At 70.3% G+C, this 57,671-nt stretch carries 50 protein-coding genes (1 of these 50 running past the window's edge); 17 read left to right on the forward strand and 33 right to left on the reverse strand.

The genetic code is table 11. From position 1 onward, the window contains the following. The 8 genes from C3481_RS13370 to C3481_RS13405 all read right to left on the reverse strand — a co-directional run. A partial coding sequence (locus C3481_RS13370) for a glycoside hydrolase domain-containing protein (RefSeq protein ID WP_146053657.1) occupies window positions 1-1,894 on the reverse strand: 1,894 nt, incomplete at its 3' end. Next, window positions 1,894-2,799 (reverse strand): endo-beta-N-acetylglucosaminidase H, encoded by a 906-nt coding sequence (locus C3481_RS13375; RefSeq protein WP_103842802.1) that lies wholly within the window; start codon window positions 2,797-2,799, stop codon window positions 1,894-1,896. The genes C3481_RS13370 and C3481_RS13375, both read right to left, overlap by 1 nt. Before the next feature lie 96 nt (window positions 2,800-2,895). Next, a complete protein-coding gene (locus C3481_RS13380) occupies window positions 2,896-3,915 on the reverse strand; it encodes an SDR family oxidoreductase (protein ID WP_023954272.1) in 1,020 nt (339 codons plus the stop codon). 143 nt (window positions 3,916-4,058) lie between these two features. Beyond that, window positions 4,059-4,427, reverse strand: coding sequence for a hypothetical protein (locus C3481_RS13385; RefSeq protein WP_036304791.1), 369 nt, complete (start codon window positions 4,425-4,427; stop codon window positions 4,059-4,061). Window positions 4,428-4,497: 70 nt separating this feature from the next. Next, complete coding sequence (locus C3481_RS13390; RefSeq protein WP_181021936.1) at window positions 4,498-5,985, reverse strand: UDP-N-acetylmuramoyl-L-alanyl-D-glutamate--2,6-diaminopimelate ligase; 1,488 nt, start codon at window positions 5,983-5,985, stop codon at window positions 4,498-4,500. 118 nt (window positions 5,986-6,103) lie between these two features. Next, window positions 6,104-6,400, reverse strand: a complete 297-nt coding sequence (locus C3481_RS13395; protein ID WP_023954266.1) for a hypothetical protein — start codon at window positions 6,398-6,400, stop codon at window positions 6,104-6,106. Window positions 6,401-6,499: 99 nt separating this feature from the next. Beyond that, the gene (locus C3481_RS13400; protein WP_167366994.1) at window positions 6,500-8,029 is read right to left on the reverse strand and encodes a helix-turn-helix transcriptional regulator; all 1,530 of its coding nucleotides are present in this window, start codon (window positions 8,027-8,029) and stop codon (window positions 6,500-6,502) included. 78 nt (window positions 8,030-8,107) lie between these two features. After that, window positions 8,108-9,550, reverse strand: coding sequence for an HNH endonuclease signature motif containing protein (locus C3481_RS13405; RefSeq protein WP_103842806.1), 1,443 nt, complete (start codon window positions 9,548-9,550; stop codon window positions 8,108-8,110). Window positions 9,551-9,776: 226 nt separating this feature from the next. Between C3481_RS13405 and C3481_RS13410 the strand changes: the two genes are divergently transcribed. Together C3481_RS13410 and C3481_RS13415 are read left to right on the forward strand one after the other, a co-directional pair. Beyond that, on the forward strand, window positions 9,777-10,319 hold the full coding sequence (locus C3481_RS13410; RefSeq protein ID WP_071919108.1) for a hypothetical protein: 543 nt from the start codon (window positions 9,777-9,779) through the stop codon (window positions 10,317-10,319). Window positions 10,320-10,375: 56 nt separating this feature from the next. Next, on the forward strand, window positions 10,376-12,367 hold the full coding sequence (locus C3481_RS13415) for a sigma-70 family RNA polymerase sigma factor (protein ID WP_181021937.1): 1,992 nt from the start codon (window positions 10,376-10,378) through the stop codon (window positions 12,365-12,367). 27 nt (window positions 12,368-12,394) lie between these two features. Here C3481_RS13415 and C3481_RS13420 read toward each other — a convergent pair whose 3' ends face one another. Beyond that, window positions 12,395-13,921, reverse strand: a complete 1,527-nt coding sequence (locus C3481_RS13420; protein WP_103842810.1) for a SulP family inorganic anion transporter — start codon at window positions 13,919-13,921, stop codon at window positions 12,395-12,397. A 140-nt stretch (window positions 13,922-14,061) separates the two neighbouring features. On the opposite strand from C3481_RS13420, the gene C3481_RS13425 reads away from it, so the two are divergent. After that, window positions 14,062-14,439, forward strand: coding sequence for a MerR family transcriptional regulator (locus tag C3481_RS13425; protein ID WP_036304788.1), 378 nt, complete (start codon window positions 14,062-14,064; stop codon window positions 14,437-14,439). Between the two features lie 39 nt (window positions 14,440-14,478). Here C3481_RS13425 and C3481_RS13430 read toward each other — a convergent pair whose 3' ends face one another. Next, entirely contained in the window at window positions 14,479-14,745 is a 267-nt protein-coding gene (locus C3481_RS13430) for a hypothetical protein (RefSeq protein ID WP_023954252.1), read from the reverse strand. Window positions 14,746-14,821: 76 nt separating this feature from the next. After that, entirely contained in the window at window positions 14,822-15,769 is a 948-nt protein-coding gene (locus C3481_RS13435; RefSeq protein WP_103842812.1) for a saccharopine dehydrogenase, read from the reverse strand. A gap of 87 nt (window positions 15,770-15,856) precedes the next feature. Here C3481_RS13435 and C3481_RS13440 point away from each other — a divergent pair, with 87 nt between their 5' ends. From C3481_RS13440 to C3481_RS13455, 4 genes are all read left to right on the forward strand, one after another. Then, window positions 15,857-16,414, forward strand: coding sequence for a TetR/AcrR family transcriptional regulator (locus C3481_RS13440; protein WP_023954248.1), 558 nt, complete (start codon window positions 15,857-15,859; stop codon window positions 16,412-16,414). Between the two features lie 31 nt (window positions 16,415-16,445). Beyond that, window positions 16,446-17,201, forward strand: coding sequence for an SDR family NAD(P)-dependent oxidoreductase (locus C3481_RS13445; RefSeq protein WP_088380902.1), 756 nt, complete (start codon window positions 16,446-16,448; stop codon window positions 17,199-17,201). A 111-nt stretch (window positions 17,202-17,312) separates the two neighbouring features. Continuing rightward, the gene (locus C3481_RS13450; protein ID WP_023954245.1) at window positions 17,313-17,768 is read left to right on the forward strand and encodes a MarR family winged helix-turn-helix transcriptional regulator; all 456 of its coding nucleotides are present in this window, start codon (window positions 17,313-17,315) and stop codon (window positions 17,766-17,768) included. A 1-nt stretch (window position 17,769) separates the two neighbouring features. After that, entirely contained in the window at window positions 17,770-19,041 is a 1,272-nt protein-coding gene (locus C3481_RS13455) for a DUF2254 domain-containing protein (protein ID WP_181021938.1), read from the forward strand. Between the two features lie 146 nt (window positions 19,042-19,187). Here the strand turns inward: C3481_RS13455 and C3481_RS13460 are convergent, their stop codons facing one another. The 3 genes from C3481_RS13460 to C3481_RS13470 all read right to left on the reverse strand — a co-directional run bounded on the left by C3481_RS13460 (window position 19,188) and on the right by C3481_RS13470 (window position 22,577). Next, window positions 19,188-20,312, reverse strand: a complete 1,125-nt coding sequence (locus C3481_RS13460; RefSeq protein WP_103842816.1) for a hypothetical protein — start codon at window positions 20,310-20,312, stop codon at window positions 19,188-19,190. Then, window positions 20,309-20,662, reverse strand: a complete 354-nt coding sequence (locus C3481_RS13465; protein WP_064955403.1) for a PadR family transcriptional regulator — start codon at window positions 20,660-20,662, stop codon at window positions 20,309-20,311. The genes C3481_RS13460 and C3481_RS13465 overlap by 4 nt, the downstream gene beginning before the upstream one ends. 208 nt (window positions 20,663-20,870) lie before the next feature. Then, entirely contained in the window at window positions 20,871-22,577 is a 1,707-nt protein-coding gene (locus C3481_RS13470; protein WP_103842818.1) for a LuxR family transcriptional regulator, read from the reverse strand. Window positions 22,578-22,784: 207 nt separating this feature from the next. On the opposite strand from C3481_RS13470, the gene C3481_RS13475 reads away from it, so the two are divergent. Continuing rightward, window positions 22,785-23,381, forward strand: coding sequence for a low molecular weight phosphatase family protein (locus tag C3481_RS13475; RefSeq protein ID WP_071919100.1), 597 nt, complete (start codon window positions 22,785-22,787; stop codon window positions 23,379-23,381). 109 nt (window positions 23,382-23,490) lie between these two features. On the opposite strand, the gene C3481_RS13480 is transcribed toward C3481_RS13475, so the two are convergent. Beyond that, window positions 23,491-24,732, reverse strand: a complete 1,242-nt coding sequence (locus tag C3481_RS13480; RefSeq protein ID WP_103842820.1) for a hypothetical protein — start codon at window positions 24,730-24,732, stop codon at window positions 23,491-23,493. A gap of 107 nt (window positions 24,733-24,839) precedes the next feature. Here C3481_RS13480 and C3481_RS13485 point away from each other — a divergent pair, with 107 nt between their 5' ends. After that, a complete protein-coding gene (locus tag C3481_RS13485; protein ID WP_023954223.1) occupies window positions 24,840-26,210 on the forward strand; it encodes a polysaccharide biosynthesis tyrosine autokinase in 1,371 nt (456 codons plus the stop codon). A gap of 92 nt (window positions 26,211-26,302) precedes the next feature. Next, window positions 26,303-27,763 (forward strand): polysaccharide biosynthesis tyrosine autokinase, encoded by a 1,461-nt coding sequence (locus C3481_RS13490; protein ID WP_071919098.1) that lies wholly within the window; start codon window positions 26,303-26,305, stop codon window positions 27,761-27,763. 77 nt (window positions 27,764-27,840) lie between these two features. Here C3481_RS13490 and C3481_RS13495 read toward each other — a convergent pair whose 3' ends face one another. Both C3481_RS13495 and C3481_RS13500 read right to left on the reverse strand, forming a co-directional pair. Next, a complete protein-coding gene (locus tag C3481_RS13495; RefSeq protein WP_103842822.1) occupies window positions 27,841-29,310 on the reverse strand; it encodes a DUF2029 domain-containing protein in 1,470 nt (489 codons plus the stop codon). Window position 29,311: 1 nt separating this feature from the next. Then, on the reverse strand, window positions 29,312-30,103 hold the full coding sequence (locus C3481_RS13500; RefSeq protein WP_181021939.1) for a glycosyltransferase family 2 protein: 792 nt from the start codon (window positions 30,101-30,103) through the stop codon (window positions 29,312-29,314). 64 nt (window positions 30,104-30,167) lie between these two features. On the opposite strand from C3481_RS13500, the gene C3481_RS13505 reads away from it, so the two are divergent. Beyond that, complete coding sequence (locus C3481_RS13505) at window positions 30,168-30,623, forward strand: GtrA family protein (protein WP_103842826.1); 456 nt, start codon at window positions 30,168-30,170, stop codon at window positions 30,621-30,623. Between the two features lie 90 nt (window positions 30,624-30,713). Here C3481_RS13505 and C3481_RS13510 read toward each other — a convergent pair whose 3' ends face one another. Genes C3481_RS13510 through C3481_RS13540 form a run of 7 tightly spaced genes read right to left on the reverse strand, consistent with a single transcriptional unit; the run spans window position 30,714 to window position 38,612 of the window. Further along, on the reverse strand, window positions 30,714-31,112 hold the full coding sequence (locus C3481_RS13510) for a RidA family protein (RefSeq protein WP_103842828.1): 399 nt from the start codon (window positions 31,110-31,112) through the stop codon (window positions 30,714-30,716). Further along, entirely contained in the window at window positions 31,109-32,422 is a 1,314-nt protein-coding gene (locus C3481_RS13515; protein ID WP_103842830.1) for an aminotransferase class III-fold pyridoxal phosphate-dependent enzyme, read from the reverse strand. Before C3481_RS13515 ends, C3481_RS13510 begins: the two co-directional genes overlap by 4 nt. A 14-nt stretch (window positions 32,423-32,436) precedes the next feature. Then, on the reverse strand, window positions 32,437-33,609 hold the full coding sequence (locus C3481_RS13520; protein WP_103842832.1) for an acyl-CoA dehydrogenase family protein: 1,173 nt from the start codon (window positions 33,607-33,609) through the stop codon (window positions 32,437-32,439). 8 nt (window positions 33,610-33,617) lie between these two features. Further along, window positions 33,618-34,067 carry a MaoC/PaaZ C-terminal domain-containing protein gene (locus C3481_RS13525; RefSeq protein WP_103842834.1) on the reverse strand — a complete coding sequence of 150 codons (450 nt, stop codon included), beginning with the start codon at window positions 34,065-34,067 and terminating at the stop codon, window positions 33,618-33,620. After that, window positions 34,064-34,816: a 3-oxoacyl-ACP reductase FabG gene (fabG, locus tag C3481_RS13530; protein WP_103842984.1), complete on the reverse strand. Its 753-nt coding sequence runs from the start codon at window positions 34,814-34,816 to the stop codon at window positions 34,064-34,066. The genes C3481_RS13525 and fabG overlap by 4 nt, the downstream gene beginning before the upstream one ends. Further along, the gene (locus C3481_RS13535) at window positions 34,813-36,558 is read right to left on the reverse strand and encodes a hydantoinase B/oxoprolinase family protein (protein WP_103842836.1); all 1,746 of its coding nucleotides are present in this window, start codon (window positions 36,556-36,558) and stop codon (window positions 34,813-34,815) included. The genes fabG and C3481_RS13535 overlap by 4 nt, the downstream gene beginning before the upstream one ends. Further along, window positions 36,555-38,612 (reverse strand): hydantoinase/oxoprolinase family protein, encoded by a 2,058-nt coding sequence (locus C3481_RS13540; protein WP_103842838.1) that lies wholly within the window; start codon window positions 38,610-38,612, stop codon window positions 36,555-36,557. Before C3481_RS13540 ends, C3481_RS13535 begins: the two co-directional genes overlap by 4 nt. Window positions 38,613-38,723: 111 nt before the next feature. Here C3481_RS13540 and C3481_RS13545 point away from each other — a divergent pair, with 111 nt between their 5' ends. Then, the gene (locus C3481_RS13545; protein WP_103842840.1) at window positions 38,724-39,563 is read left to right on the forward strand and encodes an enoyl-CoA hydratase-related protein; all 840 of its coding nucleotides are present in this window, start codon (window positions 38,724-38,726) and stop codon (window positions 39,561-39,563) included. Window positions 39,564-39,590: 27 nt separating this feature from the next. Further along, a complete protein-coding gene (locus tag C3481_RS13550) occupies window positions 39,591-40,385 on the forward strand; it encodes an IclR family transcriptional regulator (RefSeq protein WP_103842842.1) in 795 nt (264 codons plus the stop codon). Window positions 40,386-40,407: 22 nt separating this feature from the next. On the opposite strand, the gene C3481_RS13555 is transcribed toward C3481_RS13550, so the two are convergent. From C3481_RS13555 to C3481_RS13575, 5 genes are all read right to left on the reverse strand, one after another. Then, window positions 40,408-41,271 (reverse strand): ABC transporter permease, encoded by an 864-nt coding sequence (locus C3481_RS13555; protein WP_103842844.1) that lies wholly within the window; start codon window positions 41,269-41,271, stop codon window positions 40,408-40,410. Beyond that, the gene (locus tag C3481_RS13560) at window positions 41,268-42,059 is read right to left on the reverse strand and encodes an ABC transporter ATP-binding protein (protein ID WP_103842846.1); all 792 of its coding nucleotides are present in this window, start codon (window positions 42,057-42,059) and stop codon (window positions 41,268-41,270) included. Before C3481_RS13560 ends, C3481_RS13555 begins: the two co-directional genes overlap by 4 nt. Window positions 42,060-42,082: 23 nt before the next feature. Beyond that, window positions 42,083-42,922 (reverse strand): ABC transporter permease, encoded by an 840-nt coding sequence (locus tag C3481_RS13565; RefSeq protein WP_103842848.1) that lies wholly within the window; start codon window positions 42,920-42,922, stop codon window positions 42,083-42,085. Window positions 42,923-42,926: 4 nt separating this feature from the next. After that, a complete protein-coding gene (locus C3481_RS13570) occupies window positions 42,927-44,234 on the reverse strand; it encodes a hypothetical protein (RefSeq protein ID WP_103842850.1) in 1,308 nt (435 codons plus the stop codon). Between the two features lie 84 nt (window positions 44,235-44,318). Further along, window positions 44,319-45,914 carry a long-chain fatty acid--CoA ligase gene (locus C3481_RS13575; RefSeq protein ID WP_103842853.1) on the reverse strand — a complete coding sequence of 532 codons (1,596 nt, stop codon included), beginning with the start codon at window positions 45,912-45,914 and terminating at the stop codon, window positions 44,319-44,321. 273 nt (window positions 45,915-46,187) lie between these two features. On the opposite strand from C3481_RS13575, the gene C3481_RS16560 reads away from it, so the two are divergent. After that, on the forward strand, window positions 46,188-46,352 hold the full coding sequence (locus tag C3481_RS16560) for a hypothetical protein (RefSeq protein ID WP_181021940.1): 165 nt from the start codon (window positions 46,188-46,190) through the stop codon (window positions 46,350-46,352). A 55-nt stretch (window positions 46,353-46,407) separates the two neighbouring features. Here C3481_RS16560 and C3481_RS13580 read toward each other — a convergent pair whose 3' ends face one another. Continuing rightward, window positions 46,408-48,237 carry a DUF4012 domain-containing protein gene (locus C3481_RS13580; protein WP_146053659.1) on the reverse strand — a complete coding sequence of 610 codons (1,830 nt, stop codon included), beginning with the start codon at window positions 48,235-48,237 and terminating at the stop codon, window positions 46,408-46,410. Between the two features lie 258 nt (window positions 48,238-48,495). Here C3481_RS13580 and C3481_RS13585 point away from each other — a divergent pair, with 258 nt between their 5' ends. The 3 genes from C3481_RS13585 to C3481_RS13595 all read left to right on the forward strand — a co-directional run bounded on the left by C3481_RS13585 (window position 48,496) and on the right by C3481_RS13595 (window position 54,883). Next, entirely contained in the window at window positions 48,496-49,944 is a 1,449-nt protein-coding gene (locus C3481_RS13585; protein WP_103842986.1) for a sugar transferase, read from the forward strand. A gap of 115 nt (window positions 49,945-50,059) precedes the next feature. Continuing rightward, on the forward strand, window positions 50,060-51,376 hold the full coding sequence (locus C3481_RS13590; protein ID WP_103842857.1) for a hypothetical protein: 1,317 nt from the start codon (window positions 50,060-50,062) through the stop codon (window positions 51,374-51,376). Window positions 51,377-51,526: 150 nt separating this feature from the next. Beyond that, entirely contained in the window at window positions 51,527-54,883 is a 3,357-nt protein-coding gene (locus tag C3481_RS13595) for a DNRLRE domain-containing protein (protein ID WP_103842859.1), read from the forward strand. Here the strand turns inward: C3481_RS13595 and C3481_RS13600 are convergent. The 3 genes in view from C3481_RS13600 to C3481_RS13610 are tightly spaced (each overlapping or abutting the next) and all read right to left on the reverse strand, a layout consistent with a single transcriptional unit that may run on beyond the window. Then, window positions 54,874-56,100 (reverse strand): lipopolysaccharide biosynthesis protein, encoded by a 1,227-nt coding sequence (locus C3481_RS13600; RefSeq protein ID WP_103842861.1) that lies wholly within the window; start codon window positions 56,098-56,100, stop codon window positions 54,874-54,876. The two genes, C3481_RS13595 and C3481_RS13600, sit on opposite strands and share 10 nt — an antisense overlap. Continuing rightward, window positions 56,097-57,422: a hypothetical protein gene (locus C3481_RS13605; RefSeq protein WP_103842863.1), complete on the reverse strand. Its 1,326-nt coding sequence runs from the start codon at window positions 57,420-57,422 to the stop codon at window positions 56,097-56,099. The genes C3481_RS13600 and C3481_RS13605 overlap by 4 nt, the downstream gene beginning before the upstream one ends. Then, on the reverse strand, window positions 57,406-57,671 hold the 3' portion of the coding sequence (locus C3481_RS13610; RefSeq protein WP_103842865.1) for a glycosyltransferase. 862 nt of this gene lie beyond the right edge of the window; the window shows 266 of its 1,128 coding nt (coding positions 863-1,128); its start codon lies beyond the right edge, outside the window — the gene reads right to left on this strand; it ends in the stop codon at window positions 57,406-57,408. The genes C3481_RS13605 and C3481_RS13610 overlap by 17 nt, the downstream gene beginning before the upstream one ends.

The raw sequence follows: 57,671 nt of genomic DNA on the forward strand, positions 1-57,671 counted from the left end.
CTGCGAGGCGATCGCGCTCGGCGGCATCCCTCGACTGACGCAGGAGCGCGTGGGCGAGCCGCGCGGCGGCGGCGTCGTTGATCGCGTTGTCGAGCGTCCACGACATGCCCTCATGGGTGGCGGTGTCGGTGAAGCCGCGGAAGATCGCGGGACGCAGCCCCTTGCGTCCGACACGCGGGTCGGTCGAGGGCACCGTGGCGTGGTGCAGCGCCGAGCGATAGGCCTCCCGCGTGTCGATCGCGACGTCGAGGGCATCGAGGCCCGCGAAGACCGTGTCGCTGGTCGCGCCCGTCATCGAGTCGACCGGGCCCGGCGCGCTCCACCGGGCGACCCACCCGGCATCTCGGAAATGCTGCACGAAACCGTCGGCGAGGGCCGCGGCGGTGCGCGGGGCGAGCAGACCGATCAGCGGCCAGGCGGTGCGATAGGTGTCCCAGAATCCGTTGTTCGACGAATACACGCCCGGCCGCACGACGCCGTCGATCGGGCTGCGGTAGCGGGGGCCCTCGGGCGACGGCTCGTCGTGAGCGTTCGGGTAGCTGAAGACGCGGGCGAGCGACCCGGCGATCGAGCGCAGGGTGTCGCCCGGGATGCCGTCGAGCCCGTCGATCTCGACCCGATCGAGCGCCCCGCGCCAGGCGGCCTCGGCCGCCGCCCGCATGTCGTCGATGCCGCCGGCGGCTCGGGCGTTCTCGGCCGCCTGCGCGGCGTCGATCGTCGACATCCCGATGACGATGTCGGCATCGGCTCGCTCGAAGACGATGGCACCGCGGAGCGTGCCGCGCGCGAGCGCGAGGTCGTGGCGACGAACGCCCGGCAGCACGGCGTGCACGTGATGGTCGGGGCGGTCGCCGCCGTCGCGGAGGTGGACGTCGAGGTGCAGCGCCCCGTCGCGCTCCGCCCACGCGGCCGAGACGGCCTCGCCGAGGTGGTCGACGACCACTGAGAGCTCGTCCGTGTGCGAGCGGAACCGCATCCCCACCGCGTGGCGGGCCGCCGTCAGCAGCGCCGACACGCCGTCGAGCTCGACCCGGTACTCATGCGGCGCGGCGAGCTCGTCGGCACGGTCGAATCGGCGCGCCCGCCTCCGGCGGTCGCGGTGGGGTCGCGCGCTCGGGCTCGGCATGATCTCGAACACCCCGCGGTCGCCGATCCAGGGGCTCGGGATGTGGCTCGTCGCGAAGGCCTCGATCGCCGGCCGGTCGACCTGGTACCGGTAGGGCCAGTTCCCCGCCGCGGCGTCGGTCATCGGCAGGGCGAACACCCCGCCGTGGGGCAGGGTCACGATGGGGGCGGTGTTCCCCCGCGAGAAGCGATCCGACCCCCGGGTGCCGCGGCGGGTGTCGGCCCATCCCAGCAGATGGTCCGGACGGGGCGGCGCGGGCTCGACGGTGGGCGGCGCGACGAAGACCGTGCGCCGGTGCGCGCTCGGGCCGAACACGACGCGGACGGCCGCGATCCGGCGCCCGGCGACCGCTCCGAGGTCGATCGTCCGACGGTTCCACTGATCGACCCACATGCGTTTCGCGCGCGCCTGGGCCCCGGGGGCGAGCGCATCGCCGTACTGGTCCCGCACGCCGGCGCCCGAGAGCGTGCCCCCGTCGTCGAACACGAGGTCCACGGTCACGGCGGTCGCCGCATAGCGGTCGTCCGCTGCGCCGCCGCGGGCGTCCACTGCGACCGGGAGCATCTCGACGACGAGCTGCTCCCCCGCCGCGACGCGGCGCCCGCGGAGCTCGGGGAGCTCGCTCACGTCCGGCAGGTCGGTCTGAGCCGCCCCGACCCCGACGTCGATGCGGAAGCAGCGACGCGGGTCGGTCTCGGCGGTGTCGGCGGGCGTGAAAGCGGGGACGGCGCGGCGGACCCGGGGGCTCTTCGGAGAGACGGGAAGCATCAGCCGACGTAGACCGCTTCCTGTCCCGAGAGCTCGCGAGTGAACGACGACACGTAGGCGCTGCGGTCGCCCGCGGTCAGGTTGTACGTCACATAGACGCCGTAGCCCTCTTGCACGGTGCGACGGGCGAGGTTCGCCGCTGTGGCGGCCGATGTCTGCGTCAGATCGATCGCGGCGGGACCGAGCCGGTCCTTGCCGACGCCGGGGTACGCGGGAACGTTGTACTGGCCGTAGTAGGGGTTCCAGATGTAGTCGAGCTTGTCGAGCACGGATGCCGGAGCCGACTTCAGGCTCGCGGCCGCCTCCCCGATGTCGTAGAGCGAGATGATGCTGCCCGCGGGGAGCTTCGCATCGAGCGCGTCGACGAGCCAGCGCGCGGAATCGGCGTTCGGCGCCGGCACGCCGTTCGAGCCGTACGACACCCACTCGTCGTCGATGTCGACGCCGTCGAGACCGTACTGCTCGACCACCGCGGCGACCTGGTCGGCGAAGGCGGCGGCCGCGGGCTGCGACGGGAAGTTGGCGAAGCCGGCGGCCTGGTGATTGCCGAGCAGCGACAGGGTGACCTTGATGCCCTTGTCCTGCAGCGGCCGGATCTGCGTGTCGGCGTTCTCGAGGGTCGCGGTCACCTGATCGTTCAGGTGCAGTGTGGCCGCGTTGCCGTCGGAGTTGATGTTGGCCGCGAAGATGATCGCGACATCGAAGGCGTTCGACCCGTCGGCGAGCTCGTAGTCGCCGACCGTGCGCAGCTCGTTGCTGTTGACCTCGACGTACGCCACGGTCAGCGGGTCGGTCGATGCCGCCGTGGCCGCGGTCGCGGGCGCGAGCCCGGCTGCGGCCAGAGCGGCCGCCGCCAGGGCGGCGAGCGCGGCGGAACGGCGGGCGGGACGGGGGATCCTCGACATGATGCTCCTCATTGAGTTCGCTGTCGCCGGCGAGGTGCCGACGCGTGCCAGCGAACCGGACTTAACCGGATTAGTCAACGATGGAGCCGGCGCTCGTCACCGCCGCAGCACGGCCTTCGCGCCGGCGATGGCTCCCACGACCGCCGCGGATGCGGCGGCGGATGCCGCTGCGTACAGCGGGCCGCGGTGGCGGATGGCCCAGGTCTGCACGCTCCCGCCGCGCGCGCGATCGTCGAACGCACCGTGGGCGCCGTGGTCGCCCGGCACCGGCTCGTACAGGTTCGGGGCCGTCCCGGATGCCGCCGAGCCCGGCGCGAACTGGCCTTCCCACGCGTTCTTCGCCAGGTACCAGTCGAGGAAGCGGCCCGCGACGCGGGTGCCGAGGATGAGCCCGACGGTCGACTCCCCCACCCACGTGCGCCGGCGGGGCCGGTCGGCGACGTCGGCGACGGCTCGCGCTCCGACCTCGGGCTGGAAGATGGGCGGGACGGGCTGCGGATGCTGTGAGAAGTTCGACTTCACCCACCCGAACTGGGTCGTGTTGAGGGCGGGCATGTCGACGATCGAGACGGCGACGCGGCTCTTCTCGTGGGTGAGCTCGGAGACGACGGAATCCGTGAACCCGTGGATCGCGTGCTTCGCCCCGCAGTAGGCGGCCTGCAGCGGGATGCCGCGGTGGGCGAGCGCCGATCCGATCTGGATGATGTGGCCGCGGTCGCGGTCGCGCATCCGCCGGAGCGCCGCGCGCGTGCCGTTGACGGTGCCCAGGTAGGTCACGGCCGTCGCGCGGTCGAAGTCGTCGGCCGACGTGTCGAGGAACGTGGCGATCGCGCCCGACATGACGTTGTTGACCCACAGGTCGATCGGACCGAGGGCGCTCTCGACGTCGGCGGCGGCGCGGTCGACGGCATCCGCGTCGGCCACGTCGACCGGCACCGCGTGCGCCCGCCGCCCGGCCGCTTCGATGTCGGCGACGGCGCCGTCCAGCCCGTCACGCCCGCGCGCCAGGACGGCGACGTCCCAGCCGCGGCGTGCGAGCTCGCGGACGATGGCTCGCCCGAGGCCCGCGCTTCCTCCGGTGACGACGGCGACTCCGCGCCCGCTCGTTGCGGCCATGACGATCTCCTTCCACCGAGGCATCCACGGTGGAAGCTCGCGATCGCGACCATTGTCGGCACGCGAGCACGGGGGAACGCAGCCGTTGCCAGGCAGGGCGCGATGGTCTAGGGGAAGCGTCTCGAGGAACCGTCGTGGCGCGCTCAGCGCATGCCCGTCATGCGGTCCCACTCGATCGACTTGAACTGCAGGAAGGTGCAGAGGTTGCCCGCGAAGGCGACCTCGGCGGCGAGCCCCGCCATCTGGTACGGCGTGAGGGTGAGGTCGTCGGAGCGCGCCGTGAGCGTCGCTTCCCACTCGGGATCGTCGATGGCTCGCGGCTGCATGTAGATGTCGGCGGGCGCGTTCGTGAGATGGACGATGACGAGTCCGGTGTCGAGACCGTCCGAGCCGTCCTGGATGGCGACCTTGACCGTGACGCCGGGCGTCTTCCCCTGTTCGAGGAACTCGGCGACCCACTCTTCCAGGAGGGTCTTGGTCCGCACGGGGACCCGAGGGATGTCGTCGCTCATCACGTGGAATTTTGTCATATCCCGAATGAAAAAACCCGCCGTTTCCGGCTGGATACGGTGATGAATCGAACTACCGTCCGTCGGGGAGCAGCGCGTGCGTCTCGCGCCATGCGCGAAGCGCGCCCGCGGCGATCGAGACGTCGTCGGAGGCGACGGCGTCGTCCCCGACGATCTGCACCGACTCATGGCCTTTGCCGGCGATGAGGACCGTGTCGCGGGGTCCCGCATCGGCGACGGCCGCGGCGATGGCCGAGGCACGGTCGCGGACGACGCGGACGTTCTCGACCGAGCGGAACCCGGCGAGGATGTCGGCGACGATGGCGTCGCCGTCCTCGTGATGGACATCGTCGTCGGTCACGACGATGGCATGCGCCAGTTCCTCGGCGATGACGGCCATCTCGGGCCGCTTGCCGCGGTCGCGGTCGCCGGTGCAGCCGAACACCGCGGTGAGCCGGCCCGGGCCGCCCGAGAGGGCGATGAGCGCCTGCCGCAGAGCGTCGGGGGTGTGGGCGTAGTCGACGATGACCTGCGGCCCGGCGCCGGGCGATACGACCTGCATGCGTCCGGGAACCCGGCCGATCGCGCCCACCGCTCCCGCGATCGCGTCGGGCGCCACGCCCTGCGCGCGGAGGATGCCCGCGACCATCGTGAGGTTGTCGACGTTGAAGCGGCCGATGAGCGGCGAGGCGATGTCGAAGCGCGCGCCGTCGATCGTGAGGGCGAAGTCGGCGCCGTCGGGGCGCACGCGGATGTCGTCGGCTCGGACTGCCGCCGTGGGCACGCCGCCCGTCGATACGCCGACGTCCTCGATCCCGATCGGCAGCGCGACTGCCGCGACGTAGGGATCGTCGAGGTTCCGCACCGCCGCGCGGACCCCGGGCAGCCGGAAGACGCCCTGTTTGGCCTGACCGTACGCCTCCATCGACTCGTGGTAGTCGAGGTGGTCGCGGGTGAGGTTCGTGAACGCGGCGATGTCGAAGTGGCAGCCGTCGACGCGCCCCTGGGTGAGGGCGTGCGAGCTGAGCTCGATCGCGACCGCGTCGGCGCCGGCGTGACGGATGTCGGCGAGGAGCTCGTGCATGTCGACCACCGAGGGCGTCGTGAGCGAGGTCTTGGCGAGGGCGCCGAACAGGCCGGCGCCGAGCGTGCCGATGGTCGCGGCGCGCTGTCCGAGGAGCTCCCAGCTCTGGGCGAGGAGTTGCACCGTCGAGGTCTTGCCGTTCGTGCCGGTGACGCCGACGAGGGTCATGCTCGCCGACGGGTGCCCGGTGTACCTGTCGGCCAGCCGCCCGATGACCGTCGCCAGATGCGGGATGCCGCGCACGCGCGCATCCACGTGCGTGACGCTCGCGTCGGTCAGGACTAGAGCCGCGCCGCGCTCGAGCGCCTGCGTGATGTGGCCGCGGACCCGTTCGTCGCGGCCGAGCGCGACGAAGACGTCGCCCGCTCGGACGGTGCGACTGTCGCCGCGCAGCCGCCCGCCGGCGATGTTCCCCCCGGCGACCCCCGTCGCCCACCAATCGGGGTCGAGGCTCCGACCCTCCCCAGCGTCTTGCATGTACCGCCCCACTGCTCTCTGACCCGACGCTCCCATGAGCGGGCGATCACCCGCGGGAAGGACACGTCGGAGCCTGAGATTGGCACTGTAACGTAAGTGCCGCGTAAGCCTGCGGTCATCAAGCCTGGGGCTCGGGCACCATCCGCAGGCCGTCGGCGCTGTTGGCCGATTCCATCAGTGCGTCGATCCACTTCGGGTTGATCTGCGGCTGGCGGCTGCCGGCGAACTGGAACTGGACCGAGATCGTGGGGTGCAGCCAGAAGTCGCGACGGCTCGTGCCGTGCGGCGACGTCGTCTCGAACATCAGCGGTTCACCGCGCCGCAGCTTGGTCATCAGGACCAGCCGGAGGTGTGCGAGCGCACGATCGTCGATCTCGACGAAGTTGGCCGCGTTGTCGTAGAAGAATCTGCCCACTGCTTGAGCTTAAGCGCGACCGGGCAGGAGCGGGCCGGCTTGACGTCCGCCGCTGCAAGGAGCCGACATCGAGCGGTCCGGGCACGGCGAGGCTCGCGCTCAGAGGTAGAAGCCGTGGCGTTCGAGCATGCTCACCGCCTCGTCGCGGGTCGAGGCACCGAGTTTCGCGTACAGCGACCGCAGCTGCGTCTTGATCGTGTTGACCGAGAGGGTGAACTCGCCCGCGATCTCGGCATAGGTCTTGCCGCCGCGGAGCGCGGAGGCGACGGACCGCTCGCGGGGCGTCAGGGCGGGCAGCGTCTGCGCCGACGCGCGGGGTTCGAGGAGCCGGAACCGATCACTCGCCTCGGCGACCCGTGCCGCGAGATCGGGGTGGCGCGCGCGAAGCCGTTCCCGCAGCGGCGTCAGCTGCGTCTGCGGGACCGTCAGGAACGGGCCGACCAGGTCGCCGGCGTGCACGGCGAGGCCGCACGCCTCGTCGAACAGGTCGTCGGCGACCTCGCGCTGCCCGAGGCGGTCGCGAGCGACGGCACGCCGCACCAGGACGATCGCGAGGGTGCGCGGGCAGTGCTCGGTCCCGAGCTCGAGGCATCCGTCGGTCACCTCGAGCGCCGCGCGATCGTCGCCCAGTGCGAGGTACGCGGCCGCGCGCTGAGCGTTGAAGCAGACCGCGTGACTGGCAGGCGGGACCTGCGTGTCGAGCAGCGCGAGCGCACGACGGGCTGAGCCCTGGGCGAGCGTCGCCTCGGCGAGGACCGAGAGCGCGAGCTGTCGCACGAGTCGGTGGCTGAGGTGCGACCAGGCGCCACCGAGCACGGACCGCAGGCCCGCGGCTCCCGAGACCACATCGCCGAGCATCACCTGAGCGATGGCGTCGGCGGTGGCGGCGGCGTGCCGCGCATACGGATCTCGCGGCGCGAGCGAACGAAGCACTGCCGCGGCACGCTCGACCCGGGCCGCGTCGACGGCCCCGACCGCCAGAAGGATGTCGGCGAGGGCGAGGGCATGGTCGGTGTCCGAGGCGTTCCAGCGGTTCGACCGCGACAGCTCGGCGCAGGCCTCTCGAGCGGACTTCGCGGATGCGAACTCGCCGTTCACCGCCAGGGCCAGAGTCTGCACGGCGGCGGCGCGGTAGCGCACGGTGTCGCTGTCGGCGAACGTGAGTGCGCGCGAGACGTATAGGCCCGCGTCGCGCGGGCGCCCGGCCGAGGCGTAGGCCTCGGCGACGGCCGCGAACAGCGACGCCATCGAGTCGAGCCCCAACACGGCGCGCCCGCGCAGACGGCCCTCGGTGAAGTGGGCGTCGATGAGGGCGAGCGCGCCATCGAGGTCGTCGAGCCGCACGTGTGCGATGAGCATGCCCTCGAGCAGGTGGATGTTCGATTCGGTCCACAGCTGCGGCGTCGTGCCCACGTCGAGTGTGCGCAGCCGGGCCAGGTCGACCTGAGTCGGCCACCCCGAGCGGGCCCCGGGCAGGCTGCCGCTCACGACGCGATGTGCCGTCGCGCGTAGTTCATGGGTGCGGCTCGGATGCAGGATGGCGCGGCGCTCGATCGTCACGATGGGCCTCCGGAAGTGCTCGAGATGCGACGCGACTGTCGCATCGTCGCGAGAGAGAAGCCGTGTCACGCGAATCGTGACGCGAATTCGGAGCATCAGTGGACGCACTGCCCGCGCCGAGGAAGGCTGTCCACCCCGGATGCAGGTTCAGAATGGTGGCGGCTCACCCGGGAGCAGTCCGCCGGTTCCCGCATCCGGTGGCGGGTTCGCGGTGTCGCTGGTGAAGCACACCGCGGGTATGGGTACGTCTTCGCGGTAGGCCCGTCCGAGGGGTGAGGTCCATTCCAGGACTCCGCCGCCGAGCTGCCGGACTTCCCATTTCGTGAATTGCTTCATCGAATGGTGTCGTTGGCAGAGGTGGGCGAGGTTGAAGATGTGGGTGTGCCCGCCGAGGGCGTGATCGATGGTGTGGTCGATCTCACACCGGATGGCGGCGCGTCGGCATCCGGGGAACCGGCAGTGCTGGTCCCGGGCCATCAGAAGCTTCTTCATTGAAGCGGTAGGCCGGTACGTGTCGATCTCGACCGGGGTCCTGGTGACCGGATCGATAAACAGCCGGTCCCATTCGCTGACCTGCCCGGCGAGCTGCCGTGCCGTGTCGGCATCGATCAGCGCAGCGCCCACAGCTTCGGCGGGGTTGTCATCGCGCCCCATCAGCGTCTCGGCGGTGACGGCGACTTGCACGCGTGCCCGGATGGCACCGAGTCCACCGGCACGGTCGGTGCCGTAGGTCGGGTCGACCACCGGCGCTCCGCCGAGGACGAGGTCGCCGAGGATGTCGGCCCGCAGTTGATCCATGGTCCGCGTATCGGCGGGCTCGCCCGACCCGGCGGCATCCGGATCGCCCGGGTTAGGGCCATCCGCGCCGCCGGCGCCAGCAACATCCGCGCCAGCATCCGCGCCCCCGTCCGCTCCGGCGCTCTCCACCCGGGCGTCCTTCACGGACTGTCCCATCTGCGTGAGCCGGTCGAGCATCCCCGCCGCGATCACCGTGGGCAGACTGGCGACGAGGTTCGACATCCCATCGGCCCCGTGGAACACGCGTACGCACCGTTCCGCCGCCGCGGTCTTATGCCGCTCGGTGAAGGCCTGCGGGTGCAACCTGGCCGCCAGAGCCTCCAGCGCACCGCGCACCCGGGAGGGCACATCCCGCTCGCACACCGCGATGGCGGCTTCCGCGTACTCTGACCGCACCTCGTCCGGCACCCCCGCGCCGACCCGCACGACCACGTCGACGTGGCCGCGTTCGATCCGCCGTAAAACCCACGCCTCGAACACCGCGGGATAGTCGTCGATGACGGTCATCGCATGGTCGATCTCACCCTGCAACCGCCGGTCGGTGAGCCGCGCCATCCCCGCCGCCTCAGCCGCGACCGACCGCAGCTCCATATCCGACGCCATCCCCCGCACCCCATCACGGCGCGCCTCACGCAACGCCGACCAGCCCAGCTCCGCCGACGCCCGAACCCGCGCGACATCCCCGGCGTGGACCAGGTCGAGCGCGTCGGCGAATCCCGCGAGGGCCTCGGCGTGCGGCGACGCATCCGCGGCCGCGCCGTCTCCGAGCCTCCCAGCGCTATTCGATGCCATGTTCCTATTGTGGTAGCACCCTCCGACATCATGATCGAACACATCTTCTACTTACAATACGACGAACCAGCCCCATTCCGGGGAGGAATCGACGAGCAATCGACGAGCAAGCGAAACCAGCCGACGAGCCCCCGCCAGCGCGGAACTCACCAGCGCCGAACTCACCCGCGCAAAGAGATTTCGCCGTTCCGCGTCACGATTCGCGACATCCGGCTTCTCTCGATGCATGTACGCAGCGACCAACGCTCTTCCGGCATCACCCGCAGCTGTCATCGGCTCCGGCGCGCAGCCCCGCGCAGCACTCCGACGCGACCGGGCCGGCGACGCCGTCTTCCGCGCCCCGTTCTGGGCGAGCCGGCGGACGCGCGCGGCTCGGCAGTCCGCCCCCGAGGGCGCGATCCGCCCGTCGCGCATCGAGGTCCGCGGCGCCGCCGTGCGCGTGGTGTGGGGATGGCAGGGTTGGCGCGACCGGACGTGGCAGCGCGGTCACGTCGGCTTCGTCTGCTCATCCCGCACGATCGACGATCAGACCGGTCCTGCGCAGCTCATCCTCGTGGTCGACAAGCTGCGGGACGAGGGAGCGGTCGCGGCAGTGCTCTCGTGCGATGCGTTCACACCCGAGACGTTTGCGGCGCTGACCCGCCACCTCCGCAATTTCGAGGCGATCGGTGACGCGGAACGCTCGTCGGCAGACCCGCTCGCCCGGCTGAGACCGCACCTGAACCCGCGACCGGGCTCCTCGCCCTCTCAGTTCGACTCGCTACGATGAGTGAATTCTCATCCGGGTCGGGGTCCGGATGGCATTCGAACGGATGGAACACGGCCATGCCCACGGAGCCGGCCTCCGATGACGCCCTCGTCGAGCGAGCACGGAACCACGATCAGCATGCCTACGGTGAGCTGTGGGTACGCCACTCGGCCGCCGCTCACGCCGTCGCCCGCGCATATTCATCGCTCGATCCCGACGATGTCGTCGCGGAGGCGTTCGCTCGCATCCTGTCGGCGATCCGGCGCGGTGGCGGCCCGTCGATGGGGTTCCGCCCCTACCTGCTCACCTCGGTGCGCAACGTGGCGCACGAGTGGGGCGCGCAGCAGCAGCGCACGTTCGCGACCGATCTCGAGGATGCGGCCGACGAGGCGTCGCCCGACACCGAACGGTCGGTGATCGCGGGCTTCGAGTCGAGCGCCGTCGCGTCGGCCTTCGCGACGCTTCCGACCCGCTGGCAGGAAGCGCTCTGGTACAGCGAGGTCGATGGCCTGAAACCGCGGCAGTTCGCTCCGCTGCTCGGGCTCGCGCCCAACGCGGCATCCGCCCTGGTCGTGCGCGCCCGGCGCGGTTTCCGCGACGCCTGGGTCTCCGCTCAGCTGCGCCGGGCCGACTCGGAGGAATGCCGCCGGACTCTCGAGATGCTCGGCACCCACGCGCGATCCGCGCTCGCGCGGCGCGACGCGCGGCGCGTCGAACAGCACCTCGCGGAGTGCGACGGCTGCGCGCTGGCGTGGGCCGAAGCGCGCGACGTGTCGTCCCGCCTGGCGCTCGTGCTGCTGCCCCTCGTCGTCGGCATTCCCGCCACCGCGTCGTACGCCGCCTGGACTCAGTCGGGAGCAGCGCAGGTCGCGACCTTCGCGCTCGGCCCGAGCGGCGCAGCCGGCGCGGTCAGCACCCCGGGCCGCCTCCGCCCCGGCAGCTCCGCCGCGCGCTCGGGGTGGCGCCATCCCCTGCTTCACCTCGCGGTCGTCGCCGCGGCCGGGACGGCGATCGCCTTCGCCGCGCCGCTCCTCGGTCCGGCGGAGCTGCCCGCGAGCACGACCGAGGCGCTGCCGCATCCGTCGAATCCCGCGACGGACGCCGCGAATGACCCGCCCACCGCCTCCGAGACCTCTACACCGCCGACCGCGCCATCCGACGCGCCTCCCCACGACGGGGACGGACCGCTCACCGACGGCCGGTCCGATACCGATGATGCCGAGACCGCTCCCCGTGCAGGCATCCTCCCCCGCCTGTCGCCGGCCGAAGCCGCACCGACCCCGGCGCCCAACCCGAGCCCGAGCCCGAGCTCGAGCCCGAGCCCGAGCCCGAGCCCAACGGTGCCCAGCAGCCCGATCCCGGGTGCAAGCTCGACCCCGACACCCGCACCGACCCCGACTGCAAGCCCGACCCCGACGCCCGCACCGACCCCGACTGCGAGCCCGACCCCGACTGCAAGCCCGACCCCAGCGCCCAGCCCGACCCCCGCACCGATCCTGCCCGCGCCGACCATGACGGTCGACACCGGTGCGGGGCCGAGCGTCTACCCGCTCATCTCCGGGGGAGCCGAACCGGGAGCCGCCATCGAGATCGTCGACGAGACCGGCACGGTCCGCGCCCGGACGACCTCGGACGAAACCGGTGCATGGTCGGTCTCAGATCTCTCGAACGGACGCGACCAGACTGATGCCGCGGCCTACCTGCCTGCGGGCGACCATGAGCTGTCCGCACGGCAGACCAGCGCCGGCCGGACCTCCCCGCTCAGCGCATCGGCCCCCGTCTCCGTTCTGCCGCCGCCGGTGCCGACCTCGCCTCTCGCCGGCGCCGCGGTCCCGGCCGATGGGTTCGAGCTCAGGATCTCCGGAGAGCCGAACCTCCGGGTCCAACGCGCCAGGGTCGGCGATGCCGCGCCCTGGCGCAGCCAGCTCATGCGCCTCGACGGCGAAGGTGCGGTGACCGCGCGCTTCTCCGTCCCCGCTCCCGGCCCCGTCATGCTCGGGGTGCGTTACCTCGATCCCGCCACGGGGCGGTTCGGGCCGGCATCCTTCGTCTCGTTCACGGCGTACTGAACACACCGCGCAACGCAGCCCACGCGTTCAGTGCCCACCGACGTTGCCGGTCAGGCGCCCGTGCAGAGCGGATGCCGCGGCATCGAGCCCCTCGATCGTGACGGTCTTGCCGTGCCGGTCGTACTTGTTCACGACCGCGTCGAGCGCGGCCACGGTCGAGGCATCCCAGACGTGCGACCGACTCATGTCGATCACGACGCGCTCGGGGTCCTCGGCGTACGCGAACTGCGTCGTGAGGTCGTTGCTCGAGGCGAAGAAGAGCTCGCCGTCGACCTCGTAGCGCGCCACCGGCTCGTCGCCGGCAGGGTCGAGCCGGCGGGTGACGGTGACGAGATGCGCGACGCGACGGGCGAACATCACCATCGCGGCGAGCACGCCGAGGATGACGCCGACCGCGAGGTTGTGGGTCCAGACCGTCGCGATGACGGTGATGAGCATGACGGCCGTCTCGCTCTTCGGCATCCGCCGGAGGGTCGCGGGCCGGATGCTGTGCCAGTCGAACGTGGCCACCGTGACCATGATCATGACCGCAACGAGCGCCGCCATCGGCATGATCGCGACGACGTCGCCGAGCGCGAGCACGAGGATCAGCAGGAACACCCCCGCGAGGAAGGTCGAGATGCGCGTGCGCGCCCCCGACGCCTTCACGTTGATCATCGTCTGCCCGATCATGGCGCAGCCGCCCATCCCGCCGAACGCACCCGACAGGATGTTCGCGGCCCCCTGACCGAGCGCCTCGCGGGTCTTACGCGAGTGGGTGTCGGTGATGTCGTCGACGAGCTTCGCGGTCATGAGTGATTCGAGCAGACCCACGACGGCCATCGCGAGGGCGTAGGGCGCGATGATGCGGAGCGTCTCGAGCGTGAGCGGAACGTCGGGCACGAACAGTTCGGGCAAGCTCGCGGGCAGCTCCCCCTGATCGCCGACGGTCGGCACCTGCCAACCGAAAGCCACGACGGCCGCGGTGAGCAGCACGATCGTGACGAGCGGGGCCGGGATCGCCTTCGTCAGCCGGGGCAGCACGACGAGGATCACGAGCCCCGCGACCACGAGCGGCCAGACGAGCCACGGGATGCCGGCACCGAAGAGCTGCGGCAGCTGCGCGAGGAAGATGAGGATCGCGAGCGCGTTGACGAAGCCCACCATCACCGACCGCGGGATGAACCGCATGAGCTTCGCGACGCCGAGCACCGCCAGCACGATCTGGATGACACCCCCGAGCAGGACGGTGGCGACGAGGTAGTCGATGCCGTGCTCGCGCGCGACGGGCGCGATGACGAGGGCGATCGCGCCGGTGGCGGCGCTGATCATGGCCGGGCGTCCGCCGAGGAACGCGATCGCGACCGCCATGACGAACGACGAGAACAGCCCGACGCGGGGGTCGACGCCGGCGATGATCGAGAACGCGATCGCCTCGGGGATGAGCGCGAGGGCGACGACGAGCCCCGCCAGCACCTCGCGCGTCAGCAGCCGAGGGCTGCGGAGGGCCTGCACGACGGTGGGTTCGATGCGGTAGCGCGACGCGCTGTCGCGGGCGGGGGTGACGGCGGTCACGCGGTGCCTTTCGGTCGGTGCCCGGCAGGGCGGGCGGGCGATCGCGCGAGCGCGCGCAGCGCCGGCTGTCCGACGCGGGAAGAATGAAGGGGGTCGGCGCGGAACGGCGCCGACAAGAATCTAACGTAACGTGAGGTTTGATGTCGAATCGCGATGAGGTCACCATGCGCATCGGAGAGGTGACCGAGCGGACCGAGATGTCGTTCCGCACACTCCGGCACTACGACGAGATCGGCCTCGTCACCCCGTCGGCGCGCACCGAGGGCGGGTTCCGCCTCTACACGGAGACCGACGTCGCCCGCATCCTGCTCATCCGACGCATGAAGCCCCTCGGCTACAGCCTCGACGAGATGCGGGAGCTGCTCGACGTCGTCGACGCCCTCACCGCCACCCCGGCCGACGCGGAGCTGCGCGCGCGCCTCGAGGCGATCCGGGCCGGCGCGGCCGAGCGTCGCGAGAAGCTGACCCGCCAGGTCGCGATGGCCGACGAGTTCCTCGCGCAACTCGGCGACATCTGACCGGTCTCGCACCGGGACGCCGCCGCCCGCTGCCGCAGCTCACGCGTAGGCCCGATGCACGTGCCACCCGCCCGCGCCGCAGTACACGTCGAACACGAACGCCTCGCCGTCGGCATCCGTCGCCTGGAAGCGCCAGCCGTAGAGCCCGCGGCGCCGGTCATCGTCGGCGGCGAGAGACCAGACCGAGTCGCGCAGACGGGTCGGGATGTCGCTGACGGTCCAGCGCCGGCCCGCGTAGAACATCCGCGCGGGGATGTCGTCGACGAGCCAGAGGGTCACGTCATGGGCGCTCGTCGTGTCGGTCATGACAACCAAGGATAGAACACATCTTCGATACTCGCCAGGGCGCGCCGTCGACACTCGGCGCGCCGGTCGCGTCAGCTCAGCCTTCGCCGCGGTCGACGCCGATTCCCGCCACGCCTCGGATGTCGTCGACGCCGACGACGTCCGCCATGGTCACGACCCCGCGAACACCGCGCTCGACCATGCGGGTCGCCGCGAGGGCCGCCATCCGCCCCGTCGCCAGCGGCTGACCCTCTCCCGAGGCCGAGAACCGGGGGCCGCTCTGCCGATGGACGGCGCCGACGCGCCAGCGACTCGTGCCGAGATGCGGCGCGCGGCGAAGCAACGGCGTCAGCAGCGGAAAGACCCCGACGGTGCGCAGCGCAGCCGTCGCCACCCTGCTGTCGAGCGCCAGCCAGCTCCGGACGGCGACGCCCGACCGCGAGCCCCACAGCAGATCGTCGGGGAAGTCCGCGCGGAGATATCTTCGATTCTCCGCCGCAGACCGGAATCGCCGGGCCGACCGCAGGTTGACGATCCGCTCAGCCTCCGGCGCGGCGTAGAGCGGCGCGCCGGCGAGCCGGACCGTCCAGTCGACGGCTGCCGCACCATGCGACTCGCCAGCCCCGAGCATCACCGTGACGTCGACATCGTCGCCGGGGGCGGCACCGAGCGCGCTCGCCAGAACGGTGCTCACCCCCGGCGCGATCCCGGCCCCGAGCAGCACCGCCCCGCCGTCGGCGACGCCGCCCGCGAGCCGAGCGAGGTGGGATGCCGTCGCCGACACGTCGACAAGAGGCGTCGAACCGACCGCCTCCTGCACCGCGGTGATCTCGAGCCCGCTCGCATCGATCACGGCATCCGCTCGGCGCGCGGCGGCGGCGAGCACCTCGCGGCCCTCGGGCGTCGTGACATCGACGGCGAGACCGCCCGGCCCAGGGCGGCGCGATGCACCCACGACAGCATGGCCGCCGGCGCGCAGCGCGTCGGCGGCGGCAGCGCCGACCGCTCCGCGCGACCCGAGGACGAGAACGGACAGCTGTGACATGAAACTCCAAACGTCTGGTTGGAGACCACCGTATGCACAGGACGTCGAACACGCCAACCAGAAGGTTGGAGTTGCTAGGCTCGGATCATGGCGTGGGACACCGAGGCGACGCGGCGCCGCCTGCTCGAAGCCGCGACCGAGCACTTCTCCGCGCGGGGATACGCCGGCGCGCGCGTCGAGGCGATCGCCCGGACCGCCGGGGTGAACAAGGAGCGCATCTACTCGTACTTCGTCGACAAGGCGGGACTGTTCGGCGCCGTGCTCGCCGCCGAGGTCGACCGCCTCCTCGACGGCATCGAGATCCGCGGCACCGGTGCCGACGCGCTCGGCGGGCTCGCCCACGACCTTTACGACCGAGCCGCGTCGCACCCGCAGCTCGCACGCCTGCTGTCGTGGGAGAGTCTCGAGCTCGATGCGCCGGTGTCGGGGCCCAGCCGTGCCGAGGGGTGCGCCGCCATGGTCGACGCTCTTGCTGCCGCTTTGCCGGGCCGCTCCCGCGACGAGGCGGCGCAGCTGCTGGTGAGCATCATCGCGATCGCGACGGCCGACGGATGCCTCCCCCACCTGGTCACGCTCATCACGGGCTCGGCATCCGCGGACGCCCGCCGAGACGCCGTCGTCGCGCAGGCCCGATCGCTCGCCTGAAGCGTCGACCGAATCTGTCTACGCTGAGGCGATGGACCTCCACAGCCTCTTCGGACTCTCCGGCCGACGCGCCCTCGTGACCGGCGGGAGCTCCGGCATCGGCCGCGGAATCTCCGAGGCACTGGCGGCCGCGGGAGCCGAGGTCGTCATCGCCGCCCGCGGTCGCGACCTGATCGACGAGACCGTCGGGCGCATCCGCTCCGAGGGCCGGCGCGCGTCGGGAATCGTCGCAGACCTGTCCTCGCGCGCGGGCTGCCACGAGCTCGCCGATCAGGCCGGCGACATCGACATCCTCGTGAACTCGGCGGGCATCAACATCCGCCCTCCCCTCCTCGAGCTCGATGAACCCGCCTGGGACGCCACGATGGCCGTCAACCTCGACGCGCCCTTCATCCTCGGCCAGCGATTGGCCCCCGGGATGATCGAGCGCGAATACGGCCGCATCATCTCCATCAGCTCGCAGCAGGCGAGCCGCGCCTTCGCGTCGAGCGGCGCCTACGGCGCATCGAAGGCCGCCCTCGAGGGTCTCGCCCGCTCGCAGGCGGAGGCGTGGTCGGCAGCCGGGGTGACCTCGAACGTGCTGGTCCCGGGTTTCGTCCTCACACGCCTCAACCAGCGCCTCGCCAGCGACCCCGACGTCGTCGACGCACTGGCCGCCCGCACCTTCGTCGGCCGCAACGGCCTGCCCGACGACTTCGCCGCCGCGGCGATCTTCCTCGCCGGCCCGGGCTCGGCCTATGTGACCGGCCAGTCGATCGCCGTGGACGGCGGCTTCTCGGTCCACTGAGGCTGACCTTCCTTCGCCCATACCAGGTGAGCGCTCCCACGGGAAGGGCTCCCCTTCGACCCGGGGCTCGGACAGACTGAGCCGCTAGGTCGATCAACACGGGGAGTCGTCATGGCAGTGCAGGGTGAGACATCGTCGGCATCGGCAGTCCTCGACGCGCTGTGGGCGTACGAGGCCGCGGAGGGCGCCATTCGACTGCGCCTGCGCGACTCGATGCTCGTGTGCGAGAACGACCTGATCGCGCTCGAGAAGCTCATCGAGGCACAGGACCGCGACATCGCGCTAACCCCGTCGAACATCACCCAAGAGCTCGGGATCTCGTCCGCGAGCACGACCGCCATGCTCGATCGCCTCGAGCGCTCCGGGTATCTCCGGCGGCAGCCGCATCCGTCCGACAGACGCAAGGTCTTCGTGACGCTCGGCGATCGCCCGGTCGAGCGCCTGCGCCAGTCGGGATCGGACGTGCAGCATCGCGTCGAGGACGTCATCGCCCACATGCCGCCCGGATCCGCCGCCGTGCTCGTCGATTTCCTCTCGCGCATGCGGGTCGCCGCCGAAGCGGCCTGAGGTGGCGTCCCCGGCACGCGGGGCCGCACTCTCGCGCCTGTTCCGGCTCTCGCGACAGGTCTGGGTCCGCGCCGCCGCGTTCACCGCGATCGCGGTGATCGTCGCCCTCGCAGCCGGTGTCATCGGCACGATCATCCCGTTCGAGCTCGTCATCGATCTCGGCCAGAACTCGGTCGATTCGATCCTGCAGATCCTCGCCACCGCGATGCTCACGGCGACGACGTTCTCGATCACCGCCATGGTCACGGCCTACTCGTCTGCCACGACCACGGCGACGCCCCGCTCGACGCAGCTGTTGATCACCGACCCCACATCGCAGAACGCCCTGTCGACGTTCGTCGGGGCGTTCGTGTTCTCGCTCGTCGGGATCATCGCCCTCTCGACGGGCTACTACACGGAGCAGGGGCGGACGATCCTGTTCGTCGGAACCCTCGCGGTCGTCGCCTTCATCGTCGTCACGCTGCTGCGGTGGATCGCCCACCTCGCGCGGTTCGGCCGCATGGCCGACGTGATCGACCGCGTCGAAGAGGCCGCGACGGCCTCGCTCGTCGCCTATGCCCAGACGCCGACGCTCCGCGCGCAGCGGCTCGTCGACATGCCCGTCACCGCGGTGCCGGTGTGGGCCGAGTCGGTCGGCTACGTCGCCCACATCGACATCGCCGCCCTCGACCGCGCAGCCCGCGAGGGCGGCATCCGCATCCTCGTCGCGACGCCGCCGGGAAGCATCGCCGACCGGACGCGGCCGCTGGCTTACCTGTCACGACACGGGGGCTCGCGACAAGACGAACTGCAGGATGCGGCGCGCCGGGCCTTCCGCCTCGCCTCGCACCGCGATTACGAGCAGGATCCGCGGCTGGGCGTCATCGCGCTGACCGAGATCGGCAGCCGCGCGCTGTCACCCGCGACGAACGATCCGGGTACGGCGATCGAGGTCATCGCCGCGCTGCAGCGCGTGTTCACCCGCTCGCTCGAGATCGAAGCCGACGACCGGGTCGAGTTCGCACACGTCTCGGTGGCGCCGCCGCGGCTCGCCGACCTGGTCGCCGACGCGTTCCGCCCCATCGCGCGGGACGGCGCCGCCCTGCTCGAGGTGCAGATCCGTCTGCAGAAGTGCCTCGCCGCCCTCGCGGCCGCCGCGCCGGAGCATCGACGACTCTTCGCCGACACGGCCGCCGATGCCGTGCGCCGCGCGCGATCGCAGATGGATGCCGGAGACCGACGGACCCTGCGCCGGACCGCCGCCGCCGTCTGGCAAGCCCCGCCGCGCCCCTGACCCCCGGTCGCCCCGCACCCCACCCGAGGCTCACCGCCCTAGCCCGTGCCCCGATGCAAGGCATCCGCCCCGACACCCCGGCCCGGATGCCGCATACCCGGCGCGTCGCCCGCGATCCCTTGCATCCGCGCACCCGGGGCACCGGCTCAGGACGTCAGCGGCACACCCGTCATCCGTCGCCCCGGCGCCCAGCCGAAGAGGAGCAGCGCCGCAGCGAAACTGATCGGCCCGACCAGGTGGAAGACCTGCGACAGCGCAGACACGTCACCACCCGAGGTGCCGAAGGTGTCGGCGACCGACATCCCGATCGAGAATCCGGCGAACAGCCGCAGGAACAGCGCGGCCCCGATGATCGAGAGGTACAGGATGCCGAGCCGGCGGGGCGTCAGCCATGCCCCTCCCCTCGTCAGCGCGGCGACTGTCACAGCGGCTGCCGCCACCAGCCACACCCCGCCCCACACGGCCACCGACTGTGCGGCGAGCGCCGGATCGAAACCGTCGGCCGCGATCATCTCGGCGTAGATGGCGCTCAACTCGTAGCCGGGCACCTTGGCGAGCGGGTTCCACACCAGCAGATCGAGCGCGCCGAGCACGAGCAACACCGTGATGGACACGAGCCCCGCGATCGCGACCGGCCGCCGCCGGGCGAGCGGCGAAGACCGGTCCTCCAGGACGAGCGGCGTCGAGCGCCAGGCAGCGGCCAGCCCGACCGCGGCGCCGCCGACCGTGAGGCCGACGCCCGCCGCGCTCACCGCCGCTGCCAGGGGACGCGCCGCGGCGAGCGCGAGGAGGAGGATGCCGAACGCGGTGACCGCGAACGCGACCCTCACGACCGCCGATCGCGACAGCGCGGCCGCGCCGATGAAGAGGGCGATGGCGAGCAGCACTCCCCCGAAGAGGGCCACGCTGAGCACGGAGCGTCCGACGGCGAGCGCAAGCTCGATGACAGCCGGAATGGCGACCGCAGGCGAGCCGAGATCCGCCGTCAGCCAGAGCGCGGCCGAGGTCGCTCCGACCGCGGCGAGCAGCGAGACACCCCGCCGGCTCAGCCTCCGCGAAGCGGTGCCTCGGGGCTCACCGGTCAGCATCGGAGCGTCGCGATCCGCGGTGAGCGCGACCGCGATCGCGCCGCGCACGACGTCACCCCGGCGCACCCCGGCTTCGTGAGCCCCCGCGACATCCGCCCGCCACTGCTCGAGATGGCGTGCGCGCGACGCGGCCGGCATCGTCCGGCTCACCGCTCGAAGGACGAGGTCGAGGTCGAGGTTCACGCGATCGCTCCCCTCGCGTCATCCCGGCCACGCCCGGGCTCGGGTTCCTGCCGACGCGCGCGGCGTCGCTGCATCCGCACCGCATGCTCATCGACGGCGGCGCGGGCTGCGGCGAGGCCGTCCGGCGTCAGGCGGTACAGGCGCCGCCGGGGTCCGCTTCGGCTCGGGTCGACCTCCCACTCAGAGGTGACCCACTCCATCGACTCGAGGCGTTCGAGGATCGGGTACACGGTTCCCGCGGGCCGCCCCGTTCTGCTGACGATGCGCAGCCCCCACACTCCCTCGGCTTCGAGGGTCAGAATCTCGAGCACGTCCACCGTGGCCGGCGTGATGCGTTTGAGCGGCTGCATGCTCGCACTCTATCTCTATATACCTAGAGATAGAGTGGGAGTCGGGCCGAGATGCAAGGCATCCGTCTCGACACCCCGGCCCGGATGCCGCTCCCCCGGCGCGTCGCACACGATCACTTGCATCCGCGCACCGGCCGACACAGCGCATCGGCCGACGCAGCGCACCGGCCGACACAGGGCACGGCCGACACAATCAGGGCGGTCCAGGTCAGGGCCGATCGTCGAGCACGCGGCCGATCTCGCGCCGGCTCGACACACCGAGCCGGCGCATGATGTTGGCGACGTGGTAGTCGACGGTCCGTTTCGAGAGGTGCAGGATGCCCGCGATCTCACCACTCGTGTATCCCTGGCCGACGGCTCGGGCGACCTTGCGCTGCTGCTCGGTCAGCCGCGCCGCAGGTTGCCCGCTCCGGTCCCCGAGCATCAGCTCGGCGGTCGATTGCGCCACGATGGCTTCGTACCTCTCGGCCAGCCCCGCCGCTCCCAGGTCGGAGAGTTCGGCGCTGGCCTCTTCATAGGCGGCCAGCGCCCGCACCGGGTCGGGCACCCCGAGCGTGCCGAAGCGGCTGTAGTAGATGCCCGCCACCGTTCGGACCCAGGCCCGGCCCAGCGGATCGAGGTCGGGCGACAGGCGGTCGAGGGAACGCGCGACGGCATCGGCCGCCTCGGGGTGCCGTCCGTCGTACTCGGCCAGGATCGACACGTACGCCCAGTAGTACGCGCTCTGCTCCGCACCCTCCATCCGCGCCCAGATCGCGACGCCGCGGCGGAACTCGTCGATGCGGCCGAGGTGCCACGCGGCCAGCAGGTTCAGCATCCACCACTCGTCGCGCCGGTACGGCCGCCGGTAACCCGGCTCGGCGGCATCCTCGAGCGTCCGCCTCAGCCCGGTCCAGTCGCTTCGCGTGATCGCCACCATCAGTCGGGCATGCGTCAGCACCATGTGCGCGAGGAACGACGGAGTGTCCCGGCAGAGCAGTTCGGCGCGTTCGAGCACGAGCCCGCCGGCCTCGAGGTCGCCGCGAAGAGCGAGCAGCAGCCCGTGCACGGCCAGAGCCTGCGGCTCGAGCCAGTCGTGTTCCACCGATTCGAGGGGCGCGACGGTCGCGCGCACGACATCCACGGCATCCCGCCACCGGCCCTGCCGGATGCGGACGAACGCGAGCTCGACCTCACCGTGGATCCTCACGCCGGGTCTCCACTCGGGAGCGAGCCGGGCGCCGCGGCCCAGGTTGATCGCTGCCTCACCGAGACGGCCGGCCGTGTGCTCGATGCTGCCGAGGCAGATGAGCGCGAGCGCGTGGTCGGCGGTGAGGGTGTTGCGCATCCGGAGGGGCGCGATCGTCTCGGCGAGGGCGCGGCGTGCGCTCATGCCCCCGCCGGTGTGCAGTTCGACGAGCGCGTCGAGGCCGAGCAGGTCGAAGTGCAGGTACGCGGGAAGCGCGGCCGCGCCCTCGCCGGCATCAGCGGATGCGGTCGCCACCGCGGCACGCGCCGCATCGATGCACTCGCGCGCCCGGACCCAGGCGCCCGAGGCGGCAGCGCCGGTGGCGAGGTAGGTCAGCAGCAACGGCAGCAGGGGCCCCTCTTCGCCGAGAGGGTCGGGGTCCGCTCCCGGGAGGCTGTCGCGGGCGACCGCCGTGATGCGCGACATCGCACTGTCGAGGTCTCCTGCGCCGATTCTCAGCACGGCGAGCACCCCATCGCGGAGGACGCCCGCGGACATCGCGGCGACGTCGGCCCGGTGCGCTTCCAGCAGGTCGGCGCGATACGCCCGGAGCGCGATGGAGCAGGCGAGAGGCAGCCCCTCGGCGTCGCCCTGCGCGTGCGCGCTCATCGCGGTGCGCACCGCGACCTCGGCCTCGCGCCGCCGCCACGCCGCGCGGGCCTCGATGATGAGCTGGTCCGTCGCCATCTGCTTCCTTCGGTTCGGGTCAGTCTGCCAGGCCCGATGGCCAGGGACACCACACAGCGCCCGGTCGGAATTCGCGTCGCGGCGTTCACCCGGTCGCGAGTAGCATTCGCCGTCACGCCGTGACCGCCGGACGGCTCTCGGGGCGGGAGAGCCGACACGCCGGTTAGGCTGACGGGGTCGTCCAGCCCTCGACGGAAAGAGCTCCCGATGTTCGAGATCATGACCGTCTGCACCGGTAACGTGTGCCGCTCCCCGCTCGCCGAGCAGCTCCTGCGCACGCGTCTGGCGGGACTGCCCGGAGCCGTCACCAGCGGCGGCACCTACGACATGGGCGGTGCGCCGATGCCGGCCGAAGCCCAGCGCCTCGCGGTCGAGAACGGCGTGAGCGCCGAGATGGCCGACGCGCACCGCTCGCAGCTCATCTCGCCGGCGCGCCTGTCGTCGCCGGATCTGATCCTGGCGATGGCGCGCGAGCACCGCCGCAGCATCGTCGAGCTCGCACCCAGCCGCCTGCGCGCGGCGTTCACGCTTCGTGAGTTCGCGCGGCTGGCTGCCGACGCGAGCGACGACGAGATCCGCGGCGCCGCGGATGCGGCCGGCGACGATCCGTCGGCGCGTCTGCGTGCCGCCGTCGCCGTCGTCGCGTCACACCGGGGCATGGCGCTGCCGCCCGAGTCTCCCGACGACGACGACGTCATCGACCCCTACCGCCGCTCGTGGAACACCTACCAGCTGTCGGGGTCGCAGCTCGTACCGGCGATCGACGAGGTCGTCCGTGCCGTCCGTCTGGCCGTCGCCGCCTGACAGGCCCACCGTCCCGCCGACCAGGTCGACTCGCCACTGAACGCGGATCCCGCACCGCGAGCATCCGCAGTTCCTGGCGAACCGACCGAGGACGGGCTGAACCCGGGGCCTACGGGAGGATGACGGCGCCACCGGGAAGCGTGCCGTCTCCTCCAGTGTCCCCGCCCGTGCCGTCGCCGCCGCCCGATCCGTCGCCAGTGCCGGAGCCGTCTCCGCCGGTATCCCCGCCGCCGGTGTCGCCGCCCGTGGCGGGATCGCTCGGTGTGGGCTCGGGGGTGACCGTGCCGCCCGTGTCGCTGTTGCCGCTCCCCGTGCCCGGGCTGGTCGACCCGCGGCCGGTGGTGTTCCGCGCGGCCTCGCGCTCGGCGATGATCGCGGCGACCGCCCGTTCGTGGTCGCGGCGCAGCGCGTCGACGAGCGGCGGATACGCGACCATCTCAGCAGCCCCGAGGCCACCGGCGGCCTGCGCGGCAGGCACGGCAGCAGCGGCCGCGGTCACGGCGTCGCGGAACGACGGCAGCGCCTCGGCGTACTCGGTCACCTCTGCCTCCGCGGAGGCCGGGAAGCTCGCGCCCAGCGCCGCGATCGAACCCACGAACGCATCGCGGAGGGCGACGACCTGGCTTCGCACGGCCCGCGTCTGCTCGGTCATCGCCGTCAGCTCATCGGAGCGCTCGCGCACGACGTCGATCTGGGCTCCGACCTGCGCGAGGTCATCCGTGTCGATCGCGGGCCGGGTATATGCGGCGGGAGTCGACGGCACCTCGATCGCGTCGAGTCCGGCCCGGAGGTCGGCGACCGCCTGCACTGCGGCCGCCCGCGCGGACTCGTCGACGTATCCGGCGACCGTCGCGAGCGCGGGCTCGACCCCGTCGGCCTCGGCGCGCGCCTCGGCCATGAGGGTCTCGATGCGGGTGACACCCGACTGCACGGCCTGCTCGCCGTTGGCGAGGGAGGCCTCATCGACCGAAAGCGCTCGAAGAGCGGATGCCGCGGGGCTGGCGTTCGCGAACTGGATGGCGCCGAACACGCCGACCACGGTGACGACGGCGACAGCGAGCACGGCGAACGCGACGTTGAGCCAATCGGTGCGCTTGTGACCGCGACGCGGCATCTTCGGGGCGCCCGACTTACCCGCGATGTGCACGGGGCTCGCGGACTGTGCGGCGGCGGCGACCATCGCGACGAGCTGCCCGGTCTCATCGGGTCGGGCGAGTGGGACGGCCTGCTCCATCCGCGGGGGGCCGACGAGCGCGGCGAGGCGGCGCTCGTCGATGATGCTGTCCGCGGCGCGGATGCCGTCGTCGCCCGATCGGCGATCGTCGGTGAAGAGATCGGCGAGAGAGTTCATCCGGAAGTGCCTCGGACTCGGACTCGGGCGCACGGAAAGCGCGCGGATGTCGGTGGAGCGTCTGGTCTCGTGAAAGGATACCCGGCGACACCGACGACAGGAGAAACGTGGAACTCCACGACTACATCCGCATCCTGCGCCGCAACATCGTTCTGATCATCGCGACCACGCTGATCGGCATCGCCGCGGGCGCGGCGTCGGCGCTCCTGACGCCGCCGCGTTACGACGCCACGACTCAGCTGTTCGTGGCGACGCAGTCCTCGGGCGATGCGTCCAACAATGAGCTGCGACAGGGCACCGACTTCGCCCGGCAGGCGGTTCAGAGCTACGTCAATATCATCCCGACGGCGCTCGTCCTCGACCCGGTGATCGCCGATCTCGGCCTCGACGAGAGCGCCGCGCAGCTCGCCGAGCGCGTCTCGGTCTCGGCGACCCAGAACACCGTCGTCATTTCCATCACCGTGTCCGACCCGGGTCCCGAGGGCGCGGCGCGCATCGCCAATGCGATCGCCGACAGCTTCACGACCGTCGTGTCCGAACAGCTCGAGCGCTCGACCGCCGAGCGTCCGAGCCCGGTGCGGATCGAGACGGTCCAGCCGGCCCAGGTGCCGGTCGATCCCGCGGCCCCGAACATGCGCCTCGCGCTCGCCCTCGGCGCGCTGGTGGGTCTCGCCGCGGGTGTCGCCGTCGCGATCCTGCGGGCGGTCGCTGACACCCGCATCCGCACCGTCGAGGACGTCGAGAAGATCGTGCCCGCTCCGCTGCTGGGGGGAATCGCGCTCGATCCGGAGTCGAAGAAGCGGCCCCTCATCGTCGCCGCCTCCGCCCGCGACCCCCGCGCGGAGGCCTTCCGCGCGCTGCGCACGAACGTGCAGTTCCTCACGACGACCGGCGGGCCGCTGGCGTTCGTCGTGACGAGCGCGAACCCGTCGGAGGGGAAGTCCACCACCGCCGCCAATCTCGCGATCGCCTTCGCCGAGGCGGGGTCGAAAGTCGTCCTCGTGGATGCCGATCTGCGGCGCCCGAAGACGGCGGAGTATTTCGGCATCGAGGGCGGCGTGGGACTCTCCGACGTCCTGGTGTCCCGCGCGAGCCTGCTCGACGTGCTCCAGCGGTGGGGCCAGGGGACGCTGTTCATCCTCCCCTCTGGCGCTGTCCCGCCGAATCCCGCGGAACTGCTCGGATCGACCACGATGTCCAAGCTCCTGGACGAGCTGCGAACCGCGTTCGACGTCGTCATCATCGACGCCCCGCCGGTGCTCGCGGTGACGGATGCCGCTGTCGTCGGCCGCGCCGTCGATGGCGTCATCCTCGTCGCGGCGGCGGGCTCCACCACCCGCGCGCGCCTCACCTCGGCGGTGAAGAACATCGAGACCGCCGGATCGCGTATCGCCGGGACCGTCGTGACGATGCTGCCGACGGCGGGTGCCGACAAGACCTCGTACGGCGTTTACGCCTACGTCGCAAAGGGCGATTGATCGTCCGAACCCACCTCTTGTCCGGTACCGGATGAGCCGTGTGGAACAATGACAGAGCCGTCGCACCGGACACTCATAGGGGGAATTACTACGTGGAACTCCGCGATTACCTGCGCATCCTGCACAGGAATTGGATTCTCCTTCTCGCTCTCCTGATCATCGGAACAGGAGCCGGGGCGGCATATGCCCTGCTTCAGACGCCGCGGTACGAGGCATCGACCAGCCTGTACGTCTCGGTCCGCACCGAGGGTGCCGCCACGGGAGAACTCGTGCAGGGCACGACGTTCGCCCGCCAGATGGTCACCAGTTACGTCGACGTCATCCCGACCTCGCTCGTCCTCGAGCCGGTGATCGAGGAGCTCGATCTCGACCAGACCGTCGCTCAGCTCGCCGAGCGCATCAGCGCCAGCACCCCGCTGAACACGGTCCTGATCAACATCACGGTCAACGACGCCGACCCCGAGCTCGCCGCGCGGATCGCCAACGCGACCGCCGAGAGCTTCACCACAGCGGTGCAGAACACCATCGAGCGCCCCGCGGACGGTCAGGGGACGAGCCCCGTCCAGGTCACGGTGACCCAGCTCGCGACCGCGCCCGAGGCGCCCGCGAGCCCGAATGTCCCGCTGTACATCGCCGTCGGGGCGCTGCTGGGCCTCGCCCTCGGCGTCGGCTTCGCCGTCCTGCGGTCGGTGCTCGACACCCGTATCCACACGCTGCACGACATCGAGCAGCTCACCGACAGGCCCATGCTCGGCGGCATCGCGTTCGACAACGAAGCGTCGAAGCGGCCCCTGATCGTGCACGCCGATCCCCGCAGTCCCCGTGCCGAGTCGTTCCGCACCCTCCGCACGAACCTGCAGTTCCTGAACGTCGAAGACGGCCCGCGCAGCTTCGTCGTCTCGAGCGCCGGCCCCGGCGAGGGCAAGTCGACCACGACCGCGAACCTCGCGATAGCCCTGGCCGAGACCGGCGCCCGCGTCGCGCTCGTCGACGGCGACCTGCGACTCCCCCGCGTCGCCGACTACATGGGCATCGAGGGCGGCGTCGGCCTCACCGACGTCATCATCGGACGCGTCCCGCTGGTCGACGCGCTGCAGAAGTGGGGCCAGAACCAGTTGTTCGTGCTGCCCAGCGGCCCGGTGCCGCCGAACCCGAGCGAGCTGCTGGGGTCGAGCTCGATGGACAACGTGCTCGCGGCGCTCACCGAGCACTTCGACTACGTGCTCATCGACGCGCCGCCGCTGCTGCTCGTCACCGATGCCGCGGTGCTCAGCAAGAAGACCCGCGGTGTCATCATGGTCGCCGCCTCGGGCCGCACGAAGAAGCAGGAGCTGCAGGGAGCGTTCCGCACCCTCGACACAGCCGGCGGAACGCTGCTCGGTGTCGTCGTGACGATGCTCCCGACCAAGGGACCCGACAGCTACGGCTACGGCGCCTATACCTACGGTTCGACGCACGTCGTCGACCAGGCGCCCGTTCAGCTCAGTCGCGCCGACGCCAAAGCCAAGCGGCGAGCGGACCGCACCGAGTCGACGGGCGTGCGCCGCAGCTGAAGCCCCTGGTTCTCGATCGAACGAGCCCGCGAAGTCGTAAAGCTTCGCGGGCTCGTTCGTTCACGCGGTGCGATGACTCAGTTCGCGGGACAGACGACGATGCCCGCCGCCTCCGCCAGCGGGGCCGCAGCACCGCACAGGTCGGCTCCGCCCAGGTCGAGTCGAGGGTAGCCGGCGATGTTCTCGGGCGGAGCGTCGAGCAGCGCGACGTGCGCGCCGGACATCACGACGACCGCGACGAGTCCGCCCCAGTGCGTCGCGATCCAGTCGGCCTCGACCGAGGCGACGGCGGCCGCCTGCTCGCGCTGCGCCGCGAGCTCCGTCCCATCCCGACCGGCAGCGGTGATCCCGGCGCTGCTCCCGGAGACGACGAGGCAGCCCGCGAGAGCGGCGGACACCACCACGGATGCCGCGCGCGCGGCGGCTCCCGACCGCCACAGCTGTCGCACTGCCGGGACGAGCGCCGCCACGAGCACGGGAGCGAACGCGAGGATGCCGGGGGCCGGATGCCGCACCCACAGCGGTAGGTGGCCGGCGGTCGACCACCAGCCGACGAAGGCTCCGAATCCGAGCACGGCGGCGGCGGCGAGGTGCGCGCGCGGCTCCGCGGCGAGCGTCGCCCAGAACCGGTCGGTGCGTCGCGGCGGATACCGCAGCAGCAGGGCCGCGACCAGGACGACGACCGCCACGACGACCGCGACGACGACCAGCACCGGCGGCAGGTGCCACGACGCGGCGAGGGTCATCACCTTCTCCCCGAACGTCGTGTGCGCGACCTGTCCCCCGCTGCGAAGGAAGCGCCAGATCTCTCGCGCGTGATCGAGGAACCCCCGGGGCCCGAGCGAGACGAATGCGATGAGTTCCACGAGCACGGTCGGGACCGCCACCCAGACCGCCGGGACGAGCAGCGCGCGGATGCGGCGGAGCCAGGGCTCCCCGTGCTGCAGGAGCAGCATCGCGACGACGAAGGCGGGGAGCGAGAGCAGGGCGATGTACTTCGCCTGGATCGCGAGTCCCACGAGAAGCCCCGCCAGCCACGGGCGCGTGCGCAGCGCGACGAGCGCCCAGGCGAGCAGGGCGGCTGCCGGTACCTCGCCGAGCACGTCGGCGGGACCCTGGATCGGTGAGGGCAGCGCGGCGGCGGTGAACGCGAGCGGGACGGCGACGGCGACGAGCGCGCCCCAGCGTCCGCCGATCCGGCGGCCCAGGATGCCGACAGCGACGAGCAGCGCGACGAAATACGCCGCCGGCACGAGACGGCCGCCGACGACCAGGTCGACGCCGGTCGCGAGCACGGCGGCGATCGGCAGGAGCACGACCGGTCCCGTCGAGATGCGCGCGTCGAAGGGCGTCAGCTCGCTGCCCGAGAGGGTGCCGTCGCTGGTGTAGCCGAGTCCCTGGAGGAGGTTGACGGGCACGGTCAGGTTGAACGCCTCGTCCTCCCAGAGCCGCGTGGCCGAGATGCTCTGCCAGAGGACGATCCCGTGGGCGGCGACGAGAAGCGCCGCGACGATCCAGAATGCGACGGTCCGGAGCGTGCGGGTCACGTCAGGCCTCCCGGCGAGCCTGCTCGCGCACGCCGCGCATGGGGGCAGCCGGGCGCAGCGAGAGCCGCCACAGCTCGATCAAGGCGTCGCGCGCGAAGGCCCGCAGGCGCGGCGGCGGCAGCATCGGCTGTCCGCTGGTCCCCCACATCGTGCCGGTCGTCTCAGCGCCGCGGCGCGGAAGACTCCGAACGGCGACGTAACGCACGCTCATGCGCCCGCGCGCTTCCGCGAGCGAGAAGTGCACGTGCGGCACGAGCGCATCGGCGCCGACGGCGTCGAGCAGCGTCGCGATCACCTCGGGCCGGTAGGCGCGGAGCGGGGTGTTGATGTCAGGCACTGCGCGTCCCGCGAATGGGCGGACGATGAGCCGCAGGCCGGCGCTCAGCATACGGCGGTACCAGGGATCATCGCGGCCGCGGCGCACGCCGTGCACGACGTCTGCGCCCGCCGACTCCACAGCCCCCACGACACGTGCGATGTCCTCGCCGGTGAACTGCCCGTCGCCGTCCACGTGGACGATGAGGTCCGCTGATGTCGCGAGCCCGGCACGGTAGGCGGCGAGCGCGGTGGGGCCGTGTCCGCGGTTGGCGGGCTGGGTCTGCACCTCGACACCGGGCAGCTCGAGGTGCGCGACGACAGACGCGGTGGCGTCCGTCGATCGGTCGTCGGCCACGATGATGTCGAGGCGGTCGCAACGCGACTCGAGATGCTCGTGGATCTCCTCGAGGAACCCGGCGATCCCGTCGGCCTCGTTGTACGCGGGCATGACGATGGCGATATGCGTGAAACTCACGTGGCTCCCCGTGCTTTCCGGTGATGTCCCCGGGCGCGGACAACGCCTGTAGCCTAGTCGAGCCATGTCACTGCCCCCTCGCGTGAAGCGCGCTGCCGCTCTGAGCGCGCGCTTCCTCACCGTCGGTGGCATCAGCACTCTCATCGAGGTCGTCACCTTCAACGTCCTGCTGTTCGGGCTCGGATGGGATGCCGTCGCCGCGAAGATCGTCGCGTCGCTCGTGGCACTCGTGAACGCCTACTTCGGCAACCGGCAATGGACGTTCAAAGACCGTGCCCGTCGGCGTCGCTGGGTCGAGATCACACTGTTCGTGATCGTCAACGCCGTCTGCACCGCGCTCGGTGCGCTCCTCGTGTGGGGCGGCGTCGAGGCGGCATCCGCTCTGCTCGGACGCCCCGCCGGACCATTCGTCGTGAACGTCGTCAACCTCGTGAGCATCGTCGTCGTCGTGCTCGCCCGCTTCGGCTTCTATCACTCGGTCGTCTTCCGCGCGTCACCCGCCGAGCCCGCTGCGCGCTAGCCCGACCGCCACCGAGGACGCATCCCCCCGCCGAGGACGTACCAACCGCGGTGCGTGCTCGCGTCGACGGTGCGCGTTCGCGCTCACACCTCACGCGAGGTGCGCGCGAGCGGCGATCTCGACGAGGAACTCTGGGCTCGCCAACGCCGTGACGCCGACCGCGGTCCAGGCCGGGAGCGTGGCGGGGTCGTCGAAGTAGCGCTGCTTCACGGCGGCGAAGACCGGCATCTGCGCGGCGATGTCGACGTGGTAGGTCGTCAGCTCGTAGACGTTCGCGAGGCTGCCGCCCGCCGCGGCGACGACCGCGCCGAGGTTGTCGAATGCCGCGGCGATGTGGTCCTCGAGCGATTCCGCGACGACGGCCATCCGTTCGTCGCGGCCGACCTGGCCCGAGACGTGCAGCTCGTCACCGATGCGCACCGCGGGCGCGTACCGCAGCCCCGTCACGAGGTCCCGCATGTGCGGGGGCGCGACGATCTCACGGGTCATGCCGCACGCTCCTCGAGGATGCGGTCGGCGACGGTCAGACCGGCGTCGAGGGCGGAGACGATGCGCTCGATGCCGTCCCGGTCGATGATGAGCGGCGGCGCGATGAAGAGCGAGGTCGGCTCGTCGCTCGTGCTGATTTGCACGCCGTGCCTGCGCGCCTCGCCGACGACGGCATCCGAGAGGTGGGACTCGACCGTCGTCGAGGTCCAGGTGCGCCAGTCGGGTCCGGGCAGCTCGACGGTCCAGTGCAGACCGCGTCCCGCGACGCGCACGACCGAGGGATGACGTTCGGCGAGCTCGACGAGCATGGCCCCGAGCTCGCCGCCGAGCTCGGCCGCCCGCTCGGGCAGACCTTCCGCCGCGGCGACGCGCAGGTGGGCGCGGACGGCGTGGACCACCAGCGGATGCCCGCGGAAGGTGCTGTAGTTCTGCCACTTCGCGGCCTCGAGCACGTCGAGCACCCGGCGCGACAGCACGACGGCCCCCGCGGGCACAGCGCCGCCTGCGAGCGGCTTGCCGAGCGTGACGATGTCGGGGCGCGACGCCCCCTCGGTGAACTGCATCCATCGACCGGTGCGGCCGAGCCCCGTCACGACCTCGTCGGCGATCCACAGGGCTCCGGCGCGACGGGCGGCGCCCGCCACCGCGTCCTGGTAGGCCGCGTCGTAGTACGAGCCGCCCTGCGTGTAATCGATGATCACGGCGGCCGCGCCGTCGATCGGCTGCAGATCGGTCTCGGCGGGTGCGGCGGAGGCGACCCGGGCGCCGCGCGCCCCGCTGCGCGCCCAGGCGCTGCCACCGGGGCTCGGGATCGTGCGCACCTCGGCACCGGCGGACGGGCGGCGCACCTCGCCGGCGAGAGTCGACAGCCCGCCGTGCCACTGCGGCTGAACGGTCACGTCGCGCGAGAGCCCGACGAGTCCGTGATACGCGCGTTCGCGCGCCACGATCGACTCGCGCCCGGTGATCGCCTGCGCGAGGGTGAGGGCGATGTCGTTGACCTCGCTCCCGCTCATCCCGAAGCGGACGCCCCCGACCCAGTTCTCCCCGGCGAATGCTGTGGCGACCAGTTCGTCGGCGACCGCGTCGCGTTCGGCCCAGGGGTTCCCCTCGTTGACAACGGGCAGGGTCGCAGCCTCACGGACGGCCTCGACCATGGCGGGGTGGGCGTGGCCGAGGGGTCCACCCGTGTTCGACGCGTCGAGCAGGCGACTGCCGTCGGCGAGGTGCAGGTGCACGCCCGCTCCCCCGACGATGCGGCGCGCGGGGTCGGGGCGACGGTGCAGTCCCGACGTGATCAGATGAGACATGGTCGTTCTCCCTCTCAGACGAACGCGCTGAGGCCGGTGGCCGAACGGCCCACCATCAGCGCGGAGATCTCGTTGGTGCCCTCGTAGGTGTAGATGGCCTCGGCGTCGGCGAAGTGGCGGGCGACGCCCGTCTCGAGGAGGATGCCGTTCCCCCCGCAGACCTCGCGCGCGAGCGCGACCGTCTCGCGCAGGTGCGCGCAGACCCAGTACTTCGCCAGCGCCGAGTCCTCGTCGCGGTAGACGCCCTCCTGCTGGCGCTCGGCCAGGCGCACGGCCATCCCGAGCGAGGCGGTGATGTTGCCGAGCATCCGGGCGATCTTCTCCTGGACCAGCTGGAACCGGCCGATCTCGCGTCCGAACTGCGTGCGTTCCGTGACGTAGCGCAGCGCGTTCTCGTACGCGCCCATCTGCACGCCGACCGCCTGCCAGACGGTGCTGGCACGCATGTGACGGAGCATGCGGCCGACGTCGGCGAATCGCTCGACGCGCTGCAGGCGGCGGCTCTCGTGCACCCGCACCCCGTCGATGGTGATGAGCGCGTTGTCGACGATGCGAAGCGACGCTTTTCCGGTGATCTTCTCGATCCGCAGGCCCGGGGCGTCGGTGGGCACGAGGAAGGCGCGGACCTCCCCCGACTCCTCCCGCGCCACGATGCACACGTGCGAGGCGAACGCGGCACTGCCGATCCACTTCTTCGCGCCGTCGAGCACCCACTCCTCGCCGTCCCGCCGCGCGGTCGTCTCCATACCGCGGGCGACGTCGGAGCCGTGCCCGGGCTCGGTGATGGCGAACACGCCGCGCAGGTCGTACGACTCGATGCGCGGCATCCACTCGGCGATCTGATCGTCGTCGGCACCGTGCAGGACCGCCCCCGTGATCATCGTGGCCTGCCCGCTGAACCACGTCGCCACCGAGGCATCGATGCGAGAGATCTCCATGACCCGGAATCCGATGAACAGGGCGCTGGGCTCTTCGCCCGCATCGCGCAGCTCGCGCGGGTCGAGCAGACGTTCGGCCGCGAAGAGGTCGGGCAGGTGGCGCGGGAACTCGCCGCGCTCCCAATAGTCGTCGACGATGGGCGCGACCTCGCGCTCGAGCAGGTCGCGCAGGCGGACGAGTACGGCGCGCTCGGCAGCGCTGAGCCGCGACTCGAAATCGTAGGGGTCGGTGGTGGGATACAGGCGCATGGCGACTCTCAGTACGGGAAGAGGACGATGGATGTGGCGACGGCGACCGGCTGCGTCCGGGAACGCGTCTCGAAGCGCAGATCGAGACTCACGCGCATCCCGTCGGGTCGGGGCGTGACGTCGGCGACGGTCGCCGCGATGCGCACCTCACTGCCGACGGGCACGGGGGCGAGGAAGCGCACGCGGTCGAGGCCGTAGTTCAGGGCGCGCCCCGCGTCGGTCACGTCCACGAGACGGCCCCACGCGCCGCCGACGAGGCTGAGCAGCAGCAGGCCGTGCACGATCGTCCCGCCGATCGCGGCGGCGCGCTGCGGATCGACGTGGATCCACTGGGCGTCGCCGCTCAGCGCCGCGAAGTCGTCGACCTGCGCCTGCGCGATGACCTCGAAGGGCGTAGCGCCGAGGTCGGTGCCGATGAGTTCGGGCAGTCCCGCCACGGTCGTCCGAATCGCGGTCACAGGTCCAGCCCGCCGTCGACGGTGAGCACCTGACCGGTGATGAACCCCGCATCTTCTCCGGCGAGGAACGCGATCGCGGCCGCAACGTCGGCCGGGGTGCCGACGCGGCGCACCGGCGTCAGCTCCGCGGTGCGCTCGCGGAACTCCTCCGGCGTCAGCTGCAGCCGGTCGGCCGTCGCATCGGTCATGTCTGTGGCGATGAAGCCGGGCGCGACCGCGTTGACCGTGATGCCGAAGCGTCCGAGCTCGAGCGCGAGCGTCTTCGACAGACCGACGATGCCGGCCTTGGCAGCGGAGTAATTCGCCTGGCCCCGGTTGCCGGTCGCGGCGATGCTCGACAGGCTGACGATGCGCCCGTATCCGGCGGCGACCATCACGCGCTGAGCGGCACGACTCATGAGGAAGGCCCCGCGCAGATGCACGGCGAGCACGATTTCCCAGTCGTCCAAAGACATCCGGTGGACGAGGTTGTCGCGCAGCACGCCGGCGTTGTTGACGAGCACGTCGAGGCGCCCTGTCCGGGCGACGACCGCATCGACGGCGCGCTCGGCGGACGCCTCGTCGGCGACGTCGACCGCGAGCCCGAAGGCACCCGGCAACCGCCGGGCGGCCGCGACGGCGGCATCCTCGCGGAGGTCGGCGATCGCGACCGTGACGCCCTGCGCTGCCAGGCGCTCGGCGGTCGCGAAGCCGATCCCGCCCGCTCCGCCGGTGACGAGGGCGACGTGCCGGCCCACGACAGCACTCATCGCGAGACGATCCATGCACCGTCGGGTCGGCCCGGTGCCGGCTCCACGGTGACGCCGTAGTCGCGGCGGGCCGCCTCGGGCGAGATGTAGCCGTCGTCGAGGTCGTCCTGGATCTCGGCGAGCCCGCGTTCCGCCGGGTCGCCGTAGCCGCCGCCGCCCGCGCACGTGAAGGTCAGGCGTGCACCGGCGGGCACACGGGTCGGCGGCGTCTTGCTCGACAGCGTCCGCACCTCGCCATCGGGCAGCACGAGCTCGAAACGCGCGAGGGCGCCGGGGCGCCCCCCGCGCAGACCGTAGGGGCGGCTGCGATCGCGGTCGGCCACGATCGTCACGGTCGATCGCTCGGTGAACTCCAGCACACGGGTGATGCCGGAGCCGCCGCGCGTCCGACCGGCCCCGCCGCCGTCGGGCGTCAACGCGTACGACAGGACGCGGACCGGATGCGCCGCCTCGAGGAGCTCCGACGGGGTGTTGCCCGTGTTGCCGATGCTGGTGCGGCGGGCGTGCGAACCGTCGTTGCCCACCGAGCCGCCCTGGCCCGCACCGTGCACCTCGTACATGATCGCGTCGTCGGGCACGTCCTCGCGGGCGACGATGAGCACGGTCGCGCTGCCCGTTCCCGCGGCCGGGACGAGGTCGGGAACGGCCTGGGCGAGGGCGCCGAGCACGACGTCGGCGATGCGCGCCGAGGTCTCGTGGTTGCCGGCGACGACCGGCGCCGGCGCGTGCGGATTCACGATGGTGCCGAGGGGCGCGATGATGCGGACGGGGCGGTAGGACCCGGAGTTGGAGGCCGTGTGGGGCTCCGACAACGCCTTCAGGGCGAAGTACGCCGCCGAGACCGTCACCCCGTGCGGGCTGTTCATGCCGCCCCGCGATTGCCGCGACGAGCCGGTGAAGTCGATCGTGACCTCGTCGCCGCGCACCTCGACGGCGGCGTGGATGGCGATCGGCGACGGATCGAAGCTGTCGCCGTCGCAGTAGTCCTCGAACTCGTACCGACCGTCGGGGATCGCGGAGAACGCGGCGCGGGCGCGCTGCTCGCTGACGTCCAGCATCTGCCGCATCGCGTGGACCACCACATCCGCGCCGTACCGCTCGCAGAAGTCGGCCAGGCGTCGCTCGGCCGTGACGCATCCGGCGTACTGCGAGCGCATGTCGCCGAGGCGCTCGTCGGGGTTCCGGACGTTCGCGGTGATGATGTCGAGGACGTCCTGGTTGATGCGTCCCTCGCGGTAGATCTTCACGGGCGGCATCCGCAGGCCCTCGCCGAAGATGTCGGTCGCGAGGGTGAAGTAGCTGCCGGGCGCCGCGCCGCCGATGTCGACGTAGTGGCCACGGACCGCGGTGAAGGCGATGAGCTGCTCGCCCGCGAAGACCGGCTTGGCCATGAAGAAGTCGGGCATGTGGTTGTTGCCGCGGTAGGGGTCGTTCTGCAGGACGACGTCGCCGGGACGCAGATCGGCGGCATCGATGCGGTCGAGCACGCCGCGCATCGTCATGGGCATGCTGCCGAGGTGGATCGGGATGTCACCGACGCCCTGCGCGACGATGTCTCCGTCGGCGTCGAGCAGCGCGCACGACAGGTCGCCGGCCTCGCGCCAGAGGTTCGAGTACGCGGTCCGCAGCACGACCGCCTTCATCTCGGCGACGGCGGCCCGCAGCCCCGCGTCGATGACCGAGAAGCTGATGGGGTCGAGGGCCGTGTCCACGGTCTCGACGGGGTCGGTGAGCACGGTCATGCGCGTCCCTTCAGATGCAGGAGGAGGTTGCCGTGGGCGTCCACGGTCGTGCGGGATGCCGGCGGCACGACGACCGTCGTGTTGTCGCTGACGACGACGGCGGCGCCGTGGAAGAAGTGCCCGGGCAGCAGATCGTCGCGATGGAAGAGGGGCACGACCGAGCGCTCCGTGGACGACAGGTGCAGCACCCGCTCGCCGCTCGGGATCGCCTCCCGCTCGTCGGCGGGCGGCGGCTCGCTCTCGCCGCCGCCGGTCACCGCGCCGACTCCGGTCACCCGGGCCACGGCGACGTCGACGTTCTCGCCGTCGACCCGGAACCCGTTCAGCTGCTCGTGCAGGCGATGGAATCCCTCGATGGCGCGCACGGTCCACCCGGGTACGTCGACCCGGTCGACGGTGACCGTGATCGAGGTGTTCTGCCCCGCGTAGTGCAGGTCGAGACCGTAGAGGATCGTCTGGTCAGCGGCGTCGACGCCCTCGGCGTCGAGATGGGCGGTCGCCTGGTCGGCGAGCGCCGTCAGCGAGGCGGTCAGCGATGGCTCGATGGATGCGTCCATCCGGGCCATGAAGCTCGCGGCGTGGTTGTGGACGACGTCCGACACCACGAGCCCGACCGCCGAGAGCATCCCGGCGGACGGCGGGACGATGACGGTGGGGATCGACAGCTCGAGGGCGATGTCTGCGGCGTGCATCGGCCCGGCGCCGCCGAAGGCGGTCAGGGCGAACGAGCGGGGGTCGTGTCCGCGCCCGACGGACGCGGCGCGCACGGCACCGGCCATGGCGGCGTTCGAGATCCGGCGGATGCCGAGGGCCGTGGCGATCGGGTCGAGCCCGAGCCGCTCGCCGAGGCGGGTGCACGCGGCGAGCGCGGACGCGCGGTCGACGACGACGTCGTCGCCCAGACGCACACCGTCCTCGAGAATCCCGAGCACGACGTTGGCGTCGGTGACGGTCGGCTCGGTCCCGCCGCGGCCGTAGGCAGCCGGTCCGGGGCGCGCGCCGGCGCTCTGCGGCCCGACGAGGAACTGCCCGCCGGCGTCGACGTGGGCGATACTCCCCCCGCCGGTGCCGATCGTCTCGATGTCGACGGTGGGAACCTGCACCGGCAGGTCCATCGCGCGACTCGAGGTCGTGAGCGGCACCTGGGCATCCGCGATGAGGCAGACGTCGAAGCTCGTGCCGCCCATGTCGACGGTGATCGTGTCGGCGATGCCGGTCTGCCGCGAGACCAGACGTCCGGCCACGACTCCGCCCGACGGTCCGGAGAGCAGCAGGTTGACGGGGGTCTGCGCCGCGTTGGCCGGCGAGGTGACCCCGCCGTTGGACTGCATGATCCAGGTGCGCACATCGGGGTTCCACTCGGCGATGCGCGCCGTCAGCGATTCGAGGTAGGGCGCGCAGACCGGCTTGAGGTACGCGTTGAGCACCGTCGTGGCCGTCCGCTCGAACTCGCGCACCTGCGGGAGGACGTCGCTCGAGAGCGACACCGAGAGCTCGGGCACCTCGTCGCGCAGGATCTCGGCCGCCCGACGCTCGTGGCGCGCGTCGACGTGCGCGTAGAGGAAGGCGACCGCGACGCTCGTGATGCCTCGGGCGCGGATGGTGCGCGCCGCGGCCCGGACCGCCTCGTCGTCGAGCTCACGGACGACGCTGCCGTCGCCGTCGATCCGGCCCGGGATCTCGAAGCGGTCGCGACGGGCGACGAGGGGTCGTGGACCGGGGTCGAGGAGGTCGTACAGGGCGGACGCGGGACGCGTGAGCCGGGCGATCTCGAGCACGTCGCGGAATCCCTCGGTCGCGAGCATCGCGATGCGCGATCCGTTGCGCTCGAGCGCGAGGTTGGTGCCGATCGTCGTGCCGTGCACGAGCTCCTCGACGTCGTCGTGGTCGATTCCGGGCGCGAGCTCGACGACGCGGCGAGCGGCGGCGACGACGGCGCCGGCGGGGTCGTCGCCGCGCGACGACACCTTGGTGGCGCTGATGATGCCGCGCTCATCGTCCCACAGCACGGCGTCGGTGAAGGTGCCGCCCGCGTCGATCCCGATTCGCTTCACGTTTCTCCCCTGCTATTCCATCTGATGGAACATGTGTCTACTCTGTAGAATCATAGTAAGCATGGACGGCGGCTCCGTCAATCGACGGGCACCCACAGGAGAGGCGACGACATGACCATCGACGACACCACGACGACGACGTGGACGGCTTCGGGCGCGTACAGCGACATCACGTACGAGACCAGCCCGGACGGCATCGCGCTCATCACGATCGACCGCCCCCACAAGCGCAACGCTTTCCGTCCCCTGACGAGCGCGGAGCTCGTGCACGCCGTCGCGCGGGCCCGTCACGACTCGGCCGTCCGCGTCGTGCTGCTCCGCGGCGCCGGAGACCAGGCGTTCTGCTCGGGCGCCGACCTGTCCGAGCGCAGCGGGGACGCAGCGGACAGCTCGCACCGCGACATCGCTCCGGCCAACGTGCTCGACGTCCAGGTGGCCATCCGGCGCATCGAGAAGCCGGTGATCGCCCTCGTCGCCGGATACGCCGTCGGCGGCGGCCAGGTGCTGCAGCAGGTGTGCGACCTGTCGATCGCGGCCGAGAACGCCGTCTTCGGGCAGGTGGGCCCCCGCGTCGGCAGTTTCGACGGCGGCTACGGCATCAACCTCCTCGCCAAGCAGGTCGGGCACAAGCGGGCCAAGGAGATCTGGTTCCTCTGCCGTCGGTACGACGCCCAGCAGGCCCTCGCCTGGGGCCTCGTGAACACCGTGGTGCCACTCGTCCGACTGCTCGACGAGGGCGTCGTCTGGGCGCGGGAGCTGTGCGCCATGTCGCCCGCCGCCCTGCGGATGCTCAAGAATGCTGTGAGTGCGGAGGAGGACGGGCTGCACGGCGTCGCCCAGCTGGCGAACGACAGCTGCCTGCTCTACTACGGCACCGACGAGGCGGCCGAGGGCGCCGAGGCCTTCATGCAGAAGCGGCAGCCGGAGTTCTCGGACAAGCTCGCCTTCTGACGCGCACGACATCGAGGAGCAGGATCCATGGGAGCAAAGAACACCGCGCCGGGCGAAGAGCCCCAGGGAATGCTGGCGCGGGGCCTGTCGATCCTCGAAGCCCTGTCGCACCACCCCGACGGAGCGTCCGTCACCGACGTCGCACGCGACGTGGGTCTGCCGATGAGCACGACCCACCGCCTGCTCAGCACGGAGACATCTCTGGGGTACGTCGCGTTCGACCCCGAGCGCAAGACGTACCGCCTGGGGATGCGCGTGTTCGAGCTGGCCAACCGCGTGCGGGCGGTGACGGACCTCGGGTCGATCGCTCAGCCCGTCATGCGCGAGCTCAGCCGCCGCACCGGCGAGACGACCCAGCTTGCCGTCCTGAGCAACGCGCGCGCCCTGTTCCTCGAGAAGGTGGGCACCGAGCAGGCCGTCGGCATCCGCGGCGCCGTCGGGCAGAGCGAGCCTCTCTATGCGACCTCGACCGGCAAGACGCTGCTCAGTCAGCTCCCCGACGATCGCCTGACCGCGCTGCTCGACGAGATCGACCTCGCGCCGTGGTCGCCCACCACCATCACCTCGCGCGACGCGCTGCTCGGCGAGCTCGACCGCGTGCGATCGCGCGACTACGCGACCGCGGACGAGGAGTTCGATCAGGGGGTGCGGGCCATCGCCGTGCCGGTGCGGGACGGCCGCGACGTGACGCGGGCGGCGCTCTGCATCTCGGCGCCCGCCTTTCGGGTCTCGATGCAGCGGCTCACGGAATGGCTGCCCGAGCTGCAGGCGGCGGCGCACGAGATCGGCGTCCAGCTCCCCCTGCAGTCGCCGGACTACTGACCGCTCAGGCCCGCCAGGCCCCTCAGGCCCACCGCGTCACACGGGAGGCGAGCGCTCCGAGCAGGCGCATCGTCGCGAACGCCAGCGCCGAGAACACCAGCGCCACGACGACCATGCGGTCGACGAGCGAGAAGCGCAGCGTCTCGTTGAGCATCCACCCGAGCCCCGAGGTGAGCCCGTAGATCTCGCCCGCCAGCACCGAGGTCCAGGCGACCAGGCCGCCGAACACCAGCGTGCCGCGCAGCTCGGGCAGGATGGCGGGCAGCACGACGCGCAGCCACAGGTTGAGTCCGCGCACCCCCAGGGTCCGCGGGTACTCGGTGACGTGAGGACTGAGGTTCGCGACGGCGTTGGTCGTGCCCACGATCAGGATGAACGAGACGCCGAAGACGACGAACAGCACGGCCGACAGATCGGTCGCGCCAAACCAAAGGGTGAAGAGCGGCGCCATCGCGAGGCCGGGCAGCATCCGGAAGACCTCCGCGAGACCGCCCACGCTGAGACGCACCGGACGCACCGCCGACAGCAGCAGTCCCAGTCCGATGCCGACGACGAGCGACAGCAGCAGCCCCACGAGGACCCGCACGAGCGTCACGGCACTGTTCGCGGCGAGCGCGAGCACGGCACCCGGCACGCTCTGCGCACCGCCCGTGCTGGTCGCGGTGACGCCCCACCCGCCGCTCCAGTAGTCGCTCACTCCGAGCAGGCCGGTCGTGGCGACGGTGACGAGCGAGGGCATCACGCGGTCGCCCTGCGGGGTGGTGGCGGCGAAGACCTGCGCGACGACCTCCCAGGCGACGAGCGCGACGACGAGTCCCGCGATGACGCTGAGGGGCGACGGACGCGTCCGCAGGAGGAGCCGGCGCGCGGGTGCTGCGGCGGTCATGACTGCATCCTCGCCGGAGCCTGCAGCACCTCGAGCAGCCGCGAGCGGATCGCGTCCGCCTCGACGTTCATCCGCAGGTCGTCGCCGCGGGGCCGCCCGAACGGCAGGTCGATGTCGTAGCCGACACGACCGTCGGTGACGACGATGATGCGGTCGGCGAGCTTGAGCGCCTCGTCGACGTCGTGCGTCACGAACACGATGGTCTTGCCGGTCTCGCGCCAGAGCTCGAGCAGGGTCTCGTGCAGGTTGGCTCGGGTGAAGTAGTCGAGCGAACCGAACGGCTCGTCCATGAGCAGGATGTCGGGGTCGTTGGCGAACACCGCCGCGATCGCGACGCGTTTGCGCATGCCGCCCGACAGCTCCTTGGGCCAGGCCCGCTCGCGCCCCCGCAGGCCGACCGCTTCGATGAAGTGCCGCGCCCGGGGCAGCCACTCCGATACGAGCACCCGGCGCATGCGCGGACCGAACGAGATGCTGTCCTGCACGCGCAGCCACATCGGGATCGCGTCCTGCTGGAAGACCATGCCGAGGTTCGCGTCGGGCCCGGTGACCTCGGCCCCCTCGGCGAGGATGCGTCCGCCGGTGGCGGGCTGGAGTCCGGCCATACAGCGCAGCAGGGTGCTCTTGCCCTGGCCGGAGGGGCCGAGAATGCAGAGGAACTGTCCGCGCGGCACCGAGAGGTCGAGCCCCTTCAGCGGTGTCACCGCCTGGGTCCCCGTGCCGAACGAGACGGTGAGGTCGGTGATCTCAAACGCCGACGGCGTGCGGGTGAGAGGTGCAGAGGTCATGATCGCCCTTCTGTCTGGGTGGGTCACTGCCAACGGGTGAACAGCCGGATGACGCGTTGGAGGAGGAGGTCGAGGAGGATGGCGGCGACACCGATCGCGAGCGACAGGCCGAGCACCGCCGAGACGTCGCCCTGGCTCGCGCGGATCGCGATGATGCGCCCCGCGCCGAACTGCGATCCGAGCAGCTCCACGGTGGTCTGCACGGCGATCGCCGTCGACAGCGCCACCCGCAGGCCCGCGAGCACGGCCGGGAGCGCCGCCGGGACGACGACGTGACGGAACCGCCGACCCGCGTCGATGCCCTGGGTCGCCGCGTACTCCTCGATGGCGGGCGGCAGCGAGAGGGCGGCGGACTGTGCGACGAGGCCGACGGTGACGAAGCAGTAGAACGCGACGAGCACGACCTTGCCGAGCGACCCCTGCCCGAACCAGATGAGGCAGAACGGGGCGAGGACGAGCGCGGGGATCGACCCGAACACGAACAGAGCGGGCTCGGACAGGTTGCGCACGGACTGCAGCCGGGCGCTGAGGAGGCCCACCGCGGCACCGGCTGCCGAGCCGACGGCCCACGCGAGGGTCGCCATGCCGACGGTCCACGCGATGTTGATGCCGTATCCCGGCGTCCGAACGCCGAGGTAGGCGAGCCCGGGGTCGGCGACGAAGCTGCGGGTGAAGCTCGTCGCGACCTCGACGGGAGTCGGCAGCACTGCGCGGTAGCCGATGAGCACGGCACCGATCTGCCACACGACGAGGAAAGCGACCACGCCGATGGCCCGCCACTGCCAGCCTCGCACCCGTGGACGCCGCATCCCCCGCCCGGCGCGGGCGGCCGGGCGGGAGGCGGGGAGGGTCGCTGTCAGCATCCGCTCACTCCGCGGCGGCTGCCGCGAGCCGATAGGCGTCGAGATAGTTGCGCGCGTCGTACTGGGCCTGGGCGGAGGCCTTGAGCTCTCCGTCGGGCGCTGCTGTGAGAGCCTCGTCGGCGGCGGTCCGGTACTCCTGCAGCGCCGCCCAGATGTCGCCGGCGATGCTGAGCTGATCGGGCGTGTGCCCCTCGGCGATGACACCCTGAGCCGCGATGCTGTCGATCTGCGCACCCATCACGGTCCCGAAGAAGAAGGGCGCATCCTCGTCCTCGTAGAACTCGGCGGCGTCCTCGAAGGTGCGCAGCGAGTAGAGCCCGTCGAAGGTCGCGGCCAGGTCGGCGGCCGAGAGGTCGGAGCCGGTGTAGCTGTTGAGGTAGTCGATGTAGTCGGCGGCGACGCCCTCGGGGTCGGCCTCGAACTCGTCGACGAGGCGGTAGATCACCGAGGCGTAGCGCAGCAGCGTGTCCCAGTTGCCCTCCGCGAACTCAGTCGTGGTGAGGTAGCCCGAGAAGGTGGCTCGCAGCGAGACGGTCTCCTCGGCCGGAGAGTTCTCGATGACGTCGGGCAGCGCGACGAGCGACTCCCAGCCGTCGCCGAGCAGGCGCACGATCTCCACAGCACCCGTCGGCGAGACGAAGTCGGCTTGGCCCGCCTGGGCGGCGCGCACGATGTCGGGATTGGCGAGGTAGGTCACGTTCCACGCACCCATATCGGTGCCGGCCGTGCTGGTGATGAGCTGGTAGAAGGTGGGCACGACGCCGTCGCGCAGGATGACGTCCTGACCGTCGAGCTGCGACAGGACCGCGGCGAGCGCCTCGTCGTAGTCCTTGCCCGACTCCATCTCGTCGGCGAGCGTGCGGTACTTCCCCTCGGGCGCGAGGATGCGGTATCCGTAGAAGACGTCCTGGATCTGGAAGGCCACGACGTTGTCGACGTTGTCCATCTGCGAGATGAGCGCCGGCGGGTAGCCCGACCCGACCTCGATCTGACCGTTGAGAAGCGGCGTCACGGCGGCGATGAGATCGGCTTTCACGCCGACCGGAGCGGGGTCGAAGGTGATGCCGACGTCCGAGAAGTAGCCGCGGACGGCACCGGCTGCGGCGAGCATCTCGTCGCCGTAGGGGCTGAGGCCGGCTTTCAGCGTGACCTCGGGGATGGAATCGCCGGGCTCGCTCAGCTCGGCCGGCGCGAGCGAGGCGGGGGCCGCGCCCTCTCCGGCCGGGGTGTCCGAAGCGCAGCCTGCGAGCAGGGCGAGGACGGTGAGCGCGGCGGACGCGCCGAGAGTGGCGCGCAGTGCGGGCTTTCGCATGGTGTCTCCTGGTGGTGCGTCGGGTGGGTGTGTGGTGCGTCGGATGGGTGTGTGGTGCGTCGGCGGATGCGGGCGGTGCGGGAATCACGCAGGGGCACGCGATGCGGACGCCGCGTCGACCTCGAGCACGCGGGCGCCGACGACCGGCACCCCGCTGTAGAGGTCGTCGACGAGCTGCGCGTGGTTGTCGAGCACGACACGGCGGACGATCTTGCCGCCCGCGGTGAGCTCGCCGTCGTCGGCACGGAGCGCGCGGGGCACGAGGAGGACCCGGCGGACGCGCTCGGGCGGCGACAGCCGGCTGTTCACCTCGTGCAGCCCGTCGAGGAGGGCGTCGTCGTCCGGATGCCGTCCGAACACGATCGCGCTCAAGTAGGGCCGCCCGTCGCCGACGAGGAGGACGTCCGGGACGCCCAGCACGATCCGCATCCGGTTCTCGGTCGGCTCGGGCGCGATGTTCTTGCCCGTCGACGTGACGAGGAGGTTCTTCTTGCGCCCGGTGATCCACAGGAAGCCGTCGTCGTCGAGGGAGCCCAGGTCGCCGGTGCGCAGCCACCCGTCGACGAAGGCATCGCGCGTCGCCTCCGGGTCGTCGAGATACCCGACGAAGATGTTCGCGCCTCGGGCGAGCACTTCGCCGTCGTCGGCGATCCGCAGCTCCACCCCGGGCAGGGCGCGCCCCACGCTCCCGGGTCGCTGCGCGTGCGGTGCGCACAGGGTCAACGCGGCGGAGCTCTCGGTCAGGCCGTATCCCTCGACGAGCGGTACGCCCGCCCGGGCGTAGGCGTCGAGGATGGCCGCATCGATCGGCGCTCCGCCCGTGAGCGCGTACTTCAACCGGGTGCCGAAGACCTCGCGCAGGCGCTGCGGATCGCCGCCCACGCGGTGATAGGCACTCTCGAACAGCCGCGGCACTCCGGGCACGTAGGTCGGACGGCTCTGCCGGATCTGCTCGAGGAGGTTCGGTGTCGCGCCGCTGCCGTAGACGAGCTCGCCGCCGAGGGCGAGCGTGGAGAACTGCTGCAGCCGAGCCGAGACATGGGCCAGCGGGAGGTAGACGAAGGCGTGTGCGCGATGCTCCGCCCCCTCGGGTCCGGCCGCCTCGAACGCGGCCGCCGCGCTCACGACGGCGATCCAGTTCGCGTGGGTCAGGATGCAGCCCTTCGGGGCGCCGGTGGATCCCGACGAGAAGACGATCGAGAAGGTCCGATCCGCCGGCACCGCGGCCGCCCGGCCCTCGAGAGCCTCGCTCTGCTGAGCCGTCAGCGGGGTGGAGGCCGCGAGCGCGGCATCCACGTCGTTCTCTGCCAGCCGCATCACGACGGCCGACGTCGGCGGCAGGTCGTCGCGATCCGTGACGATGACCGCCGGCCGGGTTCGGGCCAGAAGCTCCGCGACCTGGTGCACCGACGACGTCGGGTACACCGGCACCGACGGCGCGCCGATCATGGCGGCGGCGAGATCGAAGACGGTCCACTCTGGCGAGGTCTGCGCGACGATCATGACCGGCGCCTCGGGTCCCGCCCCGGTGGCGTCGAGGACCGCTGCTGCGCGACGGACCTCGTCGTAGAGTTCGCCGTAGGTTCGCGACACCCACGAGCCCTCGCGCCGATAACGCTGCGCCCTCGCCGTGTTGCCCGCGCGCACGTGCGTCGAGAGCCAGGAGGCGATCGCAGTCATAATTCCACCTAATGGAAGAGGTATCTATCTGGTGGTATCACTCTAGATGGCGACTCAGGCGCGATCCGTCGATTTCGCTCATTCGTAACAGGCCTTTTACACGTCGCGGTGCGTCCTCGCGCCTAGCCGTCTCGCTCAGTCCTGCCTCGAGATGTCGGCGAAGTCGATCCGATGGCGCTGCAGCAGATCATCGGGTCGCCGCCGCTCGAGACCGCGCTATGAGCGCGGCCGTCCGCCGGCGCCAGCCTCGTCGGCGCATGGATCGCCTCGCGGGTGCGAGCGACCAACGGCCCGCTCGTCGCGATCGGCACCGGCGTCGGCGCGCTCGCCCTGGCCGCCGTCGGCTTCGTTCCCCGCCGAGGCACTCCCCCGGGTGGCCGTCGCGCTGCTCAGGAGCGCGGCGCGCTCGTGGCGAACGCGGCGAGCAACGACCGCTGACGGCCCGGTCGACCTCGATGAGATCGACCGGGCGCGGGCCTCACGTGTTGTATGGTCAGCCGGCGCAGCCCGGCGCGTCGATCGTCACCGGAGTGTCGCGCACCATCGGGGTGTGCCATACCTGCAACGGGCCGTACTCGCCGCCCGGCGTTCCGGTGAACGTCACGGTGACGGTGTGCGAGGACGCCGGCTGATTCTCGACGTTGATCTTCACCGCCGGGCGCCCGAGGTGCTCGACCGGCGTCGCTTCGACCGGCACACCGTCGACCGACGCCGAGGCGAGAGTCGAGCCCACCGGGCCGTAGAGCACGAGATCTGTGCTGGTTACGCCTTTCGGGAAGAAGCGCGCCGGTGAGACGTAGCGCGGCAGGTCGCGAACCGCATCGGGCTGCAGGGTGTAGTTCAGCGAGGAGTTGACCGTGAAGGTCGGCGCCGTCGCGGCGTCCACGCTGCAGACGTCGGATGCCACGGAGACAGCCGTGTCCATGTAGTAGTCGAGCTTGCCTTCGGTGATGTCGTTCACGTACGACCCGACCATCGTGGTCTCGGCGTTGTCGGCGGGGATCCGCCCCGTCATCCGACTGCCGGCGATCATCTCGGCCTCGGCCTCCGAGGCCGGCACGTAGAGGATGCGCCCCTCCTCCGCTGCGCGCACGACCTGATCGACGAGTGCGCGAGGATCTGAGACCGACGTGACCGAATCGAAGACCGCACCGGCGGCGACGGCGAAGAACGCGTCCTGCCGCGCATTGTCGAAGATGGCATTGCCGCTGTTGAAGCGCTCGTACACACCGTTCAACAGCGTCGGCACGACGTTCGCCGCATCCAGGGTTTCGCCGGTCGGTAGCGTCACGGGGCCGGTCGCCTCCATAAGGTAGCTGAGGGCCACCGGGTCGATCGAGAGCGTCCCGTCGACGGGTGTGCCGAACTGCTCCTGCCAGAAGGCGCCCATAATCCGCGCGGAGTCGGGGAAGTCCGGTGTCGTCGTCACGTCCTGCATGTATCGGCCGATCTTGTCTCCGTAGAGGGAGGCTGCGGCCGGGTCGAGCTCGACGATCGGGTCGGGCCGCCCGTTGTCGAAGTCGGTGCTCGACGCCTGCTGCGTGATGGAGATCGCACCGTTGTCGGCGGTGATCATGATGAGCGAGGCCGGGTTTCCGCCGGTGCCACGCGATTCCGCGTTGTTCTGGACGAGCACGAGATAGTTCCGGGGGCCTTCGGCGCCGAGGATGCCGGGGAGGATCGCGAGCGTCCTCTGCGCCGGCTCGACCACCGGCTCGATCTGAGCCAGTGCGTCATCGAGCTCAGCGACGCCCGACGCGACCTGATCGATCAAAGCCGACCGGTCGATGCCGTCGACCGTGGAACGCGCGTCGGTGAGCGCTGCCGAGGCGCGATCGAGGATGTCGGAGGCGAGATCCAGTTGCGCGACATCGATGCGCCCGTCGACTGGCGCAAGATTCTGCAGGCTGAGGCCTGTCGCGGGTTCCAGCGCGTTGACCACGAGGTCGTCGATGGTCTCGGCCACCTCGCGCACTGCGGTCAGGTTGGCCCCCGCCACCGGAATCGCCTCTCCGAAACGCCACATGTCGCCGTCGGCCTGCTCCTTCGCGTCGGCGGTCAGGCTGCGCAGCTGCGCGACCGAGGCCCGTGCCCCCTCGGTGTCGCTCGCGAGGATCTGTTCTTTCGCCGTCGCCGCCAGGGGAATCGCGGACTGCAGGGAGTCCCGCGCCGCGAACGCCCGGTCGGCGATGGCCTTGGCGACCAGGGCCCCTGCGATGCCGACGGCGATGACGAGGAGCAGGATGCCGATGGGCACCCAGAACCGGAAGCTGCGGAGCAATGGACGCTTCGCCTTGCGGGAACGGCGGGTTTCATCGGGCACCAGCACATCTTAGAAGGGGCGTTCTGCACGGCCGCCGGTAAGCACAGCTATCCAGGGCGAAAACCGGTTCGGATCGCGAACCGGTTTACACACTGGACACACACTGAAGGTAATCTGAGCGCCTGCGATGTACCGAACGAGGGGTACGGGGTGACGTCGGAGGCAGGATACGCAGTCGATTTACCGGTCGGGACACCGCCCGGTCCTGAGCCGAGCACGAGCGACAGTCGTCCGCGCGACACGGCATCGACGCCCACGATCAGGACGCCGCGGGATTGGCGCCCGGCGTATGCTCGCCGTCTTCGGATCACGGACTTCCTCGTGCTCGTGGCGGTGGTGTACGGTGCGCAGATCGTCTGGTTCGGCACCGGCAACGCGGCGGTCGACATCAGAGCGGATGTCCGCATCACCGAACTCTCGTACTGGTACTTCTCGACGGGCCTCGTCCTCGTCTGGATGATGGTGCTGCACCTCATCGATTCGAGAAGCCATCGGGTCGTCGGCACGGGCATGGCCGAGTATCGCCGCGTCGTGGACGCGAGTTTCCGATTGTTCGGTTTCATCGCGATCTTCGCCTTCCTGCTGAAGGTCGACGTGGCTCGGGGGTTCCTGCTGATCAGCCTTCCCGCCGGGATTCTGGCCCTCGTCGCCGAGCGGTGGCTGTGGCGGCAGTGGCTCATCCGCCAGCGCCGCCGGGGCGCGTACTCCGCGCGAGTGCTGCTGGTCGGGTCCGCACAGTCGGTCGCGCACATCGCGTCTGAGCTGCAACGTATGCCAGAGGCCGGCTACTCGGTCGTCGGGGCTTGCGTGCCGACCGGGAAGGTGGCCGAAACGATTCCCGGAACGACGATTCCGATCATGGGGAACGTCAACACCGTGGATCGGGCGCTTCGCGTGACCGGAGCCGACACCGTGGCCGTCACCAGCACCGACGACCTGCCGCCGATGAAGGTCAAGCAGATCTCCTGGCAGCTCGAAGCCGGCCGTCAGCACTTGGTGCTCGCCCCGAGCATCGTAGACATCGCCGGTCCTCGCCTGCACACACGGCCGGTCGCGGGTCTGCCCCTCATCCACGTCGAAACACCTCGCTTCAGCGGTGGCCAGCGTCTGGTGAAGCGCATGGTCGACTTGGTCGTCAGCGTTATCGGGGTGATCGCGATCAGCCCGCTTCTGGCGTTCCTCGCAGTCACCGTTCGGCTGACCTCGAGTGGCCCCGTACTCTTCCGACAGAAGCGGGTGGGGCTGCGCGGACGCGAGTTCACCATGCTCAAGTTCCGCTCGATGGTCGTGAACGCGGAGGAGATCCTGCCGCAACTGCTGTCCGAGCAGCGCGACGTGGGCAACGAGGTCCTCTTCAAGATGAAAGACGACCCCCGGGTCACCCCGATCGGGCGCATCATGCGCAAGTTCAGCCTCGATGAGCTCCCCCAGCTGTTCAACGTCATCGCCGGGTCGATGTCGCTCGTGGGACCTCGGCCGCCGCTGCCGTCCGAAGTGGAGCTTTACGCCGATCACGTGCATCGCCGGTTCCTCGCGAAGCCAGGCATCACCGGGCTGTGGCAGGTCAGCGGACGATCGACCCTGTCATGGGAGGAGTCGGTACGGCTGGACCTGTCTTACGTGGAGAACTGGAGCCTGCTGGGTGACGTCGTGATCGTGCTGAAGACAGCGCGGGCGGTGATCGCCCCCGGGGCGACAGCCCTATGAGGCTAAGCCTCCGCCGAGCTGCTCCGAATTGCGGCGCGAACCCGAAATGGGGCGTGTGCCAGACTGTTGGCGCGCCGGCATTCGTTCGCACTGGCCCCGGAAAGACCCTCCCGTCATGACTCTGTTCCTCGCTCTCCTCGCGACTGGTGCGCTCCATGTCGTTTTACTGGCGGTGGCCCCGCGCCACATCCGTAGCGTGAGCGTCGGACTCACGCTGTTGATCCTGAGCGTGATCTGGACGCCATCGGCCCCGACCGAGTGGCGAGAGGTCGCCGTCTGGTCGAGTGTCACGCTGATCACCTTGGCGTCCTTCGCGAAGCGCGATCGCGAAGACACACAACCCAATACCCCGCTCATCGTCGCCATCCTCGCGTTCATCGCGTTATGGGTCCTCGTCACCGCGGTCGCGAATCCGTCTGGCTTGTCCTCCGTCGCTCGGATTGCGGTCCTGGCCGCAGTGGTCGCAGTCGTTGCATGGCAGATGGACCGCTCTGAACGGCGTGCTTCGTTGAACTGGCTCGTCGCCGTGGCGGTCGTCCAGCTCGTGGCCGGCGCCTGGCAGTGGGCATTCGGGCGCCCACCCCTCTGGGGGTTCGGTCTCCGAGAGGACGGGACCGCGGCCACCTACATCAATCCACTTCTCGACGGCTTCGTGCGTGTACAGGGGACGACCGGTCACCCCATCCCGTACTCCACCTTGATCGCCCTGGCCACCATGACGATCATTGCTACCTGGGCGACGCGGCGCCGGTTCGGGGCCTGGCTGCTGCTCGCAATGTTCGCCGTCGCGCTGCTCGCGTCCGGCACGCGTTCGGTCCTGATCGCGTTGGCCATCGCCTTCGCCTACTTCTTTCTCATCGCGAGGGGCACGGATCCGGCGAAGAAGGTGCGAAACTACGTGCTGGCGGTCATCATCGCCGTTGTCGCTATCGCCGCCGACCTGGGACTGCGCACGGCGGCACAGGATCTGGTGGCTTCCGGCTCATTCACCAATCGCGCTGGTGCCCTGGAGTCCATCCCACGCCTGCTCGGCCGCCCCCTCGCCACAGTGATCTTCGGAAGCGGTTTCGGCTCCGAATCAGACCTGTTCGCGCGCGGTCTGCTGCAGCAGAACGGATTCAACGTCGTCGACAATCAGGTGGTCACCACCCTGGCCACGCAGGGTGTCATCGGCGTTGCGCTCCTCATCATCATCTTCGCTCTCGCTTTCCGCGACAACGACGCGGTCGGGCGCTCGCTCATCATCATCCTGGCTGTGATGCTGTTCTCCTTCGACTACCTGCGGTGGCCGCTCATGACAGTCGCAACGATGCTGATCCTTGGGATGCCCGCCCACCGACGAAGCGCAGGCGGGATCAATGCCGAAGACGCGGGCCGACCGCGACCGGACCAGTTCGCGCAGACCAGCGCCAACAGGCGGCACCTGCCATAGGATGGTGACCCGACGGGCGCAGTGAGCCGTCGGCGCAACGGTCGCAATCGGATCGTCGCTAGTTCGGAACAGATTTCTGTCATCTGCCCGTCAGGTCGTCATCGTCTCGTCGTTGTCGGTGCGCCCCGCGGGCCCGGCCGCGAGGAATGAATGTCCAGCCACTTCACGAAGGCAAGTCGTCATCTGGCGGTGGCGATCCTCTGCGTTTTCGCGCTGGTCGCGAGCACACCATCGGTTGCCGACGCGGCGCAGGCATCGCATCCCGTCCCAGCAGCTGCAGCACCGCCGCAGTTGAGCACGAACAGCTTGCTGGCTCCCATTCGCTCCTGGGACGCCATCCGGAGTGATGCGCAGAGCAACACGCAATTCGTGTCGCTTCGTGAACGCGTGGTTTCGAAGGCGCGGGGCATCGTGAACCAGTCGCCGCTGAGCTACTCCACATCCAATCCGGGCTCGCTCTACAACATCAGTCAGACAGTGCTCGACCGGAGCTCGACACTGAGTATCGCGTGGGCGCTCACCGGTGACACGAGCTTCGCCGAGCGCGCCTGGCAGGAGCTCGAGGCGGTGGCGCGTTACGGCGACTGGAACCCTGCACATTTCCTCGACACCGCCAGTCTCCTGCAGGCGACGGGAATCGGCGTGGACACGTTCCGTGGCGTGTGGAGCGCCGAACGGATCGCTACGCTCGAGCGCGCCATCCTCGAAAAGGGACTGAATCCCGCGCGTTCGGCTTACGACAGCGCCGCAGAATGGACAACGACCATCGGCAACTGGAACGTCGTTTCGAACGCAGGGGTCGGGATGGGCGCACTTGCTCTTCGCGGCTCTCAGCCAGCCGTCTCGCGGGAGCTGCTGGACCGAGCCGTGGCCAGTCTCGCGAACGGGCTGCGGGGGTTCTCAGAACAGGGCGGCTATCACGAAGGTCCACAGTACTGGTCATACGCCATCCAACATCTCGTCACGTTCGCTCAAGCCCTCCGCGCAACGACGGGCAGCGACCGAGGGATCTTCGCTTCGCCCGGATTGAGCGAGACGGCATCCATGGCGTGGCAGGCCGCGAGCCCAACTGGAACTCCCTTCAACTACTCCGACTCAAAGCTCGTCTCTTTCGCTACCCCGGCTCTGTTCATCCTGGGCAGGGAGTACTCCAACCCCGTGGCGACGAAGACGGCTCGGGACGCGCTGGCGACGGGGGACATCAATCAGTGGTCGATGGTCTGGTTCGATCCGACCGCTCCGGTCTCGACGCCGGCGGCACACGGTGAGCCGCTGGATCGAAAGTACGGAGCGTCAGAGATGGCGTCCCTTCGCGCAAACTGGTCGGACCCGTGGGGAACATACGTCTCGGTAAAGTCCGCTTCGGGGAAAGGAAACAACCACCCGGAACTCGACGCCGGCACCTTCGTGATGAGCGCGCTCGGCGTCGATTGGGCCATCGATCTCGGTCCGGACAACTACGCCCTGCCCGGTTACGAAAACGGCCTGCCGACCGGGGAGCGTTGGACCTACTACCGCAAGCGGGCGGAGGGGAACAACACCCTGACGGCGACGACGCGATCCACGCTCGATCAGAACCCGGGGGTGACGACGCCGATATCGGTGACTTCCAGCACGGACACCGCTATCGCTACAACGGATCTCAGCGCGGCGAGCGAGATCTTCACATCCTGGCGGCGCGGTGTCATGCTCTTCGGCGAACGACGAGCGGTTCGCGTGCAGGATGATTTCTCCTCCGCTACGTCCCGGGACGTCACCTGGTCCATGCACACGCGTGCGGGGATTGAGATCTCGGCAGACGGGCGGACGGCCACTCTCACGCAGGATGGTCAGAAGCTCGAGGCACGCATCGCCTCGCCTGGGGCGGCGAAGTTCACGTGGGCTCCCGCGAAGCCGCTGTGGCAGAGCCCTGCGCCTGCGGGGCAGGCATCGAATCACGACGTGCGGAAACTGATGGTAGAGCTCCCTGGAGTGACGTCGGGAACGCTAACGGTCGACCTCGTCCCCGTACGGGAAGGGCAGGCGGTCTCCATCCCGCCGGTGAGCGGCGTGAGCACCTGGGTTGTCGCACGCAACGAGACCGCGTCGCTCAGCGGGCTTGCGGTTGACGGGAAACCGCTCGCAGGTTTCGCTCCGAACGCTCTCTCTTATACCGTTCCGGTGGTCCCCGGGGCGCGCACGCCGACGATCACCGCGACGGCCGCCGGCGGAGGCTCCGCTCGCGTCACGCAGTCGGAGAACGGGCCCGGGGAGGCGACCGTCGTCGTCACCGCTCCCAACCGACGCGCGGTCGTCTACCGCATACATTTCTCCCGAGCACCGCTTCGCGTGATCAATGCGACGTCGAGCACCACGTGGGCAGCCGCGCAAGCAACCACAGACGGCGACATGAGCACGAAGTGGGTGGGCGGAGGCAACCACTGGCTGCAGTACGACTTCCGTGAGCCGGCCACGATTTACGCCGTCCGGGTGAGATGGGCTGCGACTGCGCCGAGCTCCACCAAGTTCGGCATAGTGACGCAAGATGGCGCTGGCCGGTGGGTCACCCGCTACAGCAGCGGGCTTCCCACCGATAACAGCTGGCAAACGTACCGCTTCGACCCGGTGACTTCTCGGTACGCGGGCATTGTCATCGACAATCAGAACGTCGCCACTCGATACACGGGCATCCATGAGATCGAGTTCCTCGGTTATGCTCCGGCGCAACCCCCCTCGAACACTCTGCCCACGCTCACGCTGACCGGAGTTCCGCGCGAACCTCGTGTCGGAGACAGCGGCAATCTCGGCATCAATCCGTTCACCGGAGCCGATGCTTCCCGCTTCACAGTGCGCTATGTTTCTGCGGACCCGTCGATCATCGAAGTAACGACCACCGGCGCCTACACTGCGAGGGCCGCGGGCACCACGCGAGTAGGCGTCATCGCCACGGCTGCGGACGGGACAAAAACGTGGGACACAGTTTCTATTGCAGTCAGTAATCCTTGGGTCTCCAATCTGCCGGCGATCGCGGACACCTACGTCAACAATGCGCCAGGAGCATCGACCACGAACTATGGGACCTCAGCCGCGCTCTTCGTCAAACGTCATGATCTCTACACGAACGTCAACCGGGAGGCATACGCGCGGTTCGACCTGAGTAGCGTCGCAGGCAAGACGATCACGTCAGCGGTATTGGAGTTTGAGGCCAATACGACGGATGCGGACGGCAGCGTCACTCGCCTCGATGCGAGGGCGATTGCCGGCCCGTGGAACGAAAGCACGGTGACCTACGCGACCAAACCCGCCCTCGGGAGCATTCTCGGCTCCGTCGACGTCACGAAGGATGTGGCCAAGTACTCCATAGATGTGACTGCGTACGTACAGCAACAAGCGGGGGCACGGGCGAGCGCCGACATCGCATTCGACCAGTCGCCGCCGAAGGGTGCCGGGGGCCTGCTCGTCCTCGTCTACGGGAAGGACACCCCGCGCCCTCCGGTGCTGCGGGTGACGACCGCGTATCAGCCCTGACGCCCCTCACCCGCGCCGGCGGCCCGGACGGCGCGGGTGAGGACGATCAACTGGAATACCGCACCGGCGGCTTCAGCCGCGAGAACGCCTCCCACGGCGCCGGCAGCACCGAAGATGGTCGAGAGTACGATGACGGAGCTCACGCCGACTAGGCACGCCACGACGCTGACCGCGAGCAGCCAGTTCGTTTTCCGGAACGCGACGAGACCAAGACCCAGCCCCCGCGATACGCACACCGTCAATACGACGGCGCCCGACAGAGCAGCCAGCAACGGAGAGACCTCCACAACGCCAGTGAAGACGAAGGTTGCGACGAACGGCAGGAGACAGCTGTAGGCGACGGCCGCGGCCAATCCGAGAAGCGCATTGATCTCCAGCTGACGCCGATTGCGCCGAAGCAACTCGGCCCCACGAGCTTGACCTACCCAACTCTGCAATCGATTCGGCACCGCGGAGAGCACGGCGAGAGCCATTCGGCACATCCGGTCGACCGCAGCGAACAGAGGAACCTGCGTGGGGGCCGCCAGGGCGACGAGAGTCACGGGAAGGGCTGTGAATCCGGCAGAGACGGTACGGCTCAGCGTGATGACAGCCTGCGAGCGTATGAGCTGGAATGTACGGCCGGGGCCAACGACGGGAACGAAACCTGGCGCCCGGAAGACCGCCGAACCCGCGGCGCTTGCGAACACGGATGCGATAGCCAGCCCGACCCCATAAACCCAGAGCGGCGCGCCCAGCTGAAGCGCGAGCACTACCGCTCCGACGAGCGCCAAGCGCGGCAGTGAATCGAGTATGAGCATCAGCCCCGGGCGGTTCGCCCCGATGAGAGCCCATGTCACCGACAGCCCCGTCAAACCGAACCCTACGGTGAGGATCGCGACGTCGAGGGCTGAGCCCGGTACGAGCGACATCGCTATGACCGCGGCAAGAGGAAGGAGCACGAGCATGAACACGAGCCGGCTCGCGAGCGAGTCCTTGACGATCTGCGCACGCCCCGACGCGTCGGCACCTGCTACCCGCTGAGGTCCCACTACGCTCCAGCCCAGCTCCCCGACGATTGCGGCCGCTGACCCCAGGGACTGCGCGACGCCCACCGCGCCGAGCCCAATGGCACCGAAATGGGTTGTGACAGAGGGGTACACCAGCAGCGGGGTCACCGCTCCCAACAACGGCGCGACGAGGTAGAGGGAGAAGGACGCTCCGCGTCTGAGATTCACGCGCCCGTTGATTCCTCGAGGCGGGGACCGGACCCGGGATGGTTCGCGACGCGGATGGACAGCGCGTCGAGGACGGTGTCCAGGGGCGCACCCAAAGCCGCGAGCCAGCCGTCCCCAGGAGTTGGTACCCGTTGATCGAAGGACGACCGGAGAGCATCGACCACCGCATCGGCCAGTTCGTCGATGCGTGGCTCGGCCGCGACGAGGAGCGGGCTCAGACCGTTACGCACCCCATCGAACTCGTTGGTAACTGCGAACACTCCTCGCGAGACGGCATCCAGCGGCGGATGCGAGGGGTGCGGGCTGTGTTGCAGAGAAAGGACCACATCGGTCTGGTCGATGAGGGAGAAGTAGTCGTCCCACGTCAGCTTGCCGCGACTGGACAGCACCACACCATGCCCGAGCACGACATCGGCATGGCTCTCGCCCGCGCTCACGAACCGCACGGGGACGGGCCAGTCTCCGACGCGGTCGGCGACGGCTTTCAGCACCGCAACCCCGATCGCATAGAGATTTCGAGGTTTGCTCGGTCGCGCGTAGAAGAAGACAGTGAGTTCAGTACGGGAGCGATTCTCGCTCCGGCCGGGCCTCTCGTCGATCTGCGGCCGGAAGACAAGATCGTCGTCCAGGGTGAGCTTCTCAGCTCGCGCGAGATAGTCGGCCAGGGGTGTGGAGTTCACGACGAGGATATGACCCTCGTGATAAGTCGCCCGCGCCAGCGCGTAGTCCGTCGACCACGCGACGAAGCCCGGCTCATAGTCCTGCACGAGATAGATCGAAGTGGACGCCGTCACCGCGCCGAGCCGACGTGCTACCCCGAAGGCGTGTGCGGTGGTCCAATGAGTCAACAGCCAGTGATCCGCGGGACTCACCCGGAGTCCGAGGAGCGCTTCGCGCCCGACGAGCTCGAGCCGGTCCTCACTGTCGAGACCGGTATGCGCCATCACGGCCGTGCGCAGCGTTCTGATCCTCTTGTCGTCCCTCGGCAACGCGTCTCGAAGACCAATGACCCGAAGCGGAAGGCCCTGGCGGAGGGCGTGCCCGGCCGCCACTCTGAGAGCGGTGCCGATACCCGCGAAGATTGCGTCCGCGCGCAGCTCGGGGAGAACGAGGTTCACAGCCTGTTGATCTCCGGCGTCCTCGACCACAAAACTGAGGCGATCGCTCAGCGGATGCAGGTTCGAGTAGACCCGAAGCGCATCACGATCCAATGTCCGCGGGCTCGTGGCGAAGTACCGCTGGGAATCTCGCGTCCAGGCGCGTTGCGCTAGACGGTTGAGAGCACCGCGTTGGATCCGGGAGTACTCAGCTGCGATGCGCATGGGCCACCCTCTCGATTCCGGCTCCGAACTCGTCGAACCGTTGCCCCACGTACTCCTCCAGTCGCTCCGCGGTCCCAGCCCCCGCCGCGCCCCCTACGTCATCTCGATTCGCCAATGCGATCTCATCGAGCGCTTTGGCAAGCGCCATAGTGTCCGCGATGTCGACGGTGACAAGCTGAGCGCCGACGATATCCACTACCTCGGCGAGCGCGGGCGAACGACGAGAGACCACCCGCCGTCCCGACGCCA

The organism is Microbacterium sp. Ru50 (genome assembly GCF_002920555.1).
Lineage (GTDB): Bacteria > Actinomycetota > Actinomycetes > Actinomycetales > Microbacteriaceae > Microbacterium > Microbacterium arborescens.

Excerpts from the sequence above, each read along its gene's own strand:
- C3481_RS13535 (WP_103842836.1), bottom strand. The coding sequence starts at position 36,558 with ATGACCGTGCTCACCGACCCCGTCGAGACCGTGGACACGGCCCTCGAC.
- C3481_RS13450 (WP_023954245.1), top strand. The coding sequence starts at position 17,313 with ATGGCAGTGCAGGGTGAGACATCGTCGGCATCGGCAGTCCTCGACGCG.
- C3481_RS13405 (WP_103842806.1), bottom strand. The coding sequence starts at position 9,550 with ATGGCATCGAATAGCGCTGGGAGGCTCGGAGACGGCGCGGCCGCGGAT.
- C3481_RS13555 (WP_103842844.1), bottom strand. The coding sequence starts at position 41,271 with ATGACCGCCGCAGCACCCGCGCGCCGGCTCCTCCTGCGGACGCGTCCG.
- C3481_RS13515 (WP_103842830.1), bottom strand. The coding sequence starts at position 32,422 with ATGTCTCATCTGATCACGTCGGGACTGCACCGTCGCCCCGACCCCGCG.
- C3481_RS13390 (WP_181021936.1), bottom strand. The coding sequence starts at position 5,985 with ATGCAAGACGCTGGGGAGGGTCGGAGCCTCGACCCCGATTGGTGGGCG.
- C3481_RS13435 (WP_103842812.1), bottom strand. The coding sequence starts at position 15,769 with ATGTCACAGCTGTCCGTTCTCGTCCTCGGGTCGCGCGGAGCGGTCGGC.
- C3481_RS13565 (WP_103842848.1), bottom strand. The coding sequence starts at position 42,922 with ATGCTGACAGCGACCCTCCCCGCCTCCCGCCCGGCCGCCCGCGCCGGG.
- C3481_RS13570 (WP_103842850.1), bottom strand. The coding sequence starts at position 44,234 with ATGCGAAAGCCCGCACTGCGCGCCACTCTCGGCGCGTCCGCCGCGCTC.
- C3481_RS13550 (WP_103842842.1), top strand. The coding sequence starts at position 39,591 with ATGGGAGCAAAGAACACCGCGCCGGGCGAAGAGCCCCAGGGAATGCTG.
- C3481_RS13445 (WP_088380902.1), top strand. The coding sequence starts at position 16,446 with ATGGACCTCCACAGCCTCTTCGGACTCTCCGGCCGACGCGCCCTCGTG.
- C3481_RS13510 (WP_103842828.1), bottom strand. The coding sequence starts at position 31,112 with ATGACCCGTGAGATCGTCGCGCCCCCGCACATGCGGGACCTCGTGACG.
- C3481_RS13470 (WP_103842818.1), bottom strand. The coding sequence starts at position 22,577 with ATGGCGACGGACCAGCTCATCATCGAGGCCCGCGCGGCGTGGCGGCGG.
- C3481_RS13595 (WP_103842859.1), top strand. The coding sequence starts at position 51,527 with ATGTCCAGCCACTTCACGAAGGCAAGTCGTCATCTGGCGGTGGCGATC.
- C3481_RS13380 (WP_023954272.1), bottom strand. The coding sequence starts at position 3,915 with ATGGCCGCAACGAGCGGGCGCGGAGTCGCCGTCGTCACCGGAGGAAGC.
- C3481_RS13475 (WP_071919100.1), top strand. The coding sequence starts at position 22,785 with ATGTTCGAGATCATGACCGTCTGCACCGGTAACGTGTGCCGCTCCCCG.
- C3481_RS13590 (WP_103842857.1), top strand. The coding sequence starts at position 50,060 with ATGACTCTGTTCCTCGCTCTCCTCGCGACTGGTGCGCTCCATGTCGTT.
- C3481_RS13480 (WP_103842820.1), bottom strand. The coding sequence starts at position 24,732 with ATGAACTCTCTCGCCGATCTCTTCACCGACGATCGCCGATCGGGCGAC.
- fabG (WP_103842984.1), bottom strand. The coding sequence starts at position 34,816 with ATGAGTGCTGTCGTGGGCCGGCACGTCGCCCTCGTCACCGGCGGAGCG.
- C3481_RS13375 (WP_103842802.1), bottom strand. The coding sequence starts at position 2,799 with ATGTCGAGGATCCCCCGTCCCGCCCGCCGTTCCGCCGCGCTCGCCGCC.
- C3481_RS13465 (WP_064955403.1), bottom strand. The coding sequence starts at position 20,662 with ATGCAGCCGCTCAAACGCATCACGCCGGCCACGGTGGACGTGCTCGAG.
- C3481_RS13605 (WP_103842863.1), bottom strand. The coding sequence starts at position 57,422 with ATGCGCATCGCAGCTGAGTACTCCCGGATCCAACGCGGTGCTCTCAAC.
- C3481_RS13425 (WP_036304788.1), top strand. The coding sequence starts at position 14,062 with ATGTCGAATCGCGATGAGGTCACCATGCGCATCGGAGAGGTGACCGAG.
- C3481_RS13575 (WP_103842853.1), bottom strand. The coding sequence starts at position 45,914 with ATGACTGCGATCGCCTCCTGGCTCTCGACGCACGTGCGCGCGGGCAAC.
- C3481_RS13430 (WP_023954252.1), bottom strand. The coding sequence starts at position 14,745 with ATGACCGACACGACGAGCGCCCATGACGTGACCCTCTGGCTCGTCGAC.
- C3481_RS13545 (WP_103842840.1), top strand. The coding sequence starts at position 38,724 with ATGACCATCGACGACACCACGACGACGACGTGGACGGCTTCGGGCGCG.
- C3481_RS13415 (WP_181021937.1), top strand. The coding sequence starts at position 10,376 with ATGCCCACGGAGCCGGCCTCCGATGACGCCCTCGTCGAGCGAGCACGG.
- C3481_RS13410 (WP_071919108.1), top strand. The coding sequence starts at position 9,777 with ATGTACGCAGCGACCAACGCTCTTCCGGCATCACCCGCAGCTGTCATC.
- C3481_RS13505 (WP_103842826.1), top strand. The coding sequence starts at position 30,168 with ATGTCACTGCCCCCTCGCGTGAAGCGCGCTGCCGCTCTGAGCGCGCGC.
- C3481_RS13385 (WP_036304791.1), bottom strand. The coding sequence starts at position 4,427 with ATGAGCGACGACATCCCTCGGGTCCCCGTGCGGACCAAGACCCTCCTG.
- C3481_RS13440 (WP_023954248.1), top strand. The coding sequence starts at position 15,857 with ATGGCGTGGGACACCGAGGCGACGCGGCGCCGCCTGCTCGAAGCCGCG.
- C3481_RS13560 (WP_103842846.1), bottom strand. The coding sequence starts at position 42,059 with ATGACCTCTGCACCTCTCACCCGCACGCCGTCGGCGTTTGAGATCACC.
- C3481_RS13520 (WP_103842832.1), bottom strand. The coding sequence starts at position 33,609 with ATGCGCCTGTATCCCACCACCGACCCCTACGATTTCGAGTCGCGGCTC.